At 64.0% G+C, this 50150-nt stretch carries 48 protein-coding genes; 17 read left to right on the top strand and 31 right to left on the bottom strand.

Features of this window, described 5'->3' with window-relative positions; genetic code table 11:
* Positions 1–188 precede the first annotated feature (188 nt).
* The gene (locus QCE63_RS13565; RefSeq protein WP_309833505.1) at positions 189–1823 is read left to right on the top strand and encodes an NAD(P)/FAD-dependent oxidoreductase; all 1635 of its coding nucleotides are present in this window, start codon (positions 189–191) and stop codon (positions 1821–1823) included.
* A gap of 38 nt (positions 1824–1861) precedes the next feature.
* Here QCE63_RS13565 and QCE63_RS13560 read toward each other — a convergent pair whose 3' ends face one another.
* The 3 genes from QCE63_RS13560 to QCE63_RS13550 form a co-directional block, all read right to left on the bottom strand.
* Positions 1862–3403, bottom strand: coding sequence for an altronate dehydratase family protein (locus QCE63_RS13560; protein WP_309833504.1), 1542 nt, complete (start codon positions 3401–3403; stop codon positions 1862–1864).
* A gap of 11 nt (positions 3404–3414) precedes the next feature.
* On the bottom strand, positions 3415–4698 hold the full coding sequence (locus QCE63_RS13555; protein WP_309833503.1) for an MFS transporter: 1284 nt from the start codon (positions 4696–4698) through the stop codon (positions 3415–3417).
* Positions 4699–4797: 99 nt separating this feature from the next.
* The gene (locus QCE63_RS13550; protein ID WP_309833501.1) at positions 4798–5922 is read right to left on the bottom strand and encodes a mannitol dehydrogenase family protein; all 1125 of its coding nucleotides are present in this window, start codon (positions 5920–5922) and stop codon (positions 4798–4800) included.
* 253 nt (positions 5923–6175) lie between these two features.
* Between QCE63_RS13550 and QCE63_RS13545 the strand changes: the two genes are divergently transcribed.
* Complete coding sequence (locus tag QCE63_RS13545; RefSeq protein WP_309833500.1) at positions 6176–6874, top strand: FadR/GntR family transcriptional regulator; 699 nt, start codon at positions 6176–6178, stop codon at positions 6872–6874.
* A 60-nt stretch (positions 6875–6934) separates the two neighbouring features.
* Here QCE63_RS13545 and QCE63_RS13540 read toward each other — a convergent pair whose 3' ends face one another.
* Positions 6935–7255 (bottom strand): DNA-binding protein, encoded by a 321-nt coding sequence (locus QCE63_RS13540; RefSeq protein WP_309833498.1) that lies wholly within the window; start codon positions 7253–7255, stop codon positions 6935–6937.
* Positions 7256–7630: 375 nt separating this feature from the next.
* On the opposite strand from QCE63_RS13540, the gene QCE63_RS13535 reads away from it, so the two are divergent.
* Positions 7631–8506, top strand: a complete 876-nt coding sequence (locus QCE63_RS13535; RefSeq protein ID WP_309833497.1) for an SAM-dependent methyltransferase — start codon at positions 7631–7633, stop codon at positions 8504–8506.
* Here QCE63_RS13535 and QCE63_RS13530 read toward each other — a convergent pair whose 3' ends face one another.
* Both QCE63_RS13530 and QCE63_RS13525 read right to left on the bottom strand, forming a co-directional pair.
* Complete coding sequence (locus QCE63_RS13530; RefSeq protein ID WP_309833495.1) at positions 8507–9064, bottom strand: DUF1415 domain-containing protein; 558 nt, start codon at positions 9062–9064, stop codon at positions 8507–8509.
* A complete protein-coding gene (locus tag QCE63_RS13525; RefSeq protein WP_309833494.1) occupies positions 9061–9720 on the bottom strand; it encodes a TetR/AcrR family transcriptional regulator in 660 nt (219 codons plus the stop codon). Before QCE63_RS13525 ends, QCE63_RS13530 begins: the two co-directional genes overlap by 4 nt.
* 138 nt (positions 9721–9858) lie before the next feature.
* Here QCE63_RS13525 and QCE63_RS13520 point away from each other — a divergent pair, with 138 nt between their 5' ends.
* Positions 9859–11142, top strand: coding sequence for an MFS transporter (locus QCE63_RS13520; protein WP_309833493.1), 1284 nt, complete (start codon positions 9859–9861; stop codon positions 11140–11142).
* A gap of 96 nt (positions 11143–11238) precedes the next feature.
* Positions 11239–11835, top strand: coding sequence for a nitroreductase family protein (locus tag QCE63_RS13515; protein WP_309833491.1), 597 nt, complete (start codon positions 11239–11241; stop codon positions 11833–11835).
* Between the two features lie 18 nt (positions 11836–11853).
* Here QCE63_RS13515 and QCE63_RS13510 read toward each other — a convergent pair whose 3' ends face one another.
* Both QCE63_RS13510 and QCE63_RS13505 read right to left on the bottom strand, forming a co-directional pair.
* Complete coding sequence (locus QCE63_RS13510) at positions 11854–13302, bottom strand: MFS transporter (protein WP_309833814.1); 1449 nt, start codon at positions 13300–13302, stop codon at positions 11854–11856.
* A 106-nt stretch (positions 13303–13408) separates the two neighbouring features.
* Positions 13409–13648: a hypothetical protein gene (locus QCE63_RS13505; RefSeq protein ID WP_309833826.1), complete on the bottom strand. Its 240-nt coding sequence runs from the start codon at positions 13646–13648 to the stop codon at positions 13409–13411.
* Here QCE63_RS13505 and QCE63_RS13500 point away from each other — a divergent pair.
* Positions 13539–14789 carry an Hsp70 family protein gene (locus QCE63_RS13500; RefSeq protein WP_309833490.1) on the top strand — a complete coding sequence of 417 codons (1251 nt, stop codon included), beginning with the start codon at positions 13539–13541 and terminating at the stop codon, positions 14787–14789. The genes QCE63_RS13505 and QCE63_RS13500 overlap by 110 nt on opposite strands.
* A 70-nt stretch (positions 14790–14859) precedes the next feature.
* Here QCE63_RS13500 and QCE63_RS13495 read toward each other — a convergent pair whose 3' ends face one another.
* Positions 14860–15063 (bottom strand): cold-shock protein, encoded by a 204-nt coding sequence (locus QCE63_RS13495; RefSeq protein ID WP_309810134.1) that lies wholly within the window; start codon positions 15061–15063, stop codon positions 14860–14862.
* Between the two features lie 469 nt (positions 15064–15532).
* Between QCE63_RS13495 and QCE63_RS13490 the strand changes: the two genes are divergently transcribed.
* On the top strand, positions 15533–17125 hold the full coding sequence (locus tag QCE63_RS13490; RefSeq protein WP_309833489.1) for an APC family permease: 1593 nt from the start codon (positions 15533–15535) through the stop codon (positions 17123–17125).
* A gap of 62 nt (positions 17126–17187) precedes the next feature.
* Here the strand turns inward: QCE63_RS13490 and QCE63_RS13485 are convergent, their stop codons facing one another.
* The 6 genes from QCE63_RS13485 to hemA all read right to left on the bottom strand — a co-directional run bounded on the left by QCE63_RS13485 (position 17188) and on the right by hemA (position 22391).
* The gene (locus QCE63_RS13485; protein WP_309833487.1) at positions 17188–17973 is read right to left on the bottom strand and encodes a class III extradiol ring-cleavage dioxygenase; all 786 of its coding nucleotides are present in this window, start codon (positions 17971–17973) and stop codon (positions 17188–17190) included.
* A 95-nt stretch (positions 17974–18068) separates the two neighbouring features.
* Positions 18069–18671, bottom strand: coding sequence for a UbiX family flavin prenyltransferase (locus QCE63_RS13480; protein ID WP_309833484.1), 603 nt, complete (start codon positions 18669–18671; stop codon positions 18069–18071).
* 17 nt (positions 18672–18688) lie between these two features.
* Positions 18689–19000: a Grx4 family monothiol glutaredoxin gene (gene grxD / locus QCE63_RS13475; protein ID WP_309833482.1), complete on the bottom strand. Its 312-nt coding sequence runs from the start codon at positions 18998–19000 to the stop codon at positions 18689–18691.
* 83 nt (positions 19001–19083) lie between these two features.
* The gene (prmC, locus tag QCE63_RS13470) at positions 19084–19920 is read right to left on the bottom strand and encodes a peptide chain release factor N(5)-glutamine methyltransferase (RefSeq protein ID WP_309833481.1); all 837 of its coding nucleotides are present in this window, start codon (positions 19918–19920) and stop codon (positions 19084–19086) included.
* The gene (prfA, locus tag QCE63_RS13465; protein WP_309833479.1) at positions 19917–20999 is read right to left on the bottom strand and encodes a peptide chain release factor 1; all 1083 of its coding nucleotides are present in this window, start codon (positions 20997–20999) and stop codon (positions 19917–19919) included. The genes prmC and prfA overlap by 4 nt, the downstream gene beginning before the upstream one ends.
* Positions 21000–21095: 96 nt before the next feature.
* Positions 21096–22391, bottom strand: a complete 1296-nt coding sequence (gene hemA, locus QCE63_RS13460; RefSeq protein ID WP_309833478.1) for a glutamyl-tRNA reductase — start codon at positions 22389–22391, stop codon at positions 21096–21098.
* Positions 22392–22743: 352 nt separating this feature from the next.
* Between hemA and QCE63_RS13455 the strand changes: the two genes are divergently transcribed.
* The 3 genes from QCE63_RS13455 (at position 22744) to QCE63_RS13445 (ending at position 25586) form a co-directional block, all read left to right on the top strand.
* Entirely contained in the window at positions 22744–23016 is a 273-nt protein-coding gene (locus QCE63_RS13455) for a hypothetical protein (RefSeq protein WP_309833477.1), read from the top strand.
* A gap of 96 nt (positions 23017–23112) precedes the next feature.
* Entirely contained in the window at positions 23113–24942 is a 1830-nt protein-coding gene (locus QCE63_RS13450) for an aminopeptidase P family protein (RefSeq protein ID WP_309833476.1), read from the top strand.
* Between the two features lie 20 nt (positions 24943–24962).
* Complete coding sequence (locus tag QCE63_RS13445) at positions 24963–25586, top strand: HAD family phosphatase (protein WP_309833475.1); 624 nt, start codon at positions 24963–24965, stop codon at positions 25584–25586.
* A 24-nt stretch (positions 25587–25610) separates the two neighbouring features.
* Here QCE63_RS13445 and QCE63_RS13440 read toward each other — a convergent pair whose 3' ends face one another.
* The 4 genes from QCE63_RS13440 to ychF all read right to left on the bottom strand — a co-directional run bounded on the left by QCE63_RS13440 (position 25611) and on the right by ychF (position 30283).
* Positions 25611–26738 (bottom strand): DUF748 domain-containing protein, encoded by a 1128-nt coding sequence (locus QCE63_RS13440; protein WP_309833474.1) that lies wholly within the window; start codon positions 26736–26738, stop codon positions 25611–25613.
* Between the two features lie 164 nt (positions 26739–26902).
* The gene (gene ettA, locus QCE63_RS13435; protein WP_309833813.1) at positions 26903–28570 is read right to left on the bottom strand and encodes an energy-dependent translational throttle protein EttA; all 1668 of its coding nucleotides are present in this window, start codon (positions 28568–28570) and stop codon (positions 26903–26905) included.
* Positions 28571–28721: 151 nt separating this feature from the next.
* On the bottom strand, positions 28722–29027 hold the full coding sequence (locus tag QCE63_RS13430) for a DUF3761 domain-containing protein (protein WP_309833473.1): 306 nt from the start codon (positions 29025–29027) through the stop codon (positions 28722–28724).
* A gap of 161 nt (positions 29028–29188) precedes the next feature.
* Positions 29189–30283 (bottom strand): redox-regulated ATPase YchF, encoded by a 1095-nt coding sequence (ychF, locus tag QCE63_RS13425; protein ID WP_309833472.1) that lies wholly within the window; start codon positions 30281–30283, stop codon positions 29189–29191.
* Positions 30284–30505: 222 nt separating this feature from the next.
* On the opposite strand from ychF, the gene QCE63_RS13420 reads away from it, so the two are divergent.
* From QCE63_RS13420 to QCE63_RS13405, 4 genes are all read left to right on the top strand, one after another.
* Positions 30506–31678, top strand: coding sequence for a UbiH/UbiF family hydroxylase (locus QCE63_RS13420; RefSeq protein WP_309833471.1), 1173 nt, complete (start codon positions 30506–30508; stop codon positions 31676–31678).
* 68 nt (positions 31679–31746) lie between these two features.
* Positions 31747–32478: a DsbC family protein gene (locus tag QCE63_RS13415; protein WP_309833470.1), complete on the top strand. Its 732-nt coding sequence runs from the start codon at positions 31747–31749 to the stop codon at positions 32476–32478.
* A 139-nt stretch (positions 32479–32617) separates the two neighbouring features.
* Complete coding sequence (locus tag QCE63_RS13410; protein ID WP_309833812.1) at positions 32618–34417, top strand: PDZ domain-containing protein; 1800 nt, start codon at positions 32618–32620, stop codon at positions 34415–34417.
* A 196-nt stretch (positions 34418–34613) separates the two neighbouring features.
* Positions 34614–35210, top strand: a complete 597-nt coding sequence (locus QCE63_RS13405; protein WP_309833468.1) for an NAD(P)H-dependent oxidoreductase — start codon at positions 34614–34616, stop codon at positions 35208–35210.
* A gap of 91 nt (positions 35211–35301) precedes the next feature.
* Here QCE63_RS13405 and QCE63_RS13400 read toward each other — a convergent pair whose 3' ends face one another.
* From QCE63_RS13400 to rpe, 8 genes are all read right to left on the bottom strand, one after another.
* Positions 35302–36081 carry a uracil-DNA glycosylase gene (locus tag QCE63_RS13400; RefSeq protein ID WP_309833467.1) on the bottom strand — a complete coding sequence of 260 codons (780 nt, stop codon included), beginning with the start codon at positions 36079–36081 and terminating at the stop codon, positions 35302–35304.
* Between the two features lie 9 nt (positions 36082–36090).
* Entirely contained in the window at positions 36091–36738 is a 648-nt protein-coding gene (locus QCE63_RS13395; protein WP_309833466.1) for a CYTH domain-containing protein, read from the bottom strand.
* 21 nt (positions 36739–36759) lie between these two features.
* Positions 36760–37545 (bottom strand): indole-3-glycerol phosphate synthase TrpC, encoded by a 786-nt coding sequence (gene trpC, locus QCE63_RS13390; protein ID WP_309833465.1) that lies wholly within the window; start codon positions 37543–37545, stop codon positions 36760–36762.
* Positions 37546–37556: 11 nt separating this feature from the next.
* The gene (trpD, locus tag QCE63_RS13385) at positions 37557–38591 is read right to left on the bottom strand and encodes an anthranilate phosphoribosyltransferase (RefSeq protein WP_309833463.1); all 1035 of its coding nucleotides are present in this window, start codon (positions 38589–38591) and stop codon (positions 37557–37559) included.
* 14 nt (positions 38592–38605) lie between these two features.
* Positions 38606–39193, bottom strand: a complete 588-nt coding sequence (locus QCE63_RS13380; protein WP_309833461.1) for an aminodeoxychorismate/anthranilate synthase component II — start codon at positions 39191–39193, stop codon at positions 38606–38608.
* A gap of 12 nt (positions 39194–39205) precedes the next feature.
* Entirely contained in the window at positions 39206–40702 is a 1497-nt protein-coding gene (trpE, locus tag QCE63_RS13375; protein ID WP_309833459.1) for an anthranilate synthase component I, read from the bottom strand.
* A gap of 392 nt (positions 40703–41094) precedes the next feature.
* Positions 41095–41835 carry a phosphoglycolate phosphatase gene (locus QCE63_RS13370; protein WP_309833457.1) on the bottom strand — a complete coding sequence of 247 codons (741 nt, stop codon included), beginning with the start codon at positions 41833–41835 and terminating at the stop codon, positions 41095–41097.
* The gene (gene rpe, locus QCE63_RS13365) at positions 41832–42521 is read right to left on the bottom strand and encodes a ribulose-phosphate 3-epimerase (protein WP_309833456.1); all 690 of its coding nucleotides are present in this window, start codon (positions 42519–42521) and stop codon (positions 41832–41834) included. The genes QCE63_RS13370 and rpe overlap by 4 nt, the downstream gene beginning before the upstream one ends.
* 267 nt (positions 42522–42788) lie before the next feature.
* Between rpe and apaG the strand changes: the two genes are divergently transcribed.
* Both apaG and QCE63_RS13355 read left to right on the top strand, forming a co-directional pair.
* Positions 42789–43163 (top strand): Co2+/Mg2+ efflux protein ApaG, encoded by a 375-nt coding sequence (apaG, locus tag QCE63_RS13360; protein WP_309833455.1) that lies wholly within the window; start codon positions 42789–42791, stop codon positions 43161–43163.
* A gap of 110 nt (positions 43164–43273) precedes the next feature.
* On the top strand, positions 43274–44539 hold the full coding sequence (locus QCE63_RS13355) for an MltA domain-containing protein (RefSeq protein WP_309833454.1): 1266 nt from the start codon (positions 43274–43276) through the stop codon (positions 44537–44539).
* Positions 44540–44607: 68 nt separating this feature from the next.
* Here QCE63_RS13355 and paaK read toward each other — a convergent pair whose 3' ends face one another.
* From paaK to paaN, 4 genes are all read right to left on the bottom strand, one after another.
* Positions 44608–45909 carry a phenylacetate--CoA ligase PaaK gene (paaK, locus tag QCE63_RS13350; protein ID WP_309833452.1) on the bottom strand — a complete coding sequence of 434 codons (1302 nt, stop codon included), beginning with the start codon at positions 45907–45909 and terminating at the stop codon, positions 44608–44610.
* A gap of 69 nt (positions 45910–45978) precedes the next feature.
* Positions 45979–46365: a hydroxyphenylacetyl-CoA thioesterase PaaI gene (gene paaI, locus QCE63_RS13345; protein WP_309833811.1), complete on the bottom strand. Its 387-nt coding sequence runs from the start codon at positions 46363–46365 to the stop codon at positions 45979–45981.
* 69 nt (positions 46366–46434) lie between these two features.
* On the bottom strand, positions 46435–47226 hold the full coding sequence (gene paaG / locus QCE63_RS13340) for a 2-(1,2-epoxy-1,2-dihydrophenyl)acetyl-CoA isomerase PaaG (protein ID WP_309833450.1): 792 nt from the start codon (positions 47224–47226) through the stop codon (positions 46435–46437).
* Between the two features lie 169 nt (positions 47227–47395).
* Positions 47396–49105, bottom strand: coding sequence for a phenylacetic acid degradation protein PaaN (gene paaN / locus QCE63_RS13335; RefSeq protein ID WP_309833448.1), 1710 nt, complete (start codon positions 49103–49105; stop codon positions 47396–47398).
* A 136-nt stretch (positions 49106–49241) separates the two neighbouring features.
* On the opposite strand from paaN, the gene QCE63_RS13330 reads away from it, so the two are divergent.
* A complete protein-coding gene (locus QCE63_RS13330) occupies positions 49242–50018 on the top strand; it encodes an enoyl-CoA hydratase (RefSeq protein ID WP_309833446.1) in 777 nt (258 codons plus the stop codon).
* Positions 50019–50150: the final 132 nt, after the last annotated feature.

The raw sequence follows: 50150 nt of genomic DNA, 5'->3' as shown, positions 1-50150 counted from the left end.
ATGCTACAAACAAAAACCCCACCCCACCAAGGTGGGGTTTTTGCGTTTCAGCGCGCCGCCCTACCTTGCGTATCGCCCTCTCTCAGAGACAGGTCAACGATTACGCGCAGATCAGAAGCAGATCAAAACCGCCCGCGCGCTAGAATTTCTCTTTTGTATCTGCCAAGGCAATCGCCTACCGAGTTCCCATGCTACGTCTAAGCGAAATCAAGCTCCCGCTCGATCATCCCGAGTCCGCGATCGAGGCTGCGGTCATCGCTCGTCTCGAAGAGATGGGCGTAGCGGCCAAAGAACTCGTGCATTTCCACGTGTATCGTCGGGCGCACGACGCACGCAAGCGTGCAGACATCAAGCTTACGTACATCATCGATGTCGAATTGCAGGACGAAACGCCAGTATTGAAGCGTCTCGCATCGCAGCCGTTTCCGCACTGCGCTCCCACGCCAGACATGGCCTACCGTTTCGTGGCGAAAGCTCCGGCAGCGTCAACACAGCTTCGCCCCGTCGTGATCGGCATGGGCCCGTGCGGTCTTTTCGCCGGCTTGATCCTGGCGCAAATGGGTTTTCGTCCAATTATCCTCGAGCGTGGAAAAGCCGTTCGCGAGCGAACCAAGGACACGTGGGGGCTGTGGCGGCGTAACGAACTCAATCCCGAGTCGAACGTGCAATTTGGTGAAGGCGGCGCCGGCACGTTTTCCGACGGCAAACTCTACAGCCAGATCAAGGATCCGAACCACTACGGCCGCAAGGTGCTCGACGAATTCGTCAAGGCCGGCGCGCCCGAAGACATCCTGTATCTGGCTCGGCCGCATATCGGCACATTCAGGCTCGTGAGCATGGTCGAGAAGATGCGCGCGGAGATTCATCGATTGGGCGGAGAAGTCCGATTTCAACAGCGCGTCGAGGACATCGAAATCGAAGGCGGCCAGGTGCGCGGCCTGCGTCTCTCGTCGGGCGAGACGCTGCGCTGCGATCACGTCGTGCTCGCGATCGGCCACAGCGCGCGCGATACCTTCCAGATGCTGCACGACCGCGGCGTCTACATGGAAGCGAAGCCGTTTTCGCTCGGATTCCGCATCGAGCATCCGCAAGGGGTGATCGATCGCAGCCGCTTCGGCAAGTTCGCCGGACATGAGAAGCTGGGCGCTGCCGACTACAAAGTCGTTCACCACGCCAGCAACGGCCGCGCGGTCTACAGCTTCTGCATGTGCCCGGGCGGAACGGTCGTCGCGGCGACTTCAGAGCCGGGCCGCGTCGTGACCAATGGCATGAGCCAGTATTCGCGCGCTGAACGCAACGCGAATGCGGGCATCGTCGTTGGCATTACGCCGGATGACTACCCGGGCGGTCCGCTTGCCGGCATCGACTTTCAGCGCAAGTGGGAAGAACGCGCCTTCGAACTGGGCGGCCGCGATTACAGCGCGCCAGGCCAACTGGTGGGCGACTTCATCGCAGGACGGCCTTCCACGTCGCTCGGTTCGGTGACGCCTTCATACAAGCCGGGCGTGAAGCCAACCGACCTGAGCACCGCACTTCCCGACTACGTGATCGAAGCGATCCGCGAAGCCCTGCCCGAACTCGACAAGAAGATCAAAGGCTTCGCCATGCATGATGCCGTGCTGACGGGCGTCGAGACGCGCACGTCGTCGCCGTTGCGGCTTCGCCGGAAGGATGACTATCAGAGTGTCAACGTCGAAGGGCTGTATCCGGCGGGCGAGGGCGCCGGTTACGCGGGCGGTATCTATTCGGCGGCGATCGATGGAATCGAAGTGGCTCAAGCGCTCGCGCTGAAGATGATGGCGGAGTACGCCGCAACTGCATAAAAAAGGCGCATCGCGAAAGCGGATGCGCTTTTCCCGGATTACGTCACCACACCCACCTGCCAAGGCACGAACTCGCTCTGCCCATACCCATGCAGTTCGCTTTTCGACGCCGCGCCTGACGCGCAGTCGAGCATCATCTGGAAAATCTGTTCGCCGAGTTGATCGATGGTCGCACTGCCGTCGATCACGCCGCCGCAGTTGATGTCCATGTCCTCCTCTTGCCGCTCCCACAGCGCGGTATTGGTCGCGAGCTTGAGCGAGGGCGAGGGCGCGCAGCCGTAGGCGGAGCCGCGCCCAGTCGTGAAACAGATCAGATTCGCGCCGGACGCAACCTGTCCGGTGGCCGACATCGGATCGTACCCGGGCGAATCCATGAACACGAAGCCTTTCGCGTCAATCCGCTGCGCATATTCGTAGACCTCGACGAGATTCGTCGTGCCCCCTTTCGCGACCGCTCCCAGCGATTTTTCGAGAATGGTCGTCAACCCGCCGACCTTGTTTCCCGCCGAAGGATTGTTGTCCATCGCCGCGCCGTTACGGGCGCAGTATTCCTCCCACCATTTGATGCGCGCAAGCAGCTTTTCGCCGACTTCGCGCGTAACGGCACGCCGCGTCAACAGGTGCTCGGCGCCATACACTTCCGGCGTTTCCGAGAGAATCGCGGTGCCGCCGTGCGCGACGAGCTTGTCCACCGCCGCGCCGAGCGCCGGATTCGCCGAAATGCCCGAATAGCCATCCGACCCGCCGCACTGCAGACCCACGATCAGATGCGCCGCCGGAACCGGCTCGCGCGTGACGCGATTCGCCTCCGCCAGCATGTCCTTCACCATTGCGATGCCACGCTCGATCGTCTTCCGCGTGCCGCCGCTGTCCTGAATGGTGAAGCTGCGCAGTTTCGCGCCGTCCTTGAGCCCGCTCGATTCGAGCACGCCCGAAATCTGGTTCGTCTCACACCCCAAACCGACGAACAATACCGAGTAGAAATTCGGATGCACCGCGTAACCCGCAAGCGTGCGGCGCAGGATGCCGAGTCCGTCGCCCTGCATGTCGATGCCGCATCCGAGCCCGTGCGTCAGCGCGATCACGCCGTCCACGTTCGGATAATCCGCCAGCGCTTCCGGATGAACATCGCGCCGGAAATGATCGGCGATGGCTCGTGCGACCGTCGCTGAACAATTCACGCTCGTCAGCACGCCGACGAAATTGCGCGTCGCCACCCGGCCGTCGTCGCGGCGGATGCCCATGAACGTGGCGGGGGCGTCGACGAAGGGCGTCGGATGGAGATCGACGCCGAATTCATGCTCGCGCGTGAAATCGGCCATCGACAGGTTCTGGGTGTGTACGTGCTGACCGCGTGCAATCGCCTCGCGCGCCACGCCGATGATCTGGTTGTAGCGCTTGACGGGCTCGCCGGCGGCGATGTCACGCGTGGCGATCTTGTGCCCCGGCGGAATCAGCCCGGTGACGACGAGATCCTCGGAGGCGATACGCGCACCCGAAACCAGCTGACGCGTCGCGGTCACGACATCGTCTTTCGGATGCAGCCGGATGACGGCATGGTCGTTGAGTGGGGTGGACATGGTTTATGTTCTCAGACCGTGGAGGGTGCGCGGCTATCGGGCCGCGCTTGTTCTTCGTCAGCGCGATTGAGCGGCTCGATCTTGCCGACAATCACAAGATAGCTGAATGCGCCCAGGAAGCAGAAGCCGCCCGCGACGCACAGCGGAATCACGAACGAGCCCTTGGTGACGGCGAGCATCACGCCGGTGAAAGTCGTGATGACGATGCCTGCCAGATTCGACGCGAAATTCTGGATGCCACCGATGGATGCCACATGATCCGGCGTCGGCGCGACGTCGCTCGGCAGCGACCAGATGCTGGCTGCGGCGAACGCGAGGCTGGCGTATGCGATGCCGAAGAACGCGAGCATCAGGTAGATGTTCTCGACGAACGCACAAAGCGTGATGACCGAGGACAGCAGCATGCCGCCGACCATGCAGGTCTTGCGCGCGGCGGTGAGGCTCCAGCCGCGCTTGAACAGCGCGTCGGACACCCAGCCGCCGAACCAGCCGCCCGGAATCGACATCAGCGCGGGAATGGTGCCGAGCGTGCCCAGCGACTTGAGCGAAAAGCCGTGCGCCTGGACGAGATAGCTCGGAAACCAGGTGATGAAGAAGTAGATCACGAAGTTCAGGCAGAAGAAGCCCAGCATCATGCCCCACAGCGTGCGGTACTTGAACAGCGACGCCCACGACACCTTGTTGCGCGGCGCGACCGGCACTGGCGTGACGTCGGTTTCACCGGTCAGGTCGCCCAGCGACTTGTTCCGGTAGATCACGAACCACCCGAGAATCCACGCGAAACCGATCACGCCGGTAATGACGAACGACGCTTCCCAGCCGAAGGTGCTGATGATGAGCGCGACGACCGGAATGGACAGCGCGGAGCCGACGCGCGAGCCGCTGTCGAAGATGCTGGTGGCGAACGCGCGCTGTTCCTTCTTGAACCATTGCGACACGAGCTTCGCGCACGACGGATACGCGCCCGCTTCGCCGATGCCGAGCATCAGGCGGCAGCCGAACATGCCGGCGACGCTCGTCGCGACGGCCGTCATGGCCGTGAAGACCGACCACCAGCCGACCGCCAGCGGCAGCGCGATGCGCGCGCCGACGCGATCGACGAACCAGCCGAACGGCATTTGCATCAGCGCGTAGCTCCAGAAGAAGCCGCTCAGGATAAAGCCCATTTCCGCGGGACCGATGTTGAGCGCTTTCTCGATCTGCGGCGCTGCGACGGCGAGGTTGGCGCGATCGATGTAATTGATCGCGATGGCCAGAAAGGCGAGAAAAATCACTACCCAACGCATTTTGCGCATTACTTGTCTCCTCCGGATGGGGCGGCACTTTTGATGTCTGATGACGCCACCGCAATGCCGTCGCGGCGCGTCGTGATTCGAAAAGAGTCGTTCCGCTCTTCAGGCGGATTCGAGGGCGTCGCGCAGACGCGGCTGCGCCAGATCGAGCTTGAGTTCGTGCGCCAGATCGATCACGGGCTGGAAGCGGCGTTGCTTCTTTTCGCTGTGATTCTTCGCGATGTCGGCGAGCCGGTGTACCAGGAACGGGTTCTCGAAACGGTCGCGCACGCTTGCCACATAGTCCGCGGCGACGTCGCGTTGCCCGAGCGCCGCGAAGACCGGCAGCACTTCGTCGCGCCAGGTCGCTTCGAGCGGATCGCGGAAAGCGGCGTCGCGCATCGCGTCGAGTACCGTCATATCGGCGGCGGCATCGCGCGTGCGCCAGACTTGCGCGAGCATCGTGTGGCCGAGGTTCAGCAGGAAGAGCTTGAGGCGTTCGTAGTGGGCGAGGTCGTCGGTGATCACGATGTCTTCGTGCTCGCACGGCAGCACCATGCCCTCCCGGCGCTCGATGGCCCACAGCGCGTACGGTTCGGCGATCGCGCCCACCGGCTGCATCGGCTCCGACACGATGCGGTCGACGAGCGAATTCACCCACACGCACTCGTTCGTCAGATAGTCGGTGAAGGCCGGGTTCAACGCCCAGCCGCGCGCCACGCCGATCACCAGATCGCGCAACGTGTCGCCGTTGCGGGACACCAGTTCGCAGGGCAGCAGCGTGATCGGAGCGGCTCCGGCGACAAAGCGCGCGTGCAGCAACACCGCGAGCTTGGCCGCGAAACCGCGCGGCGCGCGCGGGCTGTCGAGCAGTTCGCGCGTGTCTTCGTCGAAGAGGGCGTAGCCGGCATCCGCCGTGTTCGACACGATGATCTTCACATCACGCTCGATGCGCGCCTTGAGCAACGGCCAGTCCTCGTCCGCATGCAGCGCTTCGCCGATGGCATCGCACTCGATGGTTTCGTCGATCGTCGCGTCCCGCCGGCGGCCGCGAATGCGCACCGGATAGCGGCCGGTGCTTTTCAGCGCCTCGATGCGGGCACGGCTGTCGGCGCTGGAGGTCGTCTGCACGACGGTGATCTTGCCGAGCGCTTTCGCCGGATCGCGCCGCGCCGCCTCGGCGACGAAGAAATCCACGTGCGCCTGCAAGAACCGGCTCGTGCCGAACTGGAGAATGGGATGACTCATGATTGTGCGGGGCCGTTCGAACCGCCGGCGCGAACGCCTCGTCGGTCGTCTAGTGATTTGGGAACGGTTCCAGATTGCCTGAAAAAAAGTGGCCAACCTGGCCTTACCGGATTGCATACTAGTGGCTGGAAATAGAATTGGTCAAGCCACTTGAAAGCGGCCGAATCGAGGATGAACGCAGATTTGCGGTGCCCGTCCCCTCCGGCTGATTACAATCCACGTTTTCCCCGACCCGAAAGCAGGAGCCCAGCACGTGAGCGTGAAACCTCCCGAGACGCGCCGCCTTTACCTTCAGATCGCCGATAAGCTGCGCGGGTTGATCGAACAGCAGGATTTCGCGCCGAATGGCCGCCTGCCGTCCGAGCGCGAACTCGCGCAGCGGCTCGGCGTATCGCGGCCATCGGTGCGCGAAGCGCTGGTCGCGCTCGAGCTGGAAGGGCGTGTCGAGATCCGCATGGGATCGGGTGTGTATATCGTCGCCACGCCGGTCGCCAAGCCTCCGGCCACCGAGACGGAGTTGGGCGAGAGCCCGATCGAGATCATGAACGCGCGCAGCGTGATTGAAGGCGCGATCGCCGCGAGCGTCGCACCGTTCGTCAAGCCGAAGGCGTTGAAGGCGCTGCGCGCGCTGTACGAGTCGATGGCGCGCGAAGTGGAGAACGGCCAGGTGCCGATGGCTGCCGATCGCGCGTTCCACATCGCAATCGCACAGATGGCCGGCAATGACGTCCTGGTGCGCACGGTCGGCAGTCTCTATGACGAACGGCATAGCCCGTTGTCATCGACCTTGCGGGGGCACTTCGAGGGAGAGGAAACGTGGCTCGCCGCGTTGGGCGAGCATCGGGAGATTCTGGAAGCGCTGGAGGCGCGCGACGCCGTACAGGCGCAAGCCGCGATGCAGCGGCATATGCGTCAGTCGGCGGCGCGGCTGATGACGAGACGCAAAAGCTGAATCCGGTGCGGGTGTGCCACGCGCACCGGGGTCAACCAGCCGGGGTAGTCGGCCCGCCGTTCAGCCCGGATAGGCTTCATCGACTTTCAGACCCGCCAGCTTGAAGATCACGCGTAGCGTCTGCGGCGCGATTTCGCGGCGCGAGGCCAGCGTCGTCAGGACAAAGTCCATGACCTTGGCGAACTTCAGCATGGTCAGACAGCTTTCGATGTCGGTGGAGCCGTCGCGCATGGATTCTGCAAGACGCAACATCTCCACGGAGATCTCTCGGGCCATTTCGAGTTCGAGCTGCTGCTTCTCACTCCACGCGGGCATCGCCGTCAGTGCTGCGAGCATGTCCTGAAACTGCTTCTCTGCTTTCTTGTCGGGGATCGCGTCCATCGCCGTCCTCTCATGTTCGTGGCGCCGGCGAGTCGCATCGCCGCGCTGTGCGTTAGGTGTTACGTAACAAAGCCGGGTGCGGTGACATCGCGGTGCGTGTCGAAGCGCGGCCTGCCAGCTTGCTGCTCCTGCGTGCTGCGTCGGTTCGCGACGCGGCACTGCGTTGTGTCGTCTCTTCCAATGGCCTCATTGTCGGACGATGCACAATCTGTTCCATGCGTTTTGCCACACGCACTGGCCGATGATCCGATGGCCGGAACACAGAGCGTCTTTGTGCTTTTGGGTAAACTTCCCCTTTTCAGGCGTTAGTACCAGCGGTTAGCGCACATTCAGCGCAAACACGCTCCGCCTTATTTTTTTCGACAGACCTTCACGATGACCAGGAAGTCCCCCGCGCCGGTATCGGAGAGCCCCGAACCCTCCGCCAAACACGAGATTCGCCCCGGGCAGTCGATCGAACTGCTGAAGGAACTCCATATCCTCACGCGCGACGGCAAGATGAATCAGGACAGCCGCCGCAAACTGAAGCAGGTCTACCACCTCTATCAGTTCATCGAACCGCTGCTCGCCGACGTGCATGCGCGCCAAGGAGCGGTGTCGCTCGTGGATCACGGCGCAGGCAAGTCTTATCTTGGGTTCATTCTCTACGATCTCTTCTTCAAGACTCTGCGCGATCGGTCACACATCTTTGGAATCGAGACACGCGAAGAACTGGTGAAAAAGTCAGAGGAATTGGCTGCGCGACTCGGGTTTACCGGGATGTCGTTTTTGAATCTGTCGGTAGCCGAATCAATGCATTCGGACCGCCTGCCGGACGCGATCGATATCGTCACGGCGTTGCACGCGTGCAATACCGCCACCGACGACGCCATCCAGTTCGCTCTGCAAAAGAAGGCGAAGTACATCGTCGTCGTGCCGTGCTGTCAGGCGGAAGTGGCTTCGGTGCTGCGCAAGCACAAGGGGCACTCGCTCTCGAAGAACGTGCTGACGGAAATGTGGCGGCATCCGCTGCACACGCGCGAATTCGGAAGTCAGATCACCAACGTGCTGCGCTGCCTGCAACTCGAATCGCACGGTTATCAGGTGAGCGTGACGGAACTCGTCGGCTGGGAGCATTCGATGAAGAACGAGCTGATCGTCGCGCAATTCAAGGACCTGCCGCGAGGGCGGCCGGCGCAACGGCTGTCGGAGGTGCTGGAGACGCTGGGACTGGATGAATTGCGGGAGCGTTTTTTCGCGCCCGCGCAATGATCAGCTTTTATCGCTCATCCACGCGTTGAAGCCGTCGGGGCCGAGGCGGCGCAGCGTGTCGATATTGCGCTCGTAGATATCCGAGGCATCGGGAAACGCCGCTACCGCGCGGTCGATGCTGGCCTCGCGCAACAGGTGAAAGATCGGATAGGGCGCGCGGTTCGTGTAGTTGTCGATATCGTCCGGTTCGCTGCCTTCGAACTGATAGTGCGGATGGAAGCTCGCTATCTGCACTTCGCCCGCGAGGCCCATGTCGCCGAGCAGACGGTCGGCGAAGAACAGGGCGTCGTTGTATTCGGCGAAATCGGCGAAGGCGTGGGGCGTGATGAACAGCGTCGTATCGACGAGATCCGGGTCCGTCTCCTTTAGCAAACGAAGTTCGTCCGCCAGTTCGACCACCAGGTCGTCCACCGCGCGCGCATCGCTCACCACATAACGGATCTGTTCTTTCACATGCACGCTCTTCGCGAACGGACACAGATTCAGCCCGATCACCGCGCGCGTGAGCCAGTGCCGGGTGGCCGCGATCACGTCGTCAGGGGAACTGCCTTGCTTCATTCGTTTTCCTGTTGGTCTGGCGCGGCGGGTTGCGTCACGCAGGCCGCGTCGATCAGCATGCGCGCGATGCGCGCCGCCGCGACCAGCGGGCCGGAGCCCGGGCCGTAAGTCTGGCTGCTCGCATAGACGCCTTCGACCAGCAGCGCGAGCGAATCGGCGAGTTCACGCGGCTGAGCGGCGCCTGCCGCCGTCGAAATGTCGATGAGCCGACTCATCAGATATTTTTTATTGCGCTCGACCGGCTCGCGCGCCGCGTATTCCGGATCGCCGAATTCGCACGCGACGTTCAGGAACGGGCAGCCGCGATAGTCTGGTGCGGACGCGCGCTTCACCAGGTCGTCGAACGCCTGGATCAGCTGTTTGGCCGGCTCGCCCGGATGTTTGTCGACGCTGGCTTCGAAGCGGCCCCGAAAGCGCGCGTCCATGCGATCCAGATACGCCACCACCAGCTCGTCCTTCGATGCGAAGCGCCGGTACAGACTCATCTTGTTGACGCCCGCGCGCTCCACCACGGCATCGACGCCGATGGCGCGAATACCGTCGCGATAAAACAGTTCCTGCGCCGCATCCAGCAACTGTTCCTGCGCCGTTGCGCCGTCGGTGCGGACACTGCGGCGGGCAGGGCCTTTGGGTTGATCCGCGGATGTTCGTGTCAAAGTCGCTTCCTCGTCATGCGAACTGCATGCTTGACATGTTACAGATCGGTCACTAAGCTCGCAACTCTGATGTGACAGACCGGTAACGAGTGATATCGTCCGGCGCAAAAATTAACGGAACCACGGAGCGGAACGGCGATGAACTGGGTAGCGAGGCGGCTGAGTGGCCGGATGCATTACGGATGGATCGCGGTGGGCGTGGTGTTTTTCGTGCTGCTCGCCGCGGCGGGCACGCGCGCGACGCCGAGCGTCATGATGCTGCCGCTCGAAAAGCAGTTTGGCTGGTCGCGCGGCACGATTTCGCTGGCGATCTCGATCAATCTGGCGCTGTACGGCCTTGCCGGGCCGTTCGCGGCGGCGGCGATGCAGCGCTTCGGCGTGCGCCGCACGGTGCTGACGGCGTTGACCACGCTGGCGGCGGGCGTCGCGCTCTCATCGATGATGACCGAGCCCTGGCAGATGGTGCTGGTCTGGGGCGTGATGGTCGGCAGCGCGACGGGCGTCGCGGCGCTGACGCTCTCGGCGACCATCGTCAACCGCTGGTTCACCACGCATCGCGGTCTGGCGATGGGCATTCTCACCGCTAGTTCGGCCACCGGCCAGCTCGTGTTCCTGCCGCTCCTCGCGTCGATTGCCGAGCACTACGGCTGGCGTCCTGTGGTGTTCGTCGTCGCGGGCGCGGCGGTGATCGTGCTGCCGTTCGTCGCGTGGCTGCTGCCCGAACGGCCGGCGGATCTGTCGCTGCGTCCGGTCGGCGAGAAGGCCGATCTGCCGCCGGCCGCCGTCCCGGCCCCTAAAAATCCGATCAAGGTCGCGTTCAGCACGCTCGGCATGGCCAGCAAGACGCGCGATTTCTGGCTGCTGTTTTTCAGCTTCTTCGTCTGCGGCGCGAGCACGAATGGTTATGTCGGCACGCATCTGATCGCCATGTGCTCGGACTACGGCATGACGCCGGTGCAGGGCGCCAGCCTGCTCGCGGCAATGGGCATTTTCGACCTGTTCGGCACGACGCTCTCCGGCTGGCTCTCCGATCGCTTCAACGCCCGCGTGCTGCTGTTCTGGTACTACGGCCTGCGCGGACTGTCGCTGATCTATCTGCCATATGCGTTCGGCGTCGACTTCTTCGGCCTGCCGCTGTTCGCCGTGTTCTACGGACTCGACTGGATCGCCACCGTGCCGCCGACCGTGCGCCTCGCCACCGATGTCTACGGCAAGGACGCCGCACCGATCGTGTTCGGCTGGGTCGTAGCGGGACATCAGCTTGGCGCGGCGTTCGCGGCGCTCGGCGCCGGCATGCTGCGTTCGAGTCTCGGCAGCTATACGGTCGCCACGATGATTTCGGGCGGGCTGTGCCTCGTCGCGGCGGTGATCGTGCTGCGCATCAATCGCGCGGGACGGGCGGTGGGCGTGGCGGCGACCTGAAATGGTGAAATGAAGCGGCCGCGGCGGGCTTGCTATCCTTGACGGCCTGCCGCGCCGCGTGCCGTGCGCTTTTCCAAACCGTCAAGGACTCGAACCATGAACGCAAAACCCGCTCCGACCGATATCGACATCCACGAACTGATCGCCGGCCGCTGGAGTCCGCGCGCATTTTCCACGGAGCCGGTCGAGCGTGCGCAACTGCATCAGGTGTTCGAAGCGGCGCGCTGGGCGCCTTCGTCGAGCAATCAGCAACCGTGGCGTCTGATCGCGTTCGACCGTCATCGTGACGAAGGCGCGTTCCAGCGCGCGTTCGACACGCTCATGCCCGGCAACCAGAAATGGAACGGCAACGTGCCGGTGCTGGTCTGCGTGACGGCCGCGACGCTCACGGCGAAGGGCGAGCCGAACCGCACGGCCGCCTACGACACGGGCGCGGCCGCGATGGCGCTGGTTCTGCAGGCACACGCACTCGGCCTGGCGGCGCATCAGATGGGCGGCTTCGACCGCGACGCGTTCCGCCAGGCGTTCTCGATTCCCGAGGAGGTGCAGATCATCGCGATGGTGGCAATCGGTCATCACGGCGATGCCAGCCAGCTCGACGAGGCATTGCAGGAGCGCGAAGCCGCGCCGCGCGTGCGCAAGGCGCTCGGCGAGACGGTGTACGAAGGCGCGTGGAGCCGCGCGTTCGAATAAACCGCGGCGCTTGGAGCCTCAGTGCTCGTCCGCTGCCGACAGCGGACGAGCCACGTCTTCCAGCGACTTGCGCTCCGCCGCGACGCCCCAGATGCCGGCGACGACCGCAGCCGCGATCATCAGCACCGAGCCGATCAGATAGCCCGCGAACACGGCGCCGCGCTCGTGCGTGTCGATCAGATGCCCGAACAGCGCCGGTCCGATGATGCCGCCGAGCGCCGTGCCGAACGCATAGAACACGGCGATGGCAAGCGCGCGGATTTCCAGCGGGAAGGTTTCGCTGACCGTCAGATACGCCGAACTCGCCGCCGCCGATGCGAAGAAGAAGATCACCATCCAGGCGATGGTCTGGGTCGTCACGCTCAGCATGCCGTTCATGAACATCCAGCCGCTGATGGTCAACAGCACGCCGGACATCGCATACGTGAAGGCGATCATGCGGCGGCGGCCGATCACGTCGAAGAGCTTGCCGAGCAGCACCGGCCCCAGGAAATTGCCGGCGGCAAAGGGCAGCACGTACCAGCCGATGTGATCGCCGGGCACGTGATAGAAATCCGTCAGCACCAGCGCGTAGGTGAAGAAGATGGCGTTATAGAAGAACGCCTGGGCGGTCATCAGCGTGAGACCCACGAGCGAGCGACTGCGATGCGCCTTGAAAAGCGTATGCACGACCTCGCTGAGCGGCGTGCCTTCACGTGCACGCAGACGCAGTGGTTTGATGGGCGTGTCGGGAATCGTCACGCCATGCTGGCGAAAATGCGCCTCGATTTCCTCGACGACCTGCTTCGCTTCGTCCGCGCGATTGTGCGTGATGAGCCAGCGCGGGCTTTCCGGCACCCACATCCGCATGAAGAGGATCGTGAGCCCGAGCACCGCGCCGATCAGAAAGCACGCGCGCCAGCCCCAGTCGGGCGGCAGCAGGCCGGGATCGAGCAGGACCAGCGATCCCGCCGCGCCGATGCCCGCGCCGATCCAGAAGGTGCCGTTGATCGCCAGATCGGTCCAGCCGCGCAGCCGGGCAGGCGTGAACTCCTGGATGGTCGAATTGATCGCGGTGTACTCCCCGCCGATGCCGGCCCCCGTCAGGAAGCGAAACAGCACGAAACTCGCGAGATTCCAGGAGAACGCCGTGGCGGCGGTCGCGGCCGCGTAGAGGAACAGCGTGATGAAGAACAGCTTGCGACGGCCGAGGCGGTCGGTCAGCCAGCCGAAACCGAGCGCGCCGAGCACCGCACCCGCGATATACGCACTCCCCGCAATGCCGACGTCCGCGTTCGAGAATTGCAGCGCCGGGCTCGTTTTCAGCGCGCTGGCGACGGCGCCCGCCAGCGTCACCTCGAGTCCGTCCAGCAGCCAGGTGATGCCGAGCGCAAGCACGATCAGCGTGTGGAAGCGTCCCCACGGCAGGCGGTCGAGGCGCCCGGGCAGATCGGTTTCGATGATGCCGGGTTGCGTGGGTTGTTCCATCGGTCGATCGTTCAAACGGCTCTCCTCGTCATTGTTTTGCCCATGTCGCCGGTTGTGCGCTGCGCATGCGCGGAATAAACCCGCAAGCGGCTTTCGAACGAGCAAGTTACATTCCGCTTTTGTCGAATGAAGTCAACGGTTTAAAAATCTTCGGCTGCGGTTGATGCCTACCCGGGAACGTGTTAAAAACGCCGTCCATGTCCAACGCGGCGTCCTGGCGGACGTGGCTCAGCATCATGACTTTTTGCGCGATCGATTTCGGCACGTCGAATTCCGCCGTCGCCCTTCCGGACGGCCCGGCCATTCGGCTGGCGCCCGTCGAAGGCGAGGCGACAACGTTGCCCACCGCTGTCTTCTTCAACACCGACGAAAATAACCAGGCCTACGGACGCGCCGCGCTGGAGGCGTACATCGACGGTTTCGACGGCCGCCTGATGCGCTCGATGAAGAGCATTCTCGGCTCGGCGCTCGCCGAGAGCACCACGGATCTCGGCGACGGTTCGGCCATCAAGTACACCGACGTCATCACGCTGTTCCTGCAGCACCTGAAGCAGAAGGCCCAGGCGATCGCCGCCGAGCCGCTGTCGCGCGCGGTGCTTGGCCGCCCGGTGTTCTTCGTCGACGACGATCCGCGCGCCGACAATCTGGCGCAGAAGCAGCTCGAGGCCTGCGCGCATGCCGTCGGCTTGCGCGAGATCCACTTCCAGTACGAGCCGATCGCCGCCGCCTTCGACTACGAAGCCGGTCTGACGCAGGAGGGGCTCGTACTGGTTGCGGATATCGGCGGCGGTACGTCGGACTTTTCGCTGGTGCGCGTCGGTCCGGAGCGCGCGCGCGCGCTCGACCGCAAGAGCGACGTGCTTGCGCATCATGGCGTGCACGTCGCAGGCACCGACTTCGACCGCCGCGTCGAACTCGCGACCGTGCTGCGCGAGCTGGGCTATCAATCGCTCGATCCGCAGGGTCGGGAGGTGCCGAGCCGCATCTACTTCGATCTCTCGACGTGGCATCTGATCAACACCGTCTACACGCCGAAGCGTGTCAGCGAGTTGCAGTTGATGCGCCATCTCTACCCGGAGGTGCGCCATCATGACCGCCTGATGCGCGTCGTCGATCGCCGGCTCGGGCATGCGCTCACCGCGCACGCAGAGGAGGCGAAGATCGAAGTCGCCGCGGGCGGGGCGACGGAAATCGACATGGAAGAGGTGGAAGAAGCGTTGCGCGTCGCGTTCGACGAAGCGCGCTTGATCGAGGCGGGCGCCGAAGAAACGCGGCGCATCGTGGACGCCGCGCGCGAGACCATCCGGCGCGCGGGCGTTGCGGAGTCGGACGTGGGCGCCGTGTATTTGACGGGCGGCACGACGGGGCTGCGGTTTCTGTCGCAGGCGCTGGCGGTGGCGTTTCCTGCTGCGCAGCCGGTATTCGGCGATCGCCTTGCCAGCGTGGCGAAGGGCCTCGGCATCTACGCACAGCGAGTCTTTGCCTGATTTCGCCTGAAAGCGCGCTACAAATAAAAAACCCCGCGCAGGCGGGGTTTTTTTACGAATCAGGCGGAACTTAGGCCGGCTTGATGTTCGCGGCTTGCTTGCCCTTCGGGCCAGTCTTTACTTCGTAGGTAACCTTTTGGTTTTCCTGAAGCGTCTTGAAGCCTTCGACACGGACTTCCGAGAAGTGCGCGAACAGATCTTCGCCGCCGCCATCCGGAGTGATGAAGCCAAAGCCCTTTGCGTCATTGAACCACTTGACGGTACCGGTTTCCATGTTACTTGTTCCAAAAAAATGATGAATAAGGCCGAAGCCCAGGGGTGCAAAAGATCAAGGAAGGGGCAATGGACCAACCGGAGTACCGTGATGGCGAACTCGAAAGAACCAATTCACTCGCCACTTGAAATCCTGCAAGAAGCTTTATACGGCGAAACCTTTTCTTGGTCAATTAATATCCGACAACTCCGAAGGGATTTTCTCGCGCCATGCGGAATCATGTGGCGAAGGGTGAATTCATGCGCTCCATTGCACGAAAAAGAGGCAAAAAAAGGTGAAATTGCGCACTCTTCGCACTGCATTCGAAAGGTGCAACCGTTAAACTACGCGACCATTTTCAAGGGGTTGCACCGGATTTGCCTGAGCGGCGGGAATGATTCTGGCAACCGTTGCACCCGCAGCCTGGCAGCCGATCGAAAACCGGCGAAGTCGCATGCAGCACGCGCGGCGCGAGACAACGGAGAGAAAAGTGACAAGTTCAATACAGAGAAACATCGGTCCGATGGCGCTGATGCTGACCGGTCTGGGATCCATCATCGGTTCGGGATGGCTCTTCGGGGCATGGAAGGCCGCCAAGATCGCGGGACCTGCCGCGATCGCCGCCTGGGTGATCGGCGCGGTCGTCATCCTGGCGATCGCCCTGACCTATGCCGAACTGGGCGCCATGTTCCCCGAGTCCGGCGGCATGGTGCGCTACGCGCGCTATTCGCATGGCGCGCTCGTGGGTTTCATCAGCGCGTGGGCGAACTGGATCGCGATCGTTTCGGTGATTCCGATCGAAGCCGAAGCCTCCATCCAGTACATGAGCACCTGGCCGTATGACTGGGCACACGCGCTGTTCGTCAACGAGTCGCTCACGCCGACAGGAATTGGCCTCTCGGCGCTGCTCGTGATCATCTATTTCATGCTGAACTACTGGGGCGTGAAAGTGTTCGCACGCGCGAACTCGCTGATCACGGTCTTCAAGTTCCTGATTCCGGGCGCCACCATCGCGGGCCTGGTCTTCACCGGGTTTCATTCGGAGAATTTCGGCACGTCGTCGACCTTCGCGCCCTACGGCTGGCCGGCGGTGCTGACCGCCGTCGCGACCAGCGGCATCGTGTTCAGCTTCAACGGTTTCCAGAGCCCGGTGAACCTCGCCGGCGAGGCCCGCAATCCGTCGCGCAGCGTGCCGTTCGCGGTGATCGGCTCGATCCTGCTCGCGCTTGTGATCTACGTGCTGCTGCAGATTGCCTATATCGGCGCGGTAAATCCCGCTGATGTAGCGAAGGGCTGGGCGCATTTCAACTTCGCGTCGCCGTTTGCGGAACTGGCGCTGGCGCTCAATTTGAACTGGCTCGCCATCCTGCTGTATGTGGATGCCTTCGTCAGCCCGAGCGGGACCGGCACGACCTACATGGCGACGACCACCCGCATGATCTACGCGATGGAGCGCAACGGCACCATGCCGAAGATCTTCGGCAACGTGCATCCGTTCTATGGCGTGCCGCGTCCGGCGATGTGGTTCAACCTGTTCGTCGCGTTCATCTTCATGTTCTTTTTCCGTGGCTGGAGTTCGCTGGCCGCGGTGATTTCGGTGGCGACGGTCATCTCGTATCTCACGGGCCCGGTCAGCCTGATGGCGCTGCGCCGCGCAGCCCCCGACCTCGAGCGTCCGCTCAGGCTGCCTATGATGGGCGTGGTTGCGCCGTTCGCGTTCGTGTGTGCGTCGCTGGTGCTGTTCTGGGCGAAGTGGCCGCTCACTGGCGAAATCATTCTGCTGATGGTCGTCGCGCTGCCGGCGTATTTCTACTTCCAGGCCAAGGCGGGCTTCGCCGGCTGGGGACGCGATCTCAAGGCCGCGTGGTGGCTCGTGGCTTACCTGCCGTGCATGGCGGTGATGTCGTTGATCGGCAGCAAGGATTTTGGCGGCAGCGGGTTGCTGCCGTATGGCTGGGATATGGCCGCGGTGACTGTGCTGGCGCTGGTGTTTTATTACTGGGGCGTGCATACCGGATATCGCACCGCCTATCTCGACGAGCGCGAAAGCAGCGACGATATCCTTCACGAAGTGGGCACCTGAGCGTTCCAGCGTCTTGTAGCGAGACAAAACCGCCTGAGTGGCTGCTCAGGCGGTTTTTTCATTCACGCGTCCGCGAATACGTAGTTCGTCATCGCCAGCGTGCGCTGGAAGGTTCCGAGCGACTGAATGCCGAGCGTGTAGTCATCGGCGGCTGCGCCGAGCGCGCTGAACACCGGCAACAGATGTTCGTCCGTCGGGTGCATCAGCGCCGCATGGGGCGCGCGGGCGCGATAGTCGAGCAACGCGTCGATATCGCGTGTCGCCATGCGGTCTTCGAACCAGTCGGTGAACTCGGCGACACGCGGGTCGGCATCTTCGGGACGCGCACTGAAGTCGGCCATGCGCAAGTTGTGCGTGATCTGGCCAGAGCCGACGATCATCACGCCTTCATCGCGCAGACCGCGCAGCGCCCGGCCCATGCCGAAATGATGTGCGGCGTCCAGATGCGGCTGTATCGAGAGTTGCGCGACCGGCACGTCCGCGTCCGGGAACATGAGCAGCAAGGGCACCCATGCGCCGTGATCGAGACCGTGTTCGGTCGTCGCGGCCGGAATGCCCTGTGCGCCGAGCAAGGCGGCGGCGCGCTTCGCCAGATCGGGCGCGCCGGGCGCCGGATAGCGCAATTCGTACAGCGCACGCGGAAAACCGTAGAAGTCGTGGATCGTCTCCGGCCGCTCGGCGATACTCGCGACCGGCTGCGCCGTGCCCCAATGCGCCGACAGCATCAGGATCGCGCGCGGGCGCGGCAGCGTGGCGCTCAGCGAGGCGAACTCGGCGGACGGCATCGACGGGTCGATCGGCAGCGTTGGCGCGCCGTGGGAAATGAAAACGGTGGGTGTTGGGCTCATGACGGCAGGATTCCAGTGGACTATGTCGTCAATGTAGGGCTGCTCGCACCGTTGATAAACCGTCCGAACGGCAATGCATTGTGTCGCAACTGTTGCTAATCAGATGGCGCGCGCAATCCCTGCCAAGCCGACGCAACCGGCTGCCCGAATCCAAACAGATCGATGACCCGCGCGACCGTGTGATCCACCATCTCGTCGATCGTCGCGGGCTTTTGGTAGAACGCCGGCAACGGCGGAAAGATCACGCCGCCCATTTCCGTGACCGACGTCATGTTGCGCAGATGCGCGAGGTTGAACGGCGTTTCCCGCACGAGCAATACCAGACGGCGACGCTCCTTGAGGACGACGTCGGCGGCGCGGGTGACGAGATTGTCCGAAAGACCGTGCGCGATGCTGCCGAGCGTGCGCATTGAGCAGGGCGCGACCACCATGCCGTCTGTCGCGAAGGAGCCGGACGCGATGCTCGCGCCGACATCGCGCACGCTGTGTACGACATCCGCCCGCGTGTGGACGGCGGCGCGGTCGAGATCGAGTTCGTGCTGAATATTGAGCCAGCCTGCGCTGGAAACGAGCAGATGCGTTTCGACGCCGCCCAGGCGGCGCAGCATGTCGAGCAGCCGCACGCCGTAGATGGCGCCCGTCGCCCCGGTGATCGCGACGATCAGGCGTCGCTGCGGGGCGGGCGGGCTTGCTGGCATCGGCGGGCGGGTGAAACTCAGGCGGCGGCGAAGAGCTGCTGCAGTTCGCCCGATTGATACATTTCCATCATGATGTCCGAGCCGCCGATGAACTCGCCGTTCACGTACAGCTGCGGAATGGTCGGCCAGTTGGAGAACTGCTTGATGCCCTGGCGGACGGCGTCGTCTTCGAGCACGTTGACGGTCGTGATCTTGTCGGCGCCACAGGCCTTCAGCACCTGGATGGCGCGGCCCGAGAAACCGCACATCGGGAATTGCGCCGTGCCTTTCATGAAAAGCACGACGGAGTTCGATTCGACGATCTGCTTGATATGTTCTTGCGTATCCATGGCGTTCCTGCGCGTGAAAGTCGGGGGACTGATGGTTCAAATGATAGCGGATTTCGCTTTTGAGAGCTGACGTCGCCCGCGCTTCAGGCCGTGAAAACGCCGCCCGTGCAGCGCTCGATGCCGGCAAGATCGCGCAGCGAATGTATGTCGTTGAAACCGCGCGCCTGCATGAGCTGCCGCACCGCTTCGGCCTGATCGTAACCGTGCTCGAGCCACAGCGCGCCGTTCATCGCGAGCAGAAAAGGCGCTTTCTCGACAATCTCGCGGATTGCCGACAAACCGTCGGATTCGTCGGTCAGCGCGCCGCGCGGTTCGAAGCGCAGGTCGCCTTGGTCGAGATGCGGATCACCGCTTGCGATATAGGGCGGATTGCTGACGATCGCCTCGAACAGCCGCGACGGCTCGAGGTTCGCGGTCCAATCGCTTGCGACAAAGGTGACCGGACCGCCCGCGCGCGCGGCGTCGAGCAAACGGACGGCATTCGAGCGCGCGATGTCGAGCGCGGCCGGCGAGCGATCGACGGCCCATACCTTGGCATCGGACCGCGCGTGAGCCAGCGACACCGCGATCGCGCCGCTTCCCGTGCCCAGATCGAGCACGCGCGGGCTCGGCGTGCCGGCAATGATGCCGAGCACGGTTTCCACCAGCAGTTCGGTTTCCGGACGCGGAATCAGCACATCGGGCGTGACCTCGAAGTCGAGGCCGAAGAATTCGCGTCGGCCGACCAGCTGCGCGATAGGCTCGCCGTCCAGACGGCGCGCGGTGAGCGCCTCGAAGCGCGCGACTGACGCGTCATCGAGCGTTTCCTGATCCCGCGTGATGAGTTCCGTGCGGCGCCAGCCGAGCACGTGCATCAGCAGCACGCGCGCTTCGAGCGGCGGCAGTCCGGATGTGCGCAGCGCGTCGGCCGCGGTGCTCACTCCGCTTCCCCGAGCGCCGCCAGCAATTCCGCCTGATGCTCGGAGACGAGCGCGCCGATCAGCTCGTTAATATCGCCGTCCATGATGTATTCGAGCTTGTAGAGCGTCAGGGTGATCCGGTGATCCGTCATGCGCCCTTGCGGAAAATTGTAGGTGCGGATGCGTTCCGAGCGGTCGCCCGAGCCGATCAGACTCTTGCGCGTCGCCGCTTCCTTGGCATGCTGCTCGTGATACTGCTTGTCCTTGATGCGCGCGGCCAGCACCTTCAACGCGCGGTCCTTGTTCTTGTGCTGCGAGCGGTCGTCCTGACATTCGACGACGATGCCGGTCGGCAAGTGCGTGACGCGCACGGCCGAATCGGTCTTGTTGATGTGCTGCCCGCCCGCGCCCGACGCGCGGAACGTATCGATGCGCAGATCGGCCGGATTGATCACGACCTCGCTGATTTCATCGGCTTCCGGCATCACGGCGACGGTACACGCCGAGGTATGGATGCGCCCTTGCGTCTCGGTCGCCGGCACGCGCTGCACGCGGTGTCCGCCGGATTCGAACTTGAGCCGCGAATACGCGCCCTGTCCGGCGATGCGCACGATCACTTCCTTGTAGCCGCCGAGATCCGACACGCTCTCCGACATCGTTTCGGCGCTCCAGCGATTGCGCTCCGCGTAGCGCAGATACATGCGCAGCAGATCGCCCGCAAACAGCGCCGATTCGTCACCGCCCGCGCCCGCGCGGATTTCGATGAAGATGTTGCGCTCGTCGTTGGGATCCTTCGGCAGCAGCATGGTCTGCAGATCGCTTTCGATGGTCGCCATGCGTTCGCGCGCCTCGCCGATCTCTTCTTCGGCGAAATCGCGCATCGACGGATCGGCGAGCAGTTCCTGCGCCGTGGCTTCATCGGTTAGCGCCTGCCGCCAGAGCGCGTATTGATCGACGATCGGGCTGATTTCCGCGTGCTCGCGCGTGAGCTTGCGATATTGGTCCATGTCGGACGTGACGTCCTCACGGCTCAACAGTTCGTTGAGATCGACCTGCCGTCTGGCGAGCTGGTCGAGCTTGCTTTGCATGCTCGTTTTCATCGTGCGGAATTGGCGCGGCGGGCGCCGGGGAATGACTGCGATCAGGAAGCCGGCGCCAGCGGCGCGCGGCCTTGGAGAATAGCAAAGATGGAGCCGCTAACGGTCCGACGAATCGGACTTGTCGCCGTGGCGGTAGAAGCCGCTCATCAGATCGATGAGCTGGCTGCGTTCCTCGCTGCTCGCGCGATTGAGCGCGTGCGTGGGACCGTGGATCAGCTTGTTGGTGAGCGCCTGCGACAGCGCTTCGAGTACGGCCGCGGGATCGTCGCCGCGCGAGAGCATCTTGCGGGCGCGTTCCACTTCGGCGCGGCGCAATGCGTCGGCCTGCGTGTGCATGTGGCGGATGACCGGCACGATGCTGCGTGCATCGAGCCACTGCATGAAATTCTGCACTCGCGTTTCGATGATCGATTCCGCCTGCGCCACCGCCGCCTGACGCGATGCATTGCCTTCGCGCACGATGGCGCCGAGGTCGTCGACGGTGTAGAGGAACACGTCGTGCAGGTTGCCGACTTCCGGTTCGATGTCGCGCGGCACGGCCAGGTCGACCATGAAGATCGGCCGATGGCGGCGCGCGCGCACGGCACGCTCGACCGCGCCCAGACCGATGATGGGCAGCGTCGATGCCGTGCACGACACGATGATGTCGAATTCGTGCATGCGCGCGGGCAGGTCGGACAGCGGAATGGCGCGGCCGTTGAAGCGGCCGGCGAGCTTTTCGCCGCGTTCGGCGGTGCGGTTCGCGACCACCAGTTCACGCGGATTCTGCGCGGCGAAATGGGTGGCGCACAGCTCGATCATTTCGCCCGCGCCGATGAACAGCACGCGCTGGCCGGAAATGTTCTCGAAGATACGCTGCGCGAGGCGCACGGCGGCGGCGGCCATCGAAACCGACTGCGCACCGATTTCCGTGGTCGTGCGCACTTCCTTCGCGACGGCGAAGGTGCGCTGGAACAGCTGGTTCAGATAGGTGCCGAGCGCGCCGGCTTCCGACGCCGTGCGCACCGCGTCCTTCATCTGTCCGACGATCTGGGTTTCGCCGAGCACCATCGAGTCGAGGCCGGACGCGACGCGGAAGGCGTGACGCACGGCTTCCGACTGCGGCAGCGCGTACACGTGCGGCGCGAGTTCGGGAACCGGGATGGCGTGATACTTCGACAGCCACTCGATGGCGGCTTCGCGGGCGGCGGCGTCGTCGGTGGCGCAGTAGAGTTCGGTGCGATTGCAGGTGGACAGAATGGCCGCTTCGGGCGAAACCTTTGCGAGCGGGCCGAGCCAGATGTCTTTCAGCGCGCCCAGGGCGGGTTTCAACTGTTCGAGCGGAAACGCCACGCGTTCGCGCAGGGCGACTGGCGCAGTGTGATGATTGATTCCGATCGTGAGGAGCTGCATTGTTTTAACGATGCTCTTGGCCTAAGCCGATGGCCTTTCAATAGCCCAATATTATAGCGTTTCGCGTGAATCTTCATTTATAGGGGCTATTTGGGGCGCGCTTGGGTCAATCTGGCTGCAAGCCTTGCCGGCATTGGCTTGCACGGCCCGATAGGCGGTTGCGCCTAGACGCGGCTGATCGACGCACGAACGGTCTTTTCCCGTTTTTTGCCCGTTGGTCCGTGGTCTTGCCTTCGCCAAATCCGGCCCCTAAACTCAGCCTTCCACCGTCACCGACCCCGGAATCACGCATGTTCGACTCTCCCCATGCTTCACGCGGCCGCCCGGCGCTTGCAACGGAGCACAGCCGCTGATGGGCTGGCTCGGACTGATTTTCCTGGGCGCGGTGATCGGCGCCGCGAGCTGGTGGCTGCATCCGTTACGGCGCTCGGGACGCATCGGCCGCGGACCGGCAGGCCGGATCTGGACGGCGATCGCGGCTGGCATACTGGCGAGCATCGTGGCGCGCATGCTCGGCAACATCGTCGATTTCTATCACGACGGCGACACGCTCGAATGGCTCGCGTGCGCAGTCTTCGCGTTGCTCGTCGTGACGCTGACGGTTGGACTGGCGGCGCGCCGCTGATTTCTTTCCCGACGGACAGCGGGTGATCCTTGCTGCCCGTCGCGCCCGTAAAGGGCTGCAAAGGGCTTTCAAGCACGTTTCGAAGCAGGTGACCCCATGAACGATCGCATTGCAGATTCCGCCATTCCTGAGCCCTCCACATTTGCGCGCCGCATCGACGCGCTGCGCCGCCAGATGGCGCTCGACCATCTCGCCGCCGTGCTCATTCCGTCCGCCGATCCACATCTCTCCGAATATCTGCCGGAACGCTGGCAGGGGCGGCAGTGGCTGTCGGGCTTCACGGGCTCGGTGGGCACGCTGGTCGTGACGGCCGATTTCGCGGGTGTCTGGGTCGACAGCCGCTACTGGACGCAGGCCGAGGCCCAACTGGCCGGCACGGGCATCGCGCTGGTGAAGATGATGGCCGGCCAGCAGAGCGCGCCGCATGTCGAATGGCTCGCGGACCACGTGCCGGAGGGCGAGACCGTCGCGGTGGACGGAACCGTGCTCGGCGTCGCGGCGGCGCGCGCGCTGGCCGATGCGCTCGATGCACGCGGCATCGTATTGCGCACGGATCTCGATCTGCTCGATGCCGTCTGGCCCGCGCGTCCGGGCCTGCCCGATGCACCCGTCTACGAGCACGCCGCGCCGCATGCGAGCGTCGCACGCGCCGACAAGCTGGCGCAAGTGCGCGAGGCGATGCGCGCGAAAGGCGCTCAGTGGCATTTCGTGTCCACGCTTGACGATCTCGCGTGGATCTTCAACCTGCGCGGCGGCGACGTGAGCTATAACCCGGTGTTCGTCGCGCATGCGCTGATCGGCGTGGATGACGCGACGCTCTTCGTCGCCGACGGCAAGGTGCCGGAAGAGTTGCAGCAATCGCTCTTGCGCGACAACGTGCGCGTCGCGCCGTATGCGGACGCGCCCGGCGCGCTGGCTGCGTTGCCCGCGGGCGCGACGCTGCTGATCGATCCGCGCCGCATCACGCATGGCTTGCTGGAGAAGGTGCCGTCGACGGTGACGATTATCGAGGCGGTGAATCCGTCCACCTTCGCGAAGTCGCGCAAGACCGAGGCGGAAGCCGAGCACGTCCGCGCGACGATGGAGCAGGACGGCGCCGCGCTCGCCGAATTCTTCGCGTGGTTCGAGGGCGCGCTGGGTCGCGAGCGCATCACGGAACTCACCATCGATGAAAAGCTGACGGCGGCGCGCGCGCGCCGGCCGGGCTTCGTCACGCTGTCGTTCGGCACGATCGCGGGCTTCAATGCCAACGGCGCCATGCCGCATTACCGCGCCACCGAGGCGTCGCACGCGGTGATCGAGGGCAACGGGCTGTTGCTGATCGATTCGGGCGGCCAGTACCTGAGCGGCACGACCGATATCACGCGGGTCGTGCCGGTCGGCGAGATCACGGCGGAGCACAAGCGCGACTTCACGGTGGTGCTGAAGGGAACGATGGCGCTTTCGCGCGCACGCTTTCCGCGCGGCATCCGCTCGCCGATGCTCGATGCGATCGCACGCGCGCCGATCTGGGAAGCGGGCGCGGACTATGGCCATGGGACGGGCCACGGCGTTGGCTACTTCCTGAACGTCCACGAAGGCCCGCAGGTGATTTCCCATTACGCGCCCGCCGAACCTTGGACGGCGATGGAAGAGGGCATGATCACTTCGATCGAGCCGGGACTTTACCGGCCGGGCAAGTGGGGCATCCGCATCGAGAATCTGGCGATGAACCGGGCCGCCGGGAAGACCGAGTTCGGCGATTTCCTCGAGTTCGAGACGCTGACCTTGTGTCCGATCGATACGCGCTGCATCGACTTGACCTTGCTGCGCGAGGACGAACGCGCGTGGCTCAATGCCTATCACGAGACGGTGCGCAGGCGCGTGTCGCCGCATGTGTCGGGCGCGGCGCTGGCGTGGCTCGAGGCCCGCACTCAAGCCATCTGATAGAAGGAAGCATCGAAACCATGACCATCCAGGCAGTCGTGTTCGATTTCGGCGGCGTGCTGATCGACTGGAACCGGGATTATCTGTACAAGCAGCTGATCCCGGACGAAAGCGAGCGCCGCTGGTTTCTCGACAACGTCTGCAAGATGGAATGGGTCGTGCAGCAGGACGGCGGCCAGACCATCGAAGCGGGCACGGCCGAGCTGATCGCGCTTCATCCCGGACATGAAGCGTTGATTCGAGCCTTTTACGCGCGCTGGCCCGAGATGGTGGCGGGCGTGCTGGAAGGGGGCGTCGCGCTGATGGAGCGGCTGGAGCGCGCGGACGTGCCGCTGTTCGGCCTCACCAACTGGTCGGCGGAAACCTTTCCTTATGCGTGGGAGCGTTTCGACGTGCTGCGCCGATTCCGCGAACTCGTCGTGTCGGGGCGCGTCGGGCTGGTGAAGCCCGATCCGCGCATCTTCGCGCTGATGTTCGACGAAATCGAAAAGCATCTGCCGGGCGTGCAGCCGTCCGAGCTTGTCTTCATCGACGACAACCTCCACAACGCCCAGGCCGCGACCGCGCTCGGCTGGCATGGCATTCACCATACGGACGCGTCGGACACGGAAGCGCAATTGCGGGCGTTGCAGCTGGCGTTCTGATCGAATCAAACGCCAGGAAATGCGCTACTGCCCCAGCAGATTCTTCAGCGCATTGCCGATTCCGCGCACGGTATCGCCGGTGCCTTTCGCAACGCCTTCCACGCTCACGCCAAGCGCCTTCGCAAACCCTGCCGTCAGCTTCTTCGAGAGGCTCTCGCTCAGCGAGAACTTGGGGTCGCGCAGATCGCCGTCGAGCACGAAATCCAGCTTGATCTGCTCCTTGCGGTCTTTCAGCGCGGCGATGGCGGCCTTGGTCGGGATCGAGAGGAAGGTGTCGAGCGGATTGCCCGAGTCGCTGATCTGCAAGTGATTCAGCACGAGCGAGCCGGGCGCGTGAATGCGGTTGTCCTTCACGGTGGCATCGACGTTCATGTCGATGGTGCCGCCCGTGACCGCCGCGCGCGCGCCGGCCTTCTTCAGCAGATACGGGTCGAGCGTCTGGACATCGACGGAACGCAGCGTCGCGCGCGTCTGCGAATCCTTGTTTGCGATGACCATCCAGCCGCCCCACGACACCGTGCCGGTATGCTGCGGACCCTTGATCGAGCCGGACATTGAAAGATCGGTGCGCTCATTGAGCGCCGGGAGATGAAGGCGGTCGATGGTCGCCCGTGCATCGCCGATCAACACGCGATACGGCGGGTTCTGCACGGAACTGTCGAAGAACTCCATTGAGCCGCGCTCGAACGACACGCGGTCGATGACCTTTTCCTCTTGCGCGCGCTCGTCGGCCTGACGGCTGTCCGGCCTTGCGTCGGCGGCGCGGGCGGTTTCCTTCAGACCGGGCAGGATGCGCACGCGGCCATCGGCGGAACGGACGATCGACAGATAGTAGTTGTCGACACTCACGCTGCGCAGATGGATGGGGCGCGTGATGAGCGAGCGCATGTCGACGTCGAGCACGATGCGTTCGGCGCGCATGGCGTCGGCGGCGGGCCAGTCCTTCGGGCCGCGCAGGCGCACGCGCGACAGCGTCACGTGGCCGAATTCCACGTCGATCTCCTCGACCGACCCGTTTGGACCGAGCGTCTCGAGAATCCGCTCTTTCATCTGATGCACGACGAACAGCCATCCGCCGATCGCCACGACGACGAGCGTCACGATGATCCCGACTGCCCAAAGCGCTCCCCGCCGCGCGCCCGTTCCCGCCATCTGCGTGTGTCTCCCGGAAGTCCTGCTGAAAAGTTGCCGCGCTGTGTAGTCTTGTCTGACAAAAAAGAATGGCGACCGCGTCTCCCACAGTCGCCACTTTTGCGCCGGATGTCGGTGCGCGCGCCCGCACAAGGGCGCGGGCGGCGTCGCAGGTTAGCGCGGAATCAGCGCGTGATCGGCTTGTAGCGCAGACGCTTCGGCTTGGCGGCTTCCTCGCCGAGACGCTTGCGCTTGTCGGCCTCGTATTCCTGATAGTTGCCGTCGAAGAATTCGACGTGCGAGTCGCCTTCGAACGCGAGGATATGCGTCGCGATGCGGTCGAGGAACCAGCGATCGTGCGAGATCACCATCACCGAGCCGGCGAATTCGAGCAGCGCGTCTTCGAGCGCGCGCAGCGTTTCAACGTCGAGATCGTTCGACGGTTCGTCGAGCAGCAGCACGTTGCCGCCCGCGATCAGCGTTTTCGCCAGATGCAGGCGTCCGCGTTCGCCGCCCGACAGGTTGCCGACGATCTTCTGCTGGTCGCTGCCCTTGAAGTTGAAGCGGCCGATATACGCGCGCGACGGCGTTTCGTACTTGCCGACGGTGAGGACATCCGCGCCGCCCGAGATTTCCTCGAACACCGTCTTGTCGCCGGCGAGCGCGTCGCGGCTCTGATCGACGTAGGCGAGTCTGACGGTCGGACCCTTGACGATTTCGCCCGAATCCGGCTGTTCCTTGCCGGTCAGCATGCGGAACAGCGTGGACTTGCCGGCGCCGTTCGGCCCGATGATGCCGACGATCGCGCCCGCCGGAATCTTCATGCTCAGGTCGTCGATCAGCAGGCGGTCGCCATACGACTTGCTGACGTTCTTGAACTCGATGACTTCATTGCCGAGACGGTCGCCGACCGGAATGAAGATTTCCTGCGTTTCGTTGCGCTTCTGGTATTCCTGGCTGTTGAGTTCCTCGAAGCGGGCGATACGCGCCTTCGACTTGGCCTGACGGCCTTTCGGGTTTTGGCGCACCCATTCGAGTTCTTTCTTGATGGCCTTCTGACGCGCGGATTCGCTGGATTCTTCCTGCTTCAGGCGGTCTTCCTTCTGGTCGAGCCAGCTCGAATAATTGCCCTTCCACGGAATGCCGTGGCCGCGGTCGAGTTCGAGGATCCACTCGGCGGCGTTGTCGAGGAAGTAGCGGTCGTGGGTCACCGCGACGACGGTGCCGGGATAGCGCGTAAGGAACTGCTCGAGCCATTCGACGGATTCGGCGTCGAGGTGGTTGGTCGGTTCGTCGAGCAGCAGCATGTCGGGCTTTTGCAGCAGCAGCTTGCACAGCGCGACACGGCGCTTCTCGCCGCCCGACAGATGTTCGATCGTCGCATCCCAGGCAGGCAGGCGCAGGGCGTCGGCGGCGACTTCGAGCTGTTGCTCGGGGCTGCCGCCGTCGCTGGTCGAGAGGATGGCTTCGTACTTCGCCTGCTCGGCGGCGAGCTGGTCGAAGTCGGCGTCGGGTTCGGCGTAGGCGGCGTAGATTTCATCGAGCTTCTTTTGCGCCTGGAAGACGTCGCCCAGACCTTCCTCGACGGCTTCGCGCACGGTCTGCTGCGGATTGAGCTGCGGCTCCTGCGGCAGATAGCCGATGTTGAGGTTGGGCATCGGCGTGGCTTCGCCTTCGATGTCGCGATCGACGCCCGCCATGATCCGGATCAGCGTGGACTTGCCGGAGCCGTTCAGGCCGAGCAAGCCGATCTTGGCGCCCGGGAAGAACGACAGGGAAATGTCTTTCAGGATCTGACGCTTCGGCGGCACGATCTTGCCGACGCGATTCATGGTGAAGACGTATTGGGCCATGTGGATGTCTTGGGTGGTCGTCTGGTGAGAAGTGCGCATGCCGCGCGCAGGAGGCGCGGCATCCGATGCTGTCTGGCGGCGCGGGAAGGGGCGCCGCCCGCGCGCGGTGCGCGGCGGGCTGAACCGACATTGTACTTCGCGAGGCGATCCGCTATTGCCAGCGCGCGACGCCGCCGTGACGCGAGCAGGTGCCGCTGTGATGCCGGCTGAAACTGTAGGAACCGTCGCGGCACTGGGCGGTGGCCCCGGCGGGCACGTTGCCGGAACGGGAGTGCGCGGGCGCGTGAACGGTGTCGCCGTCGCGATTGGTGTAGTGGCCGTGGCTGTCGAGATCGGATTCGTCGGGTTGTTGCTGGTAGGGGTGGTTCTGGTAGGCGAAGGCGGCGGGCGTCCAGATGAGGCTGGCGGCGATGAGCCAGGCGGCGTAGATGCGGGCGGGGAAGTGTCTCTTCTTCATTGTTTTTCTCTGCTTGTTGTTGTGGACGGCGCAGGCTGGCGTTGCCTCGTTTGTTTCTCTGCTTTTTCGCTCTCGTGCTTTCTCGCGCTCGAAAAAAAACGGAGTCCCTTTATCGGGAACTCCGCTTCGTGAGGCAAGGTGGTTTGACGTTTTTTGACGATTTACACGTTGAACAAGAAATTCATGACATCCCCGTCATGCACGACATATTCCTTGCCTTCCGCGCGCATCTTGCCGGCTTCCTTCGCACCTTGCTCGCCCTTGAAGGCGACGTAGTCATCGAAGGAAATGGTCTGGGCGCGGATGAAGCCGCGTTCGAAATCCGTATGGATCGCGCCGGCCGCTTGCGGCGCCGTGTAACCGATATGGATGGTCCACGCGCGCACTTCCTTCACGCCCGCCGTGAAATACGTCTGCAAGCCGAGCAGGTTGAAGCCGGCGCGGATCACGCGGTTCAGGCCCGGCTCGGTCATGCCCATGTCGGCGAGGAAATCGGTCTTGTCGGCGTCGTCGAGATCGGCGATTTCCGCCTCGATCGCCGCGCACACCGCGACCACCGGCGCATTCTCCGCCTCGGCGTGCTTGCGCACTGCGTCGAGATACGGGTTGTTCTCGAAACCGTCGTCCTTGACGTTCGCGACGTACATCGTCGGCTTCGACGTGATCAGGCAGAACGGCTTGATGAGCAGCAATTCTTCTTCACTCAGCGAGAGGCCGCGCACGGGCTTCGCCTGGTCGAGCTGCGCGCGCACCTTTTCGAGCACGGCGACGAGCTTGATCGCTTCCTTGTCGTTGCCCGATTTGGCGGCCTTCGAGTAACGCGACTGCGCCTTTTCCACGGTCGACAGGTCCGCGAGCGCGAGTTCCGTGTTGATCACTTCGATGTCCGAAATCGGATCGATCTTGCCCGCGACGTGGATCACGTTGTCGTCGTCGAAGCAGCGCACGACGTGCGTGATGGCGTCGGTTTCGCGGATGTTGGCGAGAAACTGGTTGCCGAGGCCTTCGCCCTTCGACGCACCCGCAACCAGTCCGGCGATATCGACGAACTCGACCACGGCCGGCAGAATGCGCTCGGGCTTGACAATGTCGGCGAGCGCCTGGAGACGTGCATCCGGCACTTCGACCACGCCGACGTTCGGCTCGATGGTGCAGAACGGATAGTTCTCGGCGGCAATGCCCGCCTTGGTCAACGCATTGAAGAGGGTGGACTTGCCGACGTTGGGCAAGCCGACGATGCCGCATTGGAGGCTCATGGGATCCTTCGAACTGGTGAGACGGCGCGAGTCGCGCTTTTTCGTCAAAAATGGTGCGCGATGGACGGGCGATGACGCCCGCTCCGACCGGCGGCCGCATGCCGCGGCCAGGCAAGCCGCTATTGTACCGTTGCGCTGGACCTCGAAGGTCGGCCGGCCTGCGCCTGCGCCCGCATCTGCAAGCCCCCAAACCCCTCCGACCCCCACAGCTATAATGGCCGGATGACTTCGCACCCACTGAAATTCCACGCAGTCGTCGTCGGCGGCGGGCTCGTCGGCAAGACGGCAGCGCTGGCACTCGCGCAATCCGGGCTGCGCACCGCGCTGGTCGCGTCCCGCGCCGCCAGCCTGCCGCCGGGCGCCGCGTTCGATTCGCGCATCTACGCGCTGTCGTCCAGCTCGCAGGCGCTGCTCGAACGCCTGCGCGTCTGGCAGGCGCTCGACCGCACGCGCTTAGGGCCGGTGTTCGACATGCGCGTGTTCGGCGATGCTCACGCGGAATTGCACTTCTCCGCCTTCCAGGCATCGGTGCCGCAGCTGGCGTGGATCGTCGAATCGTCGCTGATCGAACAGTCGCTCGACTCGGCGTTGCGCTTCCAGCCGAGCCTGTCCTGGTTCGAATCGCGCGCGCAAGGCATGACCGTCGAGGCCGACGCAGCGCACATCGCGCTCGCGAGCGGCGAATCCCTCGAAGCGGATCTGATCGTCGGCGCCGATGGCGCGCATTCCTGGGTCCGCGCGCAGATGGGCGCGAAGATGAACCGCCGCGATTATTGCCAGACCGGCGTCGTCGCCAATTTCAAGGCCGAGCGGCCGCACGGCGAGACCGCCTACCAGTGGTTCCGCGATTCCGAAATCATCGCGCTGCTGCCACTGCCGGGCGACCACGTGTCGCTCGTCTGGTCGGCGCGCACCGAGCACGCCGACGACCTGCTCGCGCTCGATCCCGCGCAACTCGCCGCCCAAGTCGAAACCGCGACGCAAAACCAGCTCGGCACGCTCGACTGCGTGACGCCCCCGCAAGGTTTTCCGCTCGGGCTGCAAACCGTCGACCGGCTGATCGCGCCGCGTGTCGCGCTCGTCGGCGATGCGGCGCACCTGATTCACCCGCTCGCCGGCCAGGGTATGAACCTGGGCCTGCGCGACGTCGCCGCGCTCGCCGACGTCATCGCCAACAAGGAGTCGTTCCGCGATCTCGGCGACCCGACCCTGTTGCGCCGCTACGAACGCGCGCGCCGCGAAGATATCCAGAAGCTCATGTTCGCCACGGACGGCCTGCAGCGGCTCTTCGCCGTGCCCGGCACGTTCGCGCGCGCGGTGCGCAATACCGGCATGGCGTTCGTCGGCGCGCAGCCGCTCGTCAAGCGCTGGCTGGTGTCGGCGGCGCTCGGTTGAAACCAAACATTGATTGATATTCCGACGCGCGGCATTCGCGCGACGCTGGCCGACTCACAGGAAACCGCATGAAAACCATTCTTCGTTCTGCGCTCGCGACGGCTGCGGCGCTTGCCGTCACGCTCGGCATGACCGGCCCGGCCCACGCCGACGCCACCACCGACAAACTCAAGTCGACGCTCGAGTCGCGCATGGGCGACGCCAGCATCAAGAGCATCGACAAGACCGCGATTCCCGGTCTCTTCGAAGTGAATCTGGGCTCGCAGATCATCTACAGCGACGCCACCGGCAACTACGTGCTGATCGGCGATCTCGTCGACACGCGCAGCAGCAAGAACCTGACCGAGGCACGGCTCTCGGAAACCAACAAGATCGACTTCGCAAAGCTGCCGTTCGAGAACGCGGTGAAGGTGGTGAAGGGCAACGGCAGCCGCAAGATCGCCGTGTTCTCGGACCCGAATTGCCCGTACTGCAAGCAGCTCGAATCGACGCTCAAGTCCATCGACAACGTCACGGTCTACACCTTCCTGTACCCGGTGCTGTCGCCGGATTCGACGGCCAAGTCGAAGTCGATCTGGTGCGCGAAGGATCGCGGCAACTCATGGGAAAGCTGGATGCTGGATCACAAGACGCCTGCCACGGCCGCAAACTGCGACACTACCGCGATCGACAAGAACCTGAAGCTCGGCCGCACGATGAACGTGACCGGCACGCCGACCGTCTTCCTCGCCGATGGCCGCCGTTTGCCGGGCGCCGTGCCCGCCGACCGGCTGGAGAAAGAACTGTCGGCCGCGCAATAAGCGCGACCCAGCACGAGAATGGAGGCGCCTGGCGCCTCCTTTGTTTTACGGGCTCCGGTTCGCCGGCCGGGGCCGCGGGCGCAACGGACGCAGCGGGCGCGCCCGGCACAAGAACAAGGACCACGCGATGACACCCTCCCTGCAACCGGTGCATTACAGCATCGTTCCGAAAAAAACCGCCGCGCATCTTTTCGAAGTCACGCTGACCGTCGCCGACACCGATCCGGCCGGCCAGCGCTTCATGCTGCCGGTGTGGATTCCGGGCAGCTACATGATCCGCGAGTTCGCACGCAACATCGTGACCTTGCAGGCGTTCAACGCGGCGGGCCGCAAGGTCGCGATCGACAAGATCGACAAGCACGCGTGGCAGGCCGCGCCCGTCGAAGGCCCGCTCACGCTGCGCTACGAGGTCTACGCGTGGGATCTGTCGGTGCGCGCCGCGCATCTCGATGACAGCATCGGCTTCTTCAACGCGACGAGCGTGTTCCTCGCGGTGGAAGGGCAGTCGGGCGCACGCTGCGTGATCGACATCCAGCCGCCCGAGGGCGGGGCGTATCGCAACTGGCGCGTCGCCACGGCGCTGCGCGAGGCGCGCGGCACGAAGCGCTACGGCTTCGGCACCTATGAGGCCGACAGCTACGACGAACTCGCCGATCATCCCGTCACGCTTGGCGAATTCGCGCTCGGCAGCTTCAGCGCGCATGGCGTGAAGCACGACATCGTGATCTCGGGCCGCGTCGTCAATCTCGACATGAACCGGCTCCAGGCCGATCTCAAGCGCGTCTGCGAAGCGCAGATCGCGCTGTTCGAGCCGCGCACGAAGCGCGCGCCGATGGACCGCTACGTGTTCATGACGCTGGCCGTCGGCGATGGTTACGGCGGGCTCGAACATCGTGCATCGACGGCGCTGATCTGCAATCGCACGGACCTGCCGGTGCAGGGCCGGCCGGACTTGAGCGATGGCTATCGCACCTATCTCGGCCTGTGCAGTCACGAATACTTCCATACGTGGAATGTGAAGCGCATCAAGCCCGCGACGTTCGCTCCGTATGATCTGTCGCAGGAGAATTACACGACGCTGCTGTGGCTCTTCGAAGGCTTCACGTCGTACTACGACGACCTGATGCTCGTGCGCAGCGGCCTCATCACCGCCGGCGATTACTTCAGCCTGCTAGGCAAGACGATCGGGGGCGTACTGCGCGGCGCGGGACGTTTCAAGCAGTCGGTTGCGCAGAGTTCGTTCGACGCGTGGGTGAAGTACTACCGCGCCGACGAAAACGCGCCGAACGCGATCGTCAGCTATTACCAGAAAGGGTCGCTGGTCGCGCTGGCCTTCGATCTGTCGATCCGCGCGCAGACCGACAACCGTAAGTCGCTCGACGACGTCATGCGCCTGCTGTGGCAGCGCTACGGACGCGACTTCTATCACGGCAATGCGCGCGGCATCCGCGAGGAAGACGTTGAGGCGCTGTTTGCCGAAGCCACCGGCGCCGACCTGCGCGCGCTGTTCCGCGATGGCGTGCGCGGCACGCGCGACCTGCCGCTGGATGCCTTGCTGGAGCCGTTCGGCATCGCGCTCGCGCCCGATCTGCCCGGCAACGGCGCGGCGCTCAAGCCCACGCTCGGCGTGCGCGTGCGCGGCGGGGCGGAGTGCGCGCTCGCGGTCGTCCACGAGGGCGGCGCGGCGCAGAAGGCCGGGTTGTCGGCGGGCGACGTGCTGGTCGCGATCGATGGCTTGCGCGTCACCGGCTCCAATCTCGACAGCCTGCTGTCGCGCTATCTGCCAGGCGCGAAGGTGGAGATCCATGCATTTCGCCGCGACGAACTGCGTCGCACGGAACTCAAGCTCGACGGGCCCGAGGTCGTGCGTTACCTGCTGACGGCTATCGACGGGCGCGGTCCGTCGAAACAATGGCGCGAACGCTGGCTGAAAGGCTGATGTGTCCGAAGCCGGCGGGCGGATTGTTCTACCGCTGCAACAATCCGTCTTGGCCAGACGGCTTTTTATCGATCGTCGAAAGGGGAGAATGCTTCCTAAGCCGGGCGCAGACAGTGCCCGAATCCCGAAAGCTCTGCATGGGACACCGTGGGCGATCAAGCGTGCACGCTGTCCCGACAAGGACCAGGAAGCCATCATGACGACGATTTTGCAAATCAATTCCGCTGCTCGTTCGCAAGGCGCCCAATCGACGCTGCTCGCCGACGAACTCACGGCAAAACTGCAACAAAGCAACCCGGGCGCGAAAGTGGTCGTTCGCGACCTGCTCGGCGCGTCGCTGCCGCATCTGGATGACGCCACGCTCGGCGCCTTCTTCACGCCGGCCGACCAGCGCAGCGCGGACCAAGCCGCCATCAACGCGAAGAGCGAAGCGCTGATCAACGAACTGCTGGCAGCGGACATCGTCGTGATCGCGGCGCCGCTGTACAACTTCGGCATCTCGTCGCAACTGAAGACGTATTTCGACTGGATCGCCCGCTCGGGCATGACGTTCAGCTACGGCGCGAACGGCGCCGAAGGCCTGGTCAAGGGCAAGAAGGTGTTCGTGGTGTCGGCGCGCGGCGGCAAGTACGCGGGCACCCCGAACGATTCGCAAACGCCTTACCTGAAGACCTTCCTCGGTTTCATCGGCCTGACCGACGTGAACTTCATCTACGCCGAAGGCCTGAACATGGGCCCGGACGTGGCGGGCGCGGCGCTGGCGTCGGCGCGCGAGGCAATCGCGGCGCTGTAAGCGTCTCGCTCCGGCAGCAAGGCATCCAATAAAGCGCCCCGCTGACTTGTGTCAGCGGGGCGTTGTGCGTTTCATGTCGTGCGCGAAGGCGTCAGGCCAGCAGTTCGGGTTCGGCGGGCAGGCGCCAGTCGATTGCCGGACGGCCATGCTTCGTCAGGTATTCATTGGCGAGCGCGAAATGACCGCAGCCGAAAAAGCCGCGATACGCCGACAACGGCGACGGATGTGCGGACTCCAGCACGCAATGCGCCTTGCCCGTGCCTTCGATCAAGCCGCGTTTCGCCTGCGCATGCGCGCCCCACAGCATGAACACGAGCCCGTCATGGCGCTGCGCCATTTCGTGGATCAGCGTGTCGGTGCATGGCTCCCAGCCGCGCTTCGCGTGACTGCCGGCGCGGTCGCGTTCTACCGTCAGCGATGTGTTGAGCAGCAGCACACCCTGTTTCGCCCACGAATCCAGACAGCCGTGCGCGGGCGCGGGGAAGCCGAGGCTTGCGTGGATCTCCTTGAAGATGTTGCGCAGCGACGGCGGCGGGCGCACCGGCGCGGGCACCGAGAACGCCAGCCCATGGGCCTGCGGCGCGCCCTTGTCCTCGCCGTGATACGGGTCCTGGCCGAGAATCACGACCTTCACGTCGGCGGGGTTCGTGAGACGGAGCGCGCGGAAGACATCGGCGGGATAAACGGTCTTGCCGGCGGCGCGTTCGGCATCGACGAACGCACACAGCGCTGCATAGTGCTTGCTGTCGATGAACGGTCGCAGATGGCGACGCCAGTCGGCGGGCAGCGCCTCGAACTGGCTTTCGAGCGTCGTGCCGGGCGAAGCCGGCGCGTTGCCGGCATCCTCGAAAAGCGAAGGCTGTTGGCTCATGCTGGGCAATCAGGCGTCGCGATTCTTGTCATCTGGCTGCGTGCGCAACAGATATCCGCGCTGCGCCTTGCTGAGATCTTCCGGCGTGAGTTCAGGAAACGCGCCGCGCAGTTCGGCGGCAAGCATCGACAACGCGCTTTCCTCGCCAGATTTCAGTTCCAGCTCGAGTTCGCTGATTTCCGCGCGACGCGTCTCGCCGTCGACATCGGCGGTGATGCCGCCCAGGTCCAGCGCCACTTCGATCTGCGAACCCTCGCGTTCCAGGTCCCACACGATGCGCCTGAAATCGGTCTTGAACAGCGCGATCAGTTCGGGCGCGGCGCGCTCCAGCGTCTCGCGCGCGGCTTCGTCGTCGCAGGCGGCGAGCAGCGCGTCGATCTGCAGCGCGTCACGCTCGACCGGCAACTCCCACTCCTGACGATTGCTCAGGCCCGCGACACTCTTGCCGAGCGTCTTGTAGGTCTGCAGCCATTGTTCCGGCGTGCGGCGCAGGCGCAGCGCGGACTTCGCTTTCGCCAGCGCGCAGGCGGCGGTATCGAAGTACACGTTGGTCAGTTCGATCGGCCGGCCCGGGCCGGTGTGTTCGTCGAAGAAGCGTGCGATGTCGTCATGCTGCGACGGCGCAAGCGCGAGTTTCAATTCCCGTTCGATGCCCAAGGTCCGGTCCCGTCGATGAAGTCAGAAAAACATGCGCGCGAGTTCCGCGCCAGGATCGTCGGCGCGCATGAACGCTTCGCCGACCAGGAAGGTATGCACGTGCATCGCGCGCAGCCGCTCGACATCGGCACGCGACAGAATGCCCGACTCCGTCACGACGATACGATCCTCCGGCACCATCTCCAGCATCCCGATGGTCGTCTCGATGCTCGTTTCGAAGGTGCGCAGGTTGCGGTTGTTGATGCCGATGAGCGGCGTCTTCAGGGTGAGCGCGTCGCGCAGTTCGTCGGCGTCGTGCACTTCGACCAGCACGGCGAGACCGAGCGAATGCGCATAGGCCTCGAGGTCCTGCATGTGCGAGAGTTCGAGCGCGGCGGCGATCAGCAGGATGCAGTCCGCGCCCATCGCGCGCGCTTCCATGACCTGATACGGGTCGACGATGAAGTCCTTGCGCAGCACCGGCAGACTGCACGCGGCGCGCGCTTCCTGCAGATAGGCGACGCTGCCCTTGAAGAACTGCACGTCGGTGAGCACGGAGAGACACGCCGCGCCGCCTTGCTCGTATGAACGCGCGATCTCGGCGGGCACGAAATGCTCGCGCAGCACGCCTTTCGACGGACTCGCCTTCTTCACTTCGGCGATGACCGCGGCCTGATTGGCCACATGCTTCGCGCGCAATGCGCCGACGAAGTCGCGCAGATCACGCGACGTGGCTTCGAGCCGCAGCTCTTCCAGCGGCGCGCTGAGTTCCGCCGCGCGCACTTCCTCGCGCTTGACCGCGACGATGCGGTCCAGGATGTCACTCATGTTGGCTTCCTTTACTTCTTCGCAAACTGCTGCGTGAACTTGACGAGCGTGTCGATCTTCTCGCGCGCCGCGCCGCTCTCGATGGCCTCGCGCGCGGCCGCCATGCCGGCTTCGATCGACTCGACGACATCGGCGGCGTAGAGCGCCGTGCCCGCGTTCAGCGTGACGATCTCGCGCGCGACGCCGGCCTTGTTGTTGAGCGCACCGAGCAGCATGGCCTTGGATTCCTGTGCGTCCTGCACCTTCAGCGAGCGGTTCGACACCATCTGCAGGCCGAAGTCCTCGGGATGAATCTCGTACTCGGTCACTTCGCCGTTCTTCAGTTCGCCGACGCGCGTGGCGGCGCCGAGCGAGACTTCGTCCATGCCGTCCTTGCCGTACACGACGAGAACGTGCTTCGCGCCCAGGCGCTGCATCACGCGCACCTGGATGCCGACGAGGTCTTCATGGAACACGCCCTGGAGCTGATTCGGCGCGCCGGCCGGATTGGTCAGCGGGCCGAGAATGTTGAAGATGGTGCGCACGCCGAGTTCACGGCGCACCGGCGCGATGTTTTTCATCGCCGGATGATGGTTGGGCGCGAACATGAAGCCCATGCCGGTCTCGGCAATCGATGCCGCCACCTGTTCCGGCGACAGGTCGATGTTCACGCCCAGCGCCTCGAGCACGTCGGCGCTGCCGGACTTGCTCGACACGCCGCGGTTGCCGTGCTTCGCGACCTTCGCGCCGGCGGCCGCGGCGACGAACATCGACGCGGTGGAAATGTTGAATGTGTGCGAGCCGTCGCCGCCCGTGCCGACGATGTCGACGAAATTCGAGTTGTCCTCGACCTCGACATGATTCGCGAACTCGCGCATCACGGTGGCGGCCGCGGCAATCTCGCCGATGGTTTCCTTCTTCACGCGCAAGCCGGTGATGATGGCGGCGGACATGACGGGCGACATCTCGCCGCGCATGATCTGGCGCATCAGATGCAGCATTTCGTCGTGAAAAATTTCGCGGTGCTCGATCGTGCGCTGCAGCGCTTCCTGTGCAGTAATGGTCATGTTGTCGAGCCCGTTCAAGCGCGTTGGCCGGACGTGGCCGTGTGCTTCACGAAATTTTCGAGCAGCGCGTGGCCGTGTTCCGACAGGATCGATTCGGGATGGAACTGCACACCTTCCACTTCGAGTTCCCGGTGGCGCACGCCCATGATCTCGCCGTCCGGCGTCCACGCGGACACTTCCAGACAGTCGGGCAGGGATTCGCGTTCAATGGCCAGCGAGTGATAGCGCGTCACGTTGAAGTGTTTGGGCAGGTCGGCGAACACGCCTTTACAGTCCGTCTCGATCTGGCTCACCTTGCCGTGCATGATGGTCTGCGCGCGCACGACGCGTCCGCCAAATGCTTCGCCGATCGCCTGATGGCCGAGGCAGACGCCAAGAATGGGCAGCTTGCCGGAGAATTCGCGCAGCACGTCGAGTGTGATGCCCGCATGTTGCGGATTGCTCGGTCCCGGCGAGAGGCAGATGCGCTCGGGCGCGAGCTTCGCGATTTCATCGAGCGTGATCTCGTCGTTGCGGAACGTGCGCACGTCTTCGCCGAGTTCGCCGAAGTACTGGACCAGGTTGTACGTGAAGGAGTCGTAGTTGTCGATCATCAGCAGCATGGTCTTGTCTCCTCAGAAGTCGCTGTCGAGGCCGTCTTGCACTTGCTCGGCGGCGCGGAGCACGGCGCGCGCCTTGTTCTCCGTCTCTTGCCACTCGGATTCGGGCACCGAATCGGCAACGACACCCGCCGCCGCCTGCACATACAGATTGCCCTTGTGAATGATGCCGGTGCGGATCGCGATGGCCAGATCCATTTCGCCGCTGAACGACAGATAACCGACCGCGCCGCCATACAGCCCACGCTTGACGGGTTCTAGCTCGTCGATCAGCTGCATCGCGCGGACCTTTGGAGCGCCGGACAGCGTGCCGGCGGGGAAGGTGGCGCGCAGCACGTCGAAGTTGTTCATGCCGTGCTTGAGCTTGCCTTCGACCGAACTCACGATGTGCTGCACGTGCGAGTACTTTTCGATGACCAGCTTGTCCGTCACCGTGACCGATCCCGTCTGCGCAATCCGGCCGACGTCGTTGCGCGCGAGGTCGATCAGCATCACGTGCTCGGCGACTTCCTTCGGATCGTTCAGCAGTTCGGTCGCGAGTTCGGCGTCGCGCTCGGGCGTGTTGCCGCGCGGACGTGTACCGGCGAGCGGGCGAATGGTGACGATGTGATCGTCGGCGCGCTTTTCCTGGCGCACCAGGATTTCCGGCGACGCGCCCACCACATGCACTTCGCCGCCGAAGTTGTAGTAGTACATGTACGGCGACGGATTCAGCGAGCGCAGCGCGCGATACAGCGACAGCGGATTGTCCCGGAACGGCTTGGTCAGGCGCTGGCCGACCTGCACCTGCATCAGTTCGCCCGCCGCGATGTATTCCTTCGCGCGCCGCACGGCGTTCAGGTAATCGTCCTTCTTGAACTCGCGGAAGGTTTCAGTGCGCACGCTGGCTGACGTCACCGGCGGCTGCACCGTCGCACGCAGGCGCGAGCGCAGTTCGCGCAGGCGCTGCTTCGCGCGGGCATAGGCTTCGGGGCGGGTCGGGTCGGCGTAGACGATCAGATAGAGCTTGCCCGCGAGATTGTCGATGACCGCGACTTCCTCGGTCAGCAGCAACTGGATGTCGGGGAGATTGAGATCGTCGGGGGGCGCGGTGTCAGCGAGCTTCTTTTCGATGTAGCGCACCGCGTCATAACCGAAATAGCCGGCCAGACCGCCGCAGAAGCGCGGCAGGCCCGGACGGGTCGCCACCTTGAACCGCTTCTGGTAAGTCTCGATGAACGCCAGCGGATCGCCTTCATCCGTCTCGACGACATTGCCGTCGGTGAGCACCTGCGACTTGCCGTTCTGCACGGTCAGGATAGTGCGCGCCGGCAGGCCAATGAACGAATAACGTCCGAAGCGCTCGCCGCCCACGACGGATTCGAGCAGGAACGAGTTCGCGCCATTGCGCTCGGGCTGCGCGAGCTTGAGATAGAGAGAGAGCGGAGTTTCGAGGTCGGCGAGGGCTTCGGCGATCAACGGAATGCGGTTGTAGCCTTCGTTCGCCAGCGATTGGAATTCGAGTTCGGTCATGTTGCGATCCTTTGCGTGCCGGGCGGGGTTCGGGAGGCGCGGCATCGGGGAAAAGCGGGCGCTGCGGGCGGTCGTTTCTCGTGATCATCGCATACGGCGACCTCGCCGCTTCGACGAGGCGAAGCGGCTCCGGGCGAATCATTCACGCGGGACGCGCGAACGAAGTTCGGCTCGATGCGCGGTGTGCGCAAGATGCACGTAGTACGGTTCGACAGAAACGGCGCGGAAGTGCGCAGCGAAACAAAAAACGGATGCTGAAGCGGATGCGGCAGGGAGCGACACGGCTTCAGCAGACCTCGGGCGAGGTTAGCGCGACCAGCGACGCCAGGGCCAGGCTCCCCGGTCGATGCTGCTCAGACTCCGTTTTCTGTTGAGAAACATGATTGATGGACTTATTCAGTCAGGGTGGTGTCCGGCGGCGCCAAGGTGGCGGCTATCGCCAGTGCTGCCGTGCGCAGCGAGGAGACTATACCATCGGACTTCACCGATTGCACAGGCTTCCCATGATTGTAACCGTACGGAACCGTCAAGGTTGCGAGGCCTGCCGCACGGCCCGCGAGGGCGTCGTTCTCGGAGTCGCCGACGGCCACGGTTTCGCGCGTCGGCACGTCGAGGCGTTCGCAGGCAGTGATCATCGGCAGGGGATCGGGCTTCTTTGCGGGCAACGAGTCGCCGCCGAGAATCACCCTGAAGTAATCCGCGATGCCGAAGTGCGCGAGCAGTTCCACCGCGAAGCGATGCGGCTTGTTGGTCACGCAGGCAAGCGCGATGCCGAGTTCGCGCATGGCTTCGAGCCCTTCGCGCACTTCCGGGAACAGCGCCGAATGCTTGCCGTTGACCTTCGCGTATTCGCTTTGATAGATGGCGAGGGCGTCGTCGAACTGGGCGACCGCCTGCGAGTGCGGTAGCCGCGCCGCGAGCACGCTGCGGATCAGGTTCTCCGAACCCTTGCCGACGTAGTCCGTGACCTCTGCACGCGTGACCGGTTGTTCGACCGCGATACGCGCGAGCATCGCGTTCAGCGCGGCGACGAAGTCGTCCGCGGTGTCGACCATGGTGCCGTCGAGATCGATGATGGCTGCCCGAATGGGCCGATTCACGAAGGGCGCCTGCGCCGCCGCACTCTCGCTCATGCCTGTGCTCCCACTTTGGCCAGTTCGGCGCGCATGGCGTCGATGACCTGCTTGTAGTCGTGCTTGCCGAAGATGGCCGAGCCCGCGACGAACGTATCCGCGCCGGCCGCGGCAATTTCCGCGATGTTGTCAATCTTCACGCCGCCGTCGATTTCCAGATGGATCGTGCGGCCCGTGCGGTCGCGATAGGCGTCGATGCGCTTGCGGGCTTCACGCAGCTTGACCAGCGCCTCGGGAATGAACGACTGGCCGCCGAAACCCGGATTGACCGACATGATGAGCACGAGATCGAGCTTGTCCATCACGTAGTCGAGATAGTGGAGCGGCGTGGCCGGATTGAACACGAGACCGGCCTTGCAGCCGTGATCGCGGATCAGCGAGAGCGTCCGGTCGATGTGAACCGACCCTTCCGGATGGAAGCTGATGATGTTGGCGCCGGCCTTGGCGAAATCGGGCACGATGCGATCGACGGGCTCGACCATCAGGTGCACGTCGATAGGCACGTCGACATGCGGGCGGATGGCCTCGCACACCATCGGGCCGATGGTCAGGTTCGGGACGAAGTGGTTATCCATGACGTCGAAGTGAATCCAGTCGGCGCCGGCGGCGACGACGTTGCGGACTTCCTCGCCGAGGCGGGAGAAATCCGCCGACAGGATGCTGGGAGCGATATGGAATGGCGCCATGGACGTATAAAGAGAAGTAGCGACTTGGAAGCGTGATTTTAACTCGCGTTTTTCAAACGAGTCCTTCGTCCGAACGGCTTAGGAGGAATGCACGGAATGCACGGATGTGGCGTCGCGGCGCCGTTCATGTTGCGGGCAGCCCGCGCATGAAGCAGAATGCCAGACCAATGGCGGCGCGGCGGCGCGCCGTTTCCCGGATTTGGTCGCGGCTCAGCGGCCGGTCGCTCAGTCGATGCATTCATTCATCGACCTGTAACTGGAACCACGATGGCTCAGTACGAATTCAGCGTATCCGTGGAGACGCGGTATCTGCCGGAGCAGTCGGACCCCGACAGCCGGCAGTACGCTTTTGCCTACACGCTGACGATTCGCAATACCGGCGAGGTCGCGGCGCAGTTGATCGCGCGTCACTGGATCATCACCGACAGCAACGATCACGTGCAGGAAGTGAAGGGGCTGGGCGTGGTCGGACACCAGCCGTTGCTGCCTCCGGGCGAGCAGTTCGAATACACGAGCTGGGCGGTGATCGCCACGCCGGTGGGTACGATGCGCGGTGAATATTTCTGCGTGGCGGAAGACGGTGAGCGCTTCGAGGCGCCGGTCGCTGAATTCGCGCTGCACATGCCGCGCACGCTTCATTGAGCGGCGCCCGCGACGTCGCCTTGGGGCACGGCGGCTATGTTCAACGCCGCTTTGCAGGATCGTTCGAGCGGTTCTGGTGCTTCTTCTTGCCTGACGCCGTCCATACGACGATGAAGATCAGCAAGCCAAGCGCCACGAGCGACTCGAGCGCAAAAATAAGCATTGGGTATTCGTCGAACAGATCAGACATGGTGGTTCCCATCAAGAACGAGCATTGTAGGTGTTTCTCGCGGACAGCCGCACAGGCAGTCACACGAACGGCCGCGCAGGCAGCAGCCTGGGCCGCATCGATCGCAACCGCTGTCCTGCTCGCCTCGTGCGGGGGCGGCAGTTACGTGAAGCCGGGGCCCACCACGGCGACCGGCACGCCCATCGTACCGGGCCAGCGCGCCGCGTCGCGCCTCACGCCGGTGAGCTGGCAGCAGGTGCCTGGCTGGCAGGACGATTCACTGATCGGTGCGACGGCGGCACTGCGTCAGAATTGCAGCCGGCTTGCGCGTCAGGCTACCTGGCAGAAGGCATGCGCTGCGGCACAGCAGCTCGACGACCTCGACATGTCGGCCGCGCGCAGTTTCTTCGAGGCCTATTTCACGCCCTTCCAGCTCGCCAATACCGACGGCACGCTCGACGGTCTCGTGACCGGCTACTACGAGCCTTTGCTGCGCGGCTCGCGCACGCGGCACGGGCCGTATCAGTACGCGCTGTATCGCTTTCCTTATCGCTACAAGGCGGGCTCGGCGCTGCCGCCGCGCGCGCAGCTCGAACGTTCGGGCGTGTTGAACGGCAATGAATTGGTATGGGTCGACGATCCGATCGAAGCGTTCTTCCTGCAAGTGCAGGGTTCGGGGCGGGTAACGATGGAAGACGGCAGCGTGATGCGCGTCGGCTTCGGCGGCACCAATAATCAGCCGTACCGGTCGATCGGCAAGGAGTTGCTCGATCGCGGCGAATTGACGCCTGCGCAGGCCACCATGCAAGGCATCAAGGCATGGGCCAAGGCCAATCCGGCGCGGGTCGATGCACTGCTCGACGTGAATCCGCGCTTCGTCTTCTTCCGCGACATGCCTTCGAACGAGGCGATGGCCGCGAGTCTCGGCGACGGTCCGGTCGGCGCGCTGGGTGTGCCGCTGACGCCGGAACGTTCGATCGCGGTGGATCCTTCGGCGATTCCGCTCGGCACGCCGGTCTTTCTTCAGACCACGCGTCCGCTCAGCAATCAGCCGATGAACCGTCTCGTGTTCGCGCAGGACACGGGCTCGGCGATCAAGGGCGGCGTTCGCGCCGACTATTTCTGGGGCCTCGGCGACGATGCCGGCGATCTCGCGGGACGTATGAAGCAGGGCGGCCGCATGTGGCTGCTGATGCCGAACTCCTGACCGCGGCCTGGCGCAGCGGTTGATGAAAAGCTCGCGGCCTTTGGGTCCGCGAGCTTTTTTTCATGCGTTCACGCCAGGTTTCTGCGATCGACCACGCGCCGCGCCTTGCCGACCGAGCGTTCGATGCCGTTCACCCCAAGCACATTGATGATGGCGCTGACGCCGATCATCGCCTTGATGTCGTAGGCGAGCGCGGCTTTCGCCGAGTCCAGCGCGCCCGAGTCCGGCGCCGATTCGGGACAGGGCTCGACGTTCAGGGTCAGCACGTCGAGCGGCCCTTCCTTGGTCAGCACGATCTGATAGTGCGGCGCGAGCACGGGTCGCTTCAGCAGCAATTCCTCAATCTGCGTGGGGAAGACGTTGACGCCGCGCACGATCATCATGTCGTCGGAGCGGCCGGTGATCTTCTCCATGCGGCGCATCGTGCGCGCCGTGCCGGGCAGCAGCCGTGTCAGGTCGCGCGTGCGATAGCGGATGATCGGCAGCGCTTCCTTCGTGAGCGAGGTGAAGACGAGTTCGCCGAATTCACCGTCGGGCAACACTTCGCCCGTGTCGGGATCGATGATCTCGGGGTAGAAGTGGTCCTCCCAGATGGTCGGGCCGTCTTTCGTCTCTGCGCACTCCGACGCCACGCCTGGTCCCATCACTTCTGAAAGACCATAGATGTCGACGGCATCGATCCCCATGCGCGTCTCGATGGCGCGGCGCATGTCGTTCGTCCACGGCTCGGCGCCAAAGATGCCGATGCGCAGCGAGCAGTTCGCCGGCTCGACGCCCTGGCGTTCGAGTTCGTCCGCGATCGACAGCATGTAGCTCGGCGTGACCATGATGATGTCGGGGCGGAAGTCCTGGATCAGCTGGACCTGTTTTTCGGTCTGGCCGCCGCCGAACGGTATGACGGTGAGCCCCGCGCGTTCCGCGCCGTAGTGCGCGCCGAGGCCGCCAGTGAAGAGCCCGTAGCCGTAGCTCACGTGGACCTTGTCGCCGCGCCGCGCGCCGGCCGCGCGAATGGATCGCGCGACGAGATTCGCCCAGTTGTCGAGATCCTGCGTCGTGTAACCGACCACCGTGGGCTTGCCAGTGGTGCCCGAGGAAGCGTGAATGCGCGACACGCGTTCCTGCGGCACGGCGAACATGCCGAACGGATAGTTGTCGCGCAGGTCCTTCTTCGTCGTGAACGGGAAGCGCGCGAGATCGGCCAGCGACGTGACTTCGTCGGGATGCACTCCGGCTTCGTCGAACTTGCGCCGGTACACCGGCGAATTTTCGTAGGCGTGCTTGAGCGTCCATTTGAGGCGCTCGAGTTGCAGCGCGGCGAGTTCGTCGCGGCTCGCTTTCTCGATCGGCTCGAGCGGCAGCGGTGCGTTCATTGCTGTCTCCTTGATGCTGACTGTGCGGCGCGGCTTTTCATCCCCGTCCGCTTTCATGAATGAGTTCCGTCAGACGGGTATCACGGTGCCCTTGATCTGCGCCGACTTGCCGCGAAACATCGCGACCGGCTCGCCTTCGCGGTTCGTCACGCGGATGTCGTAGATGCCGGTGCGCCCGCTCAGCGTCTGCTCGACCGCTTCGGCGGTAAGGCGATCGCCGCCTCGGACGGGGCGCAAGAATTCAATCGAACAACCCGCCGCGACGGTGCTGATGTTGTACGAGTTGCATGCGAAGGCGAACGCGGAATCCGCCAGCGTGAACATCAGGCCGCCGTGGCAGATGGCGTGGCCGTTGAGGAAGTCGGCCCGCACGTCCATTTGCAGGCGCGCATAGCCCGGCCGCACTTCGATCAATTCGATGCCGAGCGCGCGCGAGCAGGCGTCGGCTTCGTACATGGAGCGAGCCGTGGCTTCGGCGAGTTCTTGAGGTGTCACAGGGTTCTCCGTGTCTGCGGATGCGTGCGCTTACAGCCCTTCGAAGCGCGGCGAGCGCTTCTCCTTGAATGCGGCGACGCCTTCGATATAGTCGTGCGATGCGCCGAGCGTGCGTTGCAGGTCCCGCTCGAGGTCGAGCTGCTGGTCGAATGTGTGGGTGGCGCTGGCACGCATGGCCTGCTTGATCGCGGTCACGGCTCGGGCAGGCTGTTGTGCGAGCTGAGCGGCGAGCCGAGCCGCGGCGTGCTGCAATTCGCTGTCTTCGACGACGCGCCAGACGATTCCCCACTCTTCCGCTTTTTCCGCGCCGAGCTTTTCCCCCGTGAGCGCCAGACCGAGCGCACGGGCTTCGCCGATGCGGCGTGGCAGGAGCCACGTGCCGCCCGAATCGGGCACGAGCCCGATTTTCACGAACGCCTGGATGAAGCTCGCCGAGCGGGCCGCGATCACGAGGTCGCAAGCCATGGCGAGGTTGGCGCCCGCGCCCGCCGCCGTGCCGTTCACTGCGGCGATGATCGGCAGCGGTGATGCTTGCAGGCGGCGCACCAGCGGGTTGAAGTGAGCCTCGATCAGATCGCCGAGGTCCGACATGGCGCCCGGCGTGAAATCGAGGTCGGCCAGGTCCTGGCCGGCGCAAAATCCCCGGCCTGCGCCGGTGATGACGAGCGCGCGCGCAGGGCTCGCTTCGATTTCTGTCAGCGCCTGGTTCAGCTCGCGATGCATCTCGCGCGTGAAGCTGTTCAACTTGTCAGGGCGATTAAGCGTCACGGTGGCGACGCGCGTTTCGCCATCGATATGGAACAACACGGTTTTTTCGGACATGAGCTCTCCTCTGTCGCCGATGCGTGCCGCAGCGGCGCCCGGCTGGTTCGTTTCGTTACCGTTCCGATACTAGCCGCGCGCCACGCCGCTTTCCATTAGGCCGAATGGCATAGGCCGCGTGCACCCGGCAGCGGGTGCAGTCGGCATTGCGCGTTTTGTGTCGCGCGGCTTATGCCGTTTGGACGACTTCCGCGGGCGCGGCCTTCGGCGCAACATGGACCCTGCTTTGCACCACGCGGAAGCGGTTCGCCACAAAAGCGGCGTCCGAGAGCGCGGCGTTGGCTGCCGGGTTCGCGCCCGTGCCGTGGAAGTCCGAGAATGCAGCGGTCTGGTTGACGAAGACGCCACCAGTCAGATTGATCGAGAGCGCCACGCCGCCCTGGATGGCCGCTTCGTGGGCGGCGTCGATCACCTTGTCGTCGGTGCTGTAGACCGAAAGCGTCAGCGCGCCGTGTTCGTGCGCGATCGCGCCGGCCAGTTCGAGTGACTGCGCGGTCGAATCGGTGGCGACGACAAACGAGATCGGACCGAACCATTCACGGGTGAACTTTGCGTTGTCCGTCCCGGCGTCGAGCGTGAGCATCAGCGGCGTGTGCACGCGCGCTTGCGGGAAGTTCGGGTGCGTCAGGGACTGGCTGTCGAGCAGCATGTCGCCGAGTTTGCGTGCCTCGGCAATACGCTCCACGACACCCTCGTTCTGGATCGCGCCCGTGAGTTCCACGGCGCGGGCCGGGTCCGAAGTCAGCTTTTCGACGGCGGCCGCGAGCGTGCGTGCCACATCAGCGAAACTCAGATGGCCTTCGGCGGTGCGAATGCCGTCGCGCGGCACGTAGATGTTCTGCGGCGCCGTGCACATCTGGCCAGAGTAAAGCGCGAGGGAGAACGCGATATTGCGGGCAGCGGCCTTCATGTCGTCGACCGAGTCGATGACGATCTGATTCACGCCTGCCTTCTCGGTATAGACCTGCGCCTGATGCGCATGGCGCTCGAGCCAGGTGCCGTTCTGCGTGCTGCCGGTGAAGTCGATGAGCTTGATTTCGGGGCGCACGGCGAGTTCCTGGACCAGCGCACCGTCGTTGGAATCGGTGGCAAGCAGGGTCACGACGTTCGGATCGAAGCCCGCTTCGCGCAGCACGTCACGCGCGATGCGCACGGTGATCGCCAGCGGCAGGACGGCGCCCGGATGCGGTTTGACGATGACGGTGTTGCCGGTCGCGAGATCGGCGAACATGCCCGGATAGCCGTTCCAGGTCGGGAACGTGCAGCAGCCGAGTACGAGGCCGGTGCCGCGCGGGACGATCGCGAAGCGTTTCTGCATCGCCAGCGGCGGGTTCTTGCCTTGAGGCTTTTCCCAGTGTGCTTCGGCTGGAATGCGGCGCAACTGGTCCCAGGCATAGACCACGGCTTCGAGCGCGCGATCCTGGGCGTGCGGGCCGCCTGCCTGGAAGGCCATCATGAATGCCTGACCGGTCGTGTGCATGACGCTGTAGCCGATCTCGAAGCTCGCACGGTTCACGCGCGCGAGAATTTCGAGGCTCACGCCGGCCCACGCGCGCGGTCCGGCGGCACGCCATCCGGCCTGCGCCTTCGAGGCTGCCTGGATGAGTGCGTCGGGGGTTGACTTCGGATAGCGGATATCGAGATCGATGCCGAACGGCGAACGCTCGCCTCCGACGGTCTCATCCGTTGAGGGCTGATCCAGTTCGAAGGTCTTTCCGATATGCGCCTTGAACGCGGCTTCGCCATCGGCATTGGCCGTTTCCCCGTACACTTTGGGGCTCGGCATTTCGGCAAATGGGCTCCAGTAGCCGCGTGTTTCGATGGCGGCGAGCGCCCGATCGAGCGTCGCTTCGTGCTTCGTGAATAGCGGATGTGTCATGGTCGCTTGAGGAGAACGGAGAAGGGCGCCGGGTTAAATAATTAACCGACCGGTTGGTTGGTAATGTTAGCATCATCGGGTTGGGGTGACGAACTGTTTTCATTAGGGCTTACCTGAGGATCGCAAGGAGGAGCGAATGGCATACGAGAATCTGCTGGTCGAGGCGCGCGATCGCGTCGGACTGATCACGCTGCACCGTCCGAAGGCGCTGAACGCGTTGAACGATGCGCTGATGAACGAGTTGGGAAGTGCGTTGAAGGCATTCGACGCCGACGAGAACATTGGCGCGATCGTTCTGACCGGCAGCGAGAAGGCGTTCGCTGCGGGCGCGGATATCGGCATGATGGCCGGTTATTCCTACATGGACGTCTATAAGGGCGACTACATCACGCGCAACTGGGAGGCCATCCGCTCCATCCGCAAGCCGGTGATTGCAGCGGTGGCGGGATTTGCGCTCGGCGGCGGTTGCGAACTCGCGATGATGTGCGACATCGTCATCGCCGCGGACACTGCCAAGTTTGGTCAGCCGGAAATCAAGCTCGGTGTGATTCCGGGCGCGGGCGGCACGCAGCGTCTGCCTCGCGCCGTGTCGAAGGCCAAGGCGATGGACATGTGCCTCACGGCGCGGATGATGGACGCGAACGAAGCCGAGCGCGCAGGTCTGGTGTCGCGCGTGGTCGGTGCCGATCGACTTCTCGACGAAGCCATCGAGGCCGCTACGATCATTGCTGGCTTCTCTCTGCCTGCCGTGATGATGACCAAGGAAGCTGTCAATCGTGCCTACGAGACGACGCTCTCCGAGGGCGTGCATTTCGAGCGGCGCTTGTTCCATTCGCTGTTTGCGACCGAGGACCAGAAAGAGGGTATGGCGGCGTTCGTCGAGAAGCGAAAGCCGGTATTCAAGCACCGGTGACGAGGCGTCAAAAAGTGCTTGCGCTTATCGAGGCGGCTAACTAGAATTCCGTTCCTTCGCGATTCGATGAACGCGAAGGGAGCGGGAAAGGCGGTTTGGAGGTGGCGTTGTGGGGCAGGTGGTTGAATGCAC

It is taken from the genome of Caballeronia sp. LZ065 (genome assembly GCF_031450975.1).
Taxonomy (GTDB): domain Bacteria; phylum Pseudomonadota; class Gammaproteobacteria; order Burkholderiales; family Burkholderiaceae; genus Caballeronia.
This window is presented reverse-complemented; position numbering and strand designations above follow the sequence as displayed.

What these genes read in the sequence shown, in the direction of transcription:
- QCE63_RS13565 (WP_309833505.1), top strand. Translation starts at nt 189, where the DNA reads ATGCTACGTCTAAGCGAAATCAAGCTCCCGCTCGATCATCCCGAGTCC.
- QCE63_RS13560 (WP_309833504.1), bottom strand. Translation starts at nt 3,403, where the DNA reads ATGTCCACCCCACTCAACGACCATGCCGTCATCCGGCTGCATCCGAAA.
- QCE63_RS13555 (WP_309833503.1), bottom strand. Translation starts at nt 4,698, where the DNA reads ATGCGCAAAATGCGTTGGGTAGTGATTTTTCTCGCCTTTCTGGCCATC.
- QCE63_RS13550 (WP_309833501.1), bottom strand. Translation starts at nt 5,922, where the DNA reads ATGAGTCATCCCATTCTCCAGTTCGGCACGAGCCGGTTCTTGCAGGCG.
- QCE63_RS13540 (WP_309833498.1), bottom strand. Translation starts at nt 7,255, where the DNA reads ATGGACGCGATCCCCGACAAGAAAGCAGAGAAGCAGTTTCAGGACATG.
- QCE63_RS13535 (WP_309833497.1), top strand. Translation starts at nt 7,631, where the DNA reads ATGACCAGGAAGTCCCCCGCGCCGGTATCGGAGAGCCCCGAACCCTCC.
- QCE63_RS13530 (WP_309833495.1), bottom strand. Translation starts at nt 9,064, where the DNA reads ATGAAGCAAGGCAGTTCCCCTGACGACGTGATCGCGGCCACCCGGCAC.
- QCE63_RS13520 (WP_309833493.1), top strand. Translation starts at nt 9,859, where the DNA reads ATGAACTGGGTAGCGAGGCGGCTGAGTGGCCGGATGCATTACGGATGG.
- QCE63_RS13515 (WP_309833491.1), top strand. Translation starts at nt 11,239, where the DNA reads ATGAACGCAAAACCCGCTCCGACCGATATCGACATCCACGAACTGATC.
- QCE63_RS13510 (WP_309833814.1), bottom strand. Translation starts at nt 13,302, where the DNA reads ATGGAACAACCCACGCAACCCGGCATCATCGAAACCGATCTGCCCGGG.
- QCE63_RS13500 (WP_309833490.1), top strand. Translation starts at nt 13,539, where the DNA reads ATGACTTTTTGCGCGATCGATTTCGGCACGTCGAATTCCGCCGTCGCC.
- QCE63_RS13495 (WP_309810134.1), bottom strand. Translation starts at nt 15,063, where the DNA reads ATGGAAACCGGTACCGTCAAGTGGTTCAATGACGCAAAGGGCTTTGGC.
- QCE63_RS13485 (WP_309833487.1), bottom strand. Translation starts at nt 17,973, where the DNA reads ATGAGCCCAACACCCACCGTTTTCATTTCCCACGGCGCGCCAACGCTG.
- QCE63_RS13480 (WP_309833484.1), bottom strand. Translation starts at nt 18,671, where the DNA reads ATGCCAGCAAGCCCGCCCGCCCCGCAGCGACGCCTGATCGTCGCGATC.
- grxD (WP_309833482.1), bottom strand. Translation starts at nt 19,000, where the DNA reads ATGGATACGCAAGAACATATCAAGCAGATCGTCGAATCGAACTCCGTC.
- prfA (WP_309833479.1), bottom strand. Translation starts at nt 20,999, where the DNA reads ATGAAAACGAGCATGCAAAGCAAGCTCGACCAGCTCGCCAGACGGCAG.
- hemA (WP_309833478.1), bottom strand. Translation starts at nt 22,391, where the DNA reads ATGCAGCTCCTCACGATCGGAATCAATCATCACACTGCGCCAGTCGCC.
- QCE63_RS13455 (WP_309833477.1), top strand. Translation starts at nt 22,744, where the DNA reads ATGGGCTGGCTCGGACTGATTTTCCTGGGCGCGGTGATCGGCGCCGCG.
- QCE63_RS13450 (WP_309833476.1), top strand. Translation starts at nt 23,113, where the DNA reads ATGAACGATCGCATTGCAGATTCCGCCATTCCTGAGCCCTCCACATTT.
- QCE63_RS13445 (WP_309833475.1), top strand. Translation starts at nt 24,963, where the DNA reads ATGACCATCCAGGCAGTCGTGTTCGATTTCGGCGGCGTGCTGATCGAC.
- QCE63_RS13440 (WP_309833474.1), bottom strand. Translation starts at nt 26,738, where the DNA reads ATGGCGGGAACGGGCGCGCGGCGGGGAGCGCTTTGGGCAGTCGGGATC.
- ettA (WP_309833813.1), bottom strand. Translation starts at nt 28,570, where the DNA reads ATGGCCCAATACGTCTTCACCATGAATCGCGTCGGCAAGATCGTGCCG.
- QCE63_RS13430 (WP_309833473.1), bottom strand. Translation starts at nt 29,027, where the DNA reads ATGAAGAAGAGACACTTCCCCGCCCGCATCTACGCCGCCTGGCTCATC.
- ychF (WP_309833472.1), bottom strand. Translation starts at nt 30,283, where the DNA reads ATGAGCCTCCAATGCGGCATCGTCGGCTTGCCCAACGTCGGCAAGTCC.
- QCE63_RS13420 (WP_309833471.1), top strand. Translation starts at nt 30,506, where the DNA reads ATGACTTCGCACCCACTGAAATTCCACGCAGTCGTCGTCGGCGGCGGG.
- QCE63_RS13415 (WP_309833470.1), top strand. Translation starts at nt 31,747, where the DNA reads ATGAAAACCATTCTTCGTTCTGCGCTCGCGACGGCTGCGGCGCTTGCC.
- QCE63_RS13405 (WP_309833468.1), top strand. Translation starts at nt 34,614, where the DNA reads ATGACGACGATTTTGCAAATCAATTCCGCTGCTCGTTCGCAAGGCGCC.
- QCE63_RS13400 (WP_309833467.1), bottom strand. Translation starts at nt 36,081, where the DNA reads ATGAGCCAACAGCCTTCGCTTTTCGAGGATGCCGGCAACGCGCCGGCT.
- trpC (WP_309833465.1), bottom strand. Translation starts at nt 37,545, where the DNA reads ATGAGTGACATCCTGGACCGCATCGTCGCGGTCAAGCGCGAGGAAGTG.
- trpD (WP_309833463.1), bottom strand. Translation starts at nt 38,591, where the DNA reads ATGACCATTACTGCACAGGAAGCGCTGCAGCGCACGATCGAGCACCGC.
- QCE63_RS13380 (WP_309833461.1), bottom strand. Translation starts at nt 39,193, where the DNA reads ATGCTGCTGATGATCGACAACTACGACTCCTTCACGTACAACCTGGTC.
- trpE (WP_309833459.1), bottom strand. Translation starts at nt 40,702, where the DNA reads ATGACCGAACTCGAATTCCAATCGCTGGCGAACGAAGGCTACAACCGC.
- QCE63_RS13370 (WP_309833457.1), bottom strand. Translation starts at nt 41,835, where the DNA reads ATGAGCGAGAGTGCGGCGGCGCAGGCGCCCTTCGTGAATCGGCCCATT.
- rpe (WP_309833456.1), bottom strand. Translation starts at nt 42,521, where the DNA reads ATGGCGCCATTCCATATCGCTCCCAGCATCCTGTCGGCGGATTTCTCC.
- apaG (WP_309833455.1), top strand. Translation starts at nt 42,789, where the DNA reads ATGGCTCAGTACGAATTCAGCGTATCCGTGGAGACGCGGTATCTGCCG.
- QCE63_RS13355 (WP_309833454.1), top strand. Translation starts at nt 43,274, where the DNA reads ATGAAGATCAGCAAGCCAAGCGCCACGAGCGACTCGAGCGCAAAAATA.
- paaK (WP_309833452.1), bottom strand. Translation starts at nt 45,909, where the DNA reads ATGAACGCACCGCTGCCGCTCGAGCCGATCGAGAAAGCGAGCCGCGAC.
- paaI (WP_309833811.1), bottom strand. Translation starts at nt 46,365, where the DNA reads ATGTACGAAGCCGACGCCTGCTCGCGCGCGCTCGGCATCGAATTGATC.
- paaG (WP_309833450.1), bottom strand. Translation starts at nt 47,226, where the DNA reads ATGTCCGAAAAAACCGTGTTGTTCCATATCGATGGCGAAACGCGCGTC.
- paaN (WP_309833448.1), bottom strand. Translation starts at nt 49,105, where the DNA reads ATGACACATCCGCTATTCACGAAGCACGAAGCGACGCTCGATCGGGCG.
- QCE63_RS13330 (WP_309833446.1), top strand. Translation starts at nt 49,242, where the DNA reads ATGGCATACGAGAATCTGCTGGTCGAGGCGCGCGATCGCGTCGGACTG.